Source organism: Metabacillus malikii (assembly GCF_030813355.1).
In the GTDB taxonomy this organism is placed as follows: Bacteria; Bacillota; Bacilli; order Bacillales; family Bacillaceae; genus Metabacillus; species Metabacillus malikii.
Map to the genome: position 1 here is coordinate 230,686 of NZ_JAUSUD010000004.1, position 46,268 is coordinate 276,953.

Annotated in this window: 59 protein-coding genes and 1 pseudogene; 7 read left to right on the top strand and 53 right to left on the bottom strand. The window is 35.1% G+C overall.

The features are described from left to right. Nucleotides 1-279 precede the first annotated feature (279 nt). The 21 genes from J2S19_RS06520 to J2S19_RS06625 form a co-directional block, all read right to left on the bottom strand. Nucleotides 280-582, bottom strand: a complete 303-nt coding sequence (locus J2S19_RS06520; RefSeq protein WP_307338986.1) for a hypothetical protein — start codon at nucleotides 580-582, stop codon at nucleotides 280-282. An 819-nt stretch (nucleotides 583-1,401) separates the two neighbouring features. Then, nucleotides 1,402-2,433, bottom strand: a complete 1,032-nt coding sequence (locus tag J2S19_RS06525; RefSeq protein ID WP_307338989.1) for an SMI1/KNR4 family protein — start codon at nucleotides 2,431-2,433, stop codon at nucleotides 1,402-1,404. A gap of 34 nt (nucleotides 2,434-2,467) precedes the next feature. Next, nucleotides 2,468-2,857: a hypothetical protein gene (locus J2S19_RS06530; RefSeq protein ID WP_307338991.1), complete on the bottom strand. Its 390-nt coding sequence runs from the start codon at nucleotides 2,855-2,857 to the stop codon at nucleotides 2,468-2,470. A gap of 1,246 nt (nucleotides 2,858-4,103) precedes the next feature. Continuing rightward, a complete protein-coding gene (locus J2S19_RS06540) occupies nucleotides 4,104-4,811 on the bottom strand; it encodes a DNA alkylation repair protein (protein ID WP_307338993.1) in 708 nt (235 codons plus the stop codon). 208 nt (nucleotides 4,812-5,019) lie between these two features. Then, complete coding sequence (locus tag J2S19_RS06545; RefSeq protein WP_307338996.1) at nucleotides 5,020-5,223, bottom strand: hypothetical protein; 204 nt, start codon at nucleotides 5,221-5,223, stop codon at nucleotides 5,020-5,022. Nucleotides 5,224-5,733: 510 nt separating this feature from the next. Then, nucleotides 5,734-6,147 (bottom strand): serine hydrolase domain-containing protein, encoded by a 414-nt coding sequence (locus J2S19_RS06550; RefSeq protein ID WP_307338999.1) that lies wholly within the window; start codon nucleotides 6,145-6,147, stop codon nucleotides 5,734-5,736. Nucleotides 6,148-6,239: 92 nt separating this feature from the next. Beyond that, a complete protein-coding gene (locus J2S19_RS06555) occupies nucleotides 6,240-6,773 on the bottom strand; it encodes a serine hydrolase (RefSeq protein WP_307339002.1) in 534 nt (177 codons plus the stop codon). An 8-nt stretch (nucleotides 6,774-6,781) separates the two neighbouring features. Beyond that, entirely contained in the window at nucleotides 6,782-7,273 is a 492-nt protein-coding gene (locus J2S19_RS06560) for a serine hydrolase (RefSeq protein ID WP_307339005.1), read from the bottom strand. 503 nt (nucleotides 7,274-7,776) lie between these two features. Next, nucleotides 7,777-8,277 (bottom strand): DinB family protein, encoded by a 501-nt coding sequence (locus J2S19_RS06565; protein WP_307339008.1) that lies wholly within the window; start codon nucleotides 8,275-8,277, stop codon nucleotides 7,777-7,779. A 701-nt stretch (nucleotides 8,278-8,978) separates the two neighbouring features. After that, entirely contained in the window at nucleotides 8,979-10,274 is a 1,296-nt protein-coding gene (locus J2S19_RS06570; RefSeq protein ID WP_370875078.1) for an MFS transporter, read from the bottom strand. 107 nt (nucleotides 10,275-10,381) lie between these two features. Continuing rightward, nucleotides 10,382-11,770, bottom strand: a complete 1,389-nt coding sequence (locus tag J2S19_RS06575) for an aminotransferase-like domain-containing protein (protein WP_307339013.1) — start codon at nucleotides 11,768-11,770, stop codon at nucleotides 10,382-10,384. A gap of 249 nt (nucleotides 11,771-12,019) precedes the next feature. Then, nucleotides 12,020-12,478 (bottom strand): DMP19 family protein, encoded by a 459-nt coding sequence (locus J2S19_RS06580; RefSeq protein ID WP_307339016.1) that lies wholly within the window; start codon nucleotides 12,476-12,478, stop codon nucleotides 12,020-12,022. Between the two features lie 37 nt (nucleotides 12,479-12,515). Beyond that, on the bottom strand, nucleotides 12,516-13,106 hold the full coding sequence (locus tag J2S19_RS06585; protein WP_307339019.1) for a hypothetical protein: 591 nt from the start codon (nucleotides 13,104-13,106) through the stop codon (nucleotides 12,516-12,518). A gap of 330 nt (nucleotides 13,107-13,436) precedes the next feature. Continuing rightward, nucleotides 13,437-14,015, bottom strand: coding sequence for a GNAT family N-acetyltransferase (locus tag J2S19_RS06590; RefSeq protein WP_307339022.1), 579 nt, complete (start codon nucleotides 14,013-14,015; stop codon nucleotides 13,437-13,439). After that, nucleotides 14,008-14,568 carry a histidine phosphatase family protein gene (locus tag J2S19_RS06595; protein ID WP_307339024.1) on the bottom strand — a complete coding sequence of 187 codons (561 nt, stop codon included), beginning with the start codon at nucleotides 14,566-14,568 and terminating at the stop codon, nucleotides 14,008-14,010. Before J2S19_RS06595 ends, J2S19_RS06590 begins: the two co-directional genes overlap by 8 nt. Before the next feature lie 27 nt (nucleotides 14,569-14,595). Then, nucleotides 14,596-15,510: an aminoglycoside phosphotransferase family protein gene (locus J2S19_RS06600; protein ID WP_370875084.1), complete on the bottom strand. Its 915-nt coding sequence runs from the start codon at nucleotides 15,508-15,510 to the stop codon at nucleotides 14,596-14,598. Nucleotides 15,511-15,701: 191 nt separating this feature from the next. After that, nucleotides 15,702-16,319: a GNAT family N-acetyltransferase gene (locus J2S19_RS06605; RefSeq protein ID WP_307339030.1), complete on the bottom strand. Its 618-nt coding sequence runs from the start codon at nucleotides 16,317-16,319 to the stop codon at nucleotides 15,702-15,704. Nucleotides 16,320-16,545: 226 nt separating this feature from the next. Continuing rightward, entirely contained in the window at nucleotides 16,546-16,863 is a 318-nt protein-coding gene (locus J2S19_RS06610; RefSeq protein ID WP_307339033.1) for a hypothetical protein, read from the bottom strand. A 328-nt stretch (nucleotides 16,864-17,191) separates the two neighbouring features. After that, entirely contained in the window at nucleotides 17,192-17,506 is a 315-nt protein-coding gene (locus tag J2S19_RS06615) for a DMT family transporter (protein ID WP_307339036.1), read from the bottom strand. Next, a complete protein-coding gene (locus J2S19_RS06620) occupies nucleotides 17,506-17,847 on the bottom strand; it encodes a DMT family transporter (protein WP_307339039.1) in 342 nt (113 codons plus the stop codon). The genes J2S19_RS06615 and J2S19_RS06620 overlap by 1 nt, the downstream gene beginning before the upstream one ends. After that, nucleotides 17,844-18,434: a TetR/AcrR family transcriptional regulator gene (locus tag J2S19_RS06625; protein WP_307339042.1), complete on the bottom strand. Its 591-nt coding sequence runs from the start codon at nucleotides 18,432-18,434 to the stop codon at nucleotides 17,844-17,846. Before J2S19_RS06625 ends, J2S19_RS06620 begins: the two co-directional genes overlap by 4 nt. Before the next feature lie 204 nt (nucleotides 18,435-18,638). Between J2S19_RS06625 and J2S19_RS23690 the strand changes: the two genes are divergently transcribed. Next, nucleotides 18,639-18,758, top strand: a complete 120-nt coding sequence (locus J2S19_RS23690; protein WP_370875079.1) for an SDR family oxidoreductase — start codon at nucleotides 18,639-18,641, stop codon at nucleotides 18,756-18,758. Between the two features lie 78 nt (nucleotides 18,759-18,836). Here the strand turns inward: J2S19_RS23690 and J2S19_RS06635 are convergent, their stop codons facing one another. Then, nucleotides 18,837-20,036: a DUF2812 domain-containing protein gene (locus J2S19_RS06635; protein ID WP_307339045.1), complete on the bottom strand. Its 1,200-nt coding sequence runs from the start codon at nucleotides 20,034-20,036 to the stop codon at nucleotides 18,837-18,839. Next, nucleotides 20,029-20,349, bottom strand: coding sequence for a PadR family transcriptional regulator (locus J2S19_RS06640; RefSeq protein ID WP_307339048.1), 321 nt, complete (start codon nucleotides 20,347-20,349; stop codon nucleotides 20,029-20,031). Before J2S19_RS06640 ends, J2S19_RS06635 begins: the two co-directional genes overlap by 8 nt. A gap of 229 nt (nucleotides 20,350-20,578) precedes the next feature. On the opposite strand from J2S19_RS06640, the gene J2S19_RS06645 reads away from it, so the two are divergent. Next, a complete protein-coding gene (locus tag J2S19_RS06645) occupies nucleotides 20,579-21,049 on the top strand; it encodes a DUF4188 domain-containing protein (RefSeq protein ID WP_307339051.1) in 471 nt (156 codons plus the stop codon). A gap of 66 nt (nucleotides 21,050-21,115) precedes the next feature. On the opposite strand, the gene J2S19_RS06650 is transcribed toward J2S19_RS06645, so the two are convergent. The 13 genes and pseudogenes from J2S19_RS06650 to J2S19_RS06710 all read right to left on the bottom strand — a co-directional run bounded on the left by J2S19_RS06650 (nucleotide 21,116) and on the right by J2S19_RS06710 (nucleotide 30,135). After that, nucleotides 21,116-21,289 (bottom strand): hypothetical protein, encoded by a 174-nt coding sequence (locus J2S19_RS06650; protein ID WP_307339054.1) that lies wholly within the window; start codon nucleotides 21,287-21,289, stop codon nucleotides 21,116-21,118. A 216-nt stretch (nucleotides 21,290-21,505) separates the two neighbouring features. Continuing rightward, entirely contained in the window at nucleotides 21,506-21,862 is a 357-nt protein-coding gene (locus tag J2S19_RS06655; RefSeq protein WP_307339057.1) for a VOC family protein, read from the bottom strand. A 173-nt stretch (nucleotides 21,863-22,035) separates the two neighbouring features. Next, nucleotides 22,036-22,644, bottom strand: a complete 609-nt coding sequence (locus J2S19_RS06660; RefSeq protein ID WP_307339060.1) for an NDxxF motif lipoprotein — start codon at nucleotides 22,642-22,644, stop codon at nucleotides 22,036-22,038. A gap of 15 nt (nucleotides 22,645-22,659) precedes the next feature. Further along, nucleotides 22,660-23,406 carry an SDR family oxidoreductase gene (locus J2S19_RS06665; RefSeq protein ID WP_307339063.1) on the bottom strand — a complete coding sequence of 249 codons (747 nt, stop codon included), beginning with the start codon at nucleotides 23,404-23,406 and terminating at the stop codon, nucleotides 22,660-22,662. A gap of 1,170 nt (nucleotides 23,407-24,576) precedes the next feature. Beyond that, nucleotides 24,577-24,798 carry a helix-turn-helix domain-containing protein gene (locus J2S19_RS06670; protein WP_307339066.1) on the bottom strand — a complete coding sequence of 74 codons (222 nt, stop codon included), beginning with the start codon at nucleotides 24,796-24,798 and terminating at the stop codon, nucleotides 24,577-24,579. Between the two features lie 10 nt (nucleotides 24,799-24,808). Next, the gene (locus J2S19_RS06675) at nucleotides 24,809-25,285 is read right to left on the bottom strand and encodes a DUF2975 domain-containing protein (RefSeq protein ID WP_307339069.1); all 477 of its coding nucleotides are present in this window, start codon (nucleotides 25,283-25,285) and stop codon (nucleotides 24,809-24,811) included. A gap of 232 nt (nucleotides 25,286-25,517) precedes the next feature. Beyond that, on the bottom strand, nucleotides 25,518-26,285 hold the full coding sequence (locus tag J2S19_RS06680; RefSeq protein WP_307339072.1) for a phosphotransferase: 768 nt from the start codon (nucleotides 26,283-26,285) through the stop codon (nucleotides 25,518-25,520). A 25-nt stretch (nucleotides 26,286-26,310) separates the two neighbouring features. Then, nucleotides 26,311-26,907, bottom strand: a complete 597-nt coding sequence (locus J2S19_RS06685; protein WP_307339075.1) for a class I SAM-dependent methyltransferase — start codon at nucleotides 26,905-26,907, stop codon at nucleotides 26,311-26,313. A gap of 25 nt (nucleotides 26,908-26,932) precedes the next feature. Continuing rightward, a complete protein-coding gene (locus J2S19_RS06690) occupies nucleotides 26,933-27,412 on the bottom strand; it encodes a hypothetical protein (RefSeq protein ID WP_307339078.1) in 480 nt (159 codons plus the stop codon). 111 nt (nucleotides 27,413-27,523) lie between these two features. Further along, nucleotides 27,524-27,874, bottom strand: a pseudogene (locus J2S19_RS06695) (GNAT family N-acetyltransferase); the annotation flags it as partial. Nucleotides 27,875-28,450: 576 nt separating this feature from the next. Next, the gene (locus J2S19_RS06700) at nucleotides 28,451-28,732 is read right to left on the bottom strand and encodes a DnaA N-terminal domain-containing protein (RefSeq protein ID WP_307339081.1); all 282 of its coding nucleotides are present in this window, start codon (nucleotides 28,730-28,732) and stop codon (nucleotides 28,451-28,453) included. 116 nt (nucleotides 28,733-28,848) lie between these two features. Continuing rightward, on the bottom strand, nucleotides 28,849-29,448 hold the full coding sequence (locus J2S19_RS06705) for a YdcF family protein (RefSeq protein WP_307339084.1): 600 nt from the start codon (nucleotides 29,446-29,448) through the stop codon (nucleotides 28,849-28,851). Nucleotides 29,449-29,613: 165 nt separating this feature from the next. Beyond that, a complete protein-coding gene (locus J2S19_RS06710; RefSeq protein WP_307339087.1) occupies nucleotides 29,614-30,135 on the bottom strand; it encodes a hypothetical protein in 522 nt (173 codons plus the stop codon). A 662-nt stretch (nucleotides 30,136-30,797) separates the two neighbouring features. Between J2S19_RS06710 and J2S19_RS06715 the strand changes: the two genes are divergently transcribed. Together J2S19_RS06715 and J2S19_RS06720 are read left to right on the top strand one after the other, a co-directional pair. Further along, nucleotides 30,798-31,421 (top strand): LysE family translocator, encoded by a 624-nt coding sequence (locus J2S19_RS06715; protein ID WP_307339090.1) that lies wholly within the window; start codon nucleotides 30,798-30,800, stop codon nucleotides 31,419-31,421. Nucleotides 31,422-31,487: 66 nt separating this feature from the next. Continuing rightward, the gene (locus J2S19_RS06720) at nucleotides 31,488-31,811 is read left to right on the top strand and encodes a hypothetical protein (protein ID WP_307339093.1); all 324 of its coding nucleotides are present in this window, start codon (nucleotides 31,488-31,490) and stop codon (nucleotides 31,809-31,811) included. 27 nt (nucleotides 31,812-31,838) lie between these two features. On the opposite strand, the gene J2S19_RS06725 is transcribed toward J2S19_RS06720, so the two are convergent. From J2S19_RS06725 to J2S19_RS06735, 3 genes are all read right to left on the bottom strand, one after another. Next, nucleotides 31,839-32,141 (bottom strand): hypothetical protein, encoded by a 303-nt coding sequence (locus J2S19_RS06725; protein ID WP_307339095.1) that lies wholly within the window; start codon nucleotides 32,139-32,141, stop codon nucleotides 31,839-31,841. Nucleotides 32,142-32,242: 101 nt separating this feature from the next. Then, nucleotides 32,243-33,235 carry a hypothetical protein gene (locus tag J2S19_RS06730; RefSeq protein WP_307339099.1) on the bottom strand — a complete coding sequence of 331 codons (993 nt, stop codon included), beginning with the start codon at nucleotides 33,233-33,235 and terminating at the stop codon, nucleotides 32,243-32,245. A 212-nt stretch (nucleotides 33,236-33,447) separates the two neighbouring features. Next, nucleotides 33,448-34,329, bottom strand: a complete 882-nt coding sequence (locus J2S19_RS06735; protein ID WP_307339101.1) for an AraC family transcriptional regulator — start codon at nucleotides 34,327-34,329, stop codon at nucleotides 33,448-33,450. 268 nt (nucleotides 34,330-34,597) lie between these two features. Here J2S19_RS06735 and J2S19_RS06740 point away from each other — a divergent pair, with 268 nt between their 5' ends. Together J2S19_RS06740 and J2S19_RS06745 are read left to right on the top strand one after the other, a co-directional pair. After that, nucleotides 34,598-34,873, top strand: coding sequence for an Atu4866 domain-containing protein (locus J2S19_RS06740; protein WP_307339160.1), 276 nt, complete (start codon nucleotides 34,598-34,600; stop codon nucleotides 34,871-34,873). After that, complete coding sequence (locus J2S19_RS06745) at nucleotides 34,873-35,604, top strand: SDR family oxidoreductase (RefSeq protein ID WP_307339104.1); 732 nt, start codon at nucleotides 34,873-34,875, stop codon at nucleotides 35,602-35,604. The genes J2S19_RS06740 and J2S19_RS06745 overlap by 1 nt, the downstream gene beginning before the upstream one ends. A gap of 744 nt (nucleotides 35,605-36,348) precedes the next feature. Here J2S19_RS06745 and J2S19_RS06750 read toward each other — a convergent pair. From J2S19_RS06750 to J2S19_RS06795, 10 genes are all read right to left on the bottom strand, one after another. After that, complete coding sequence (locus J2S19_RS06750; RefSeq protein ID WP_307339107.1) at nucleotides 36,349-36,948, bottom strand: TetR/AcrR family transcriptional regulator; 600 nt, start codon at nucleotides 36,946-36,948, stop codon at nucleotides 36,349-36,351. 13 nt (nucleotides 36,949-36,961) lie between these two features. Further along, nucleotides 36,962-38,221, bottom strand: a complete 1,260-nt coding sequence (locus J2S19_RS06755) for a glycosyltransferase (RefSeq protein WP_307339110.1) — start codon at nucleotides 38,219-38,221, stop codon at nucleotides 36,962-36,964. Between the two features lie 331 nt (nucleotides 38,222-38,552). After that, the gene (locus J2S19_RS06760; protein WP_307339113.1) at nucleotides 38,553-38,768 is read right to left on the bottom strand and encodes a hypothetical protein; all 216 of its coding nucleotides are present in this window, start codon (nucleotides 38,766-38,768) and stop codon (nucleotides 38,553-38,555) included. A 600-nt stretch (nucleotides 38,769-39,368) separates the two neighbouring features. Beyond that, on the bottom strand, nucleotides 39,369-39,662 hold the full coding sequence (locus tag J2S19_RS06765) for a TIGR04104 family putative zinc finger protein (protein ID WP_307339115.1): 294 nt from the start codon (nucleotides 39,660-39,662) through the stop codon (nucleotides 39,369-39,371). A 31-nt stretch (nucleotides 39,663-39,693) separates the two neighbouring features. After that, nucleotides 39,694-39,876 carry a hypothetical protein gene (locus J2S19_RS06770; RefSeq protein ID WP_307339117.1) on the bottom strand — a complete coding sequence of 61 codons (183 nt, stop codon included), beginning with the start codon at nucleotides 39,874-39,876 and terminating at the stop codon, nucleotides 39,694-39,696. Nucleotides 39,877-39,928: 52 nt separating this feature from the next. Next, nucleotides 39,929-40,360 (bottom strand): DUF4829 domain-containing protein, encoded by a 432-nt coding sequence (locus J2S19_RS06775; RefSeq protein WP_307339120.1) that lies wholly within the window; start codon nucleotides 40,358-40,360, stop codon nucleotides 39,929-39,931. A gap of 42 nt (nucleotides 40,361-40,402) precedes the next feature. Then, a complete protein-coding gene (locus J2S19_RS06780; protein ID WP_307339121.1) occupies nucleotides 40,403-40,570 on the bottom strand; it encodes a hypothetical protein in 168 nt (55 codons plus the stop codon). Between the two features lie 351 nt (nucleotides 40,571-40,921). Beyond that, nucleotides 40,922-41,284, bottom strand: coding sequence for a nuclear transport factor 2 family protein (locus J2S19_RS06785; protein WP_307339123.1), 363 nt, complete (start codon nucleotides 41,282-41,284; stop codon nucleotides 40,922-40,924). 49 nt (nucleotides 41,285-41,333) lie between these two features. Next, nucleotides 41,334-42,101 (bottom strand): hypothetical protein, encoded by a 768-nt coding sequence (locus J2S19_RS06790; protein WP_307339125.1) that lies wholly within the window; start codon nucleotides 42,099-42,101, stop codon nucleotides 41,334-41,336. Between the two features lie 549 nt (nucleotides 42,102-42,650). Next, the gene (locus J2S19_RS06795; protein ID WP_307339127.1) at nucleotides 42,651-43,079 is read right to left on the bottom strand and encodes a hypothetical protein; all 429 of its coding nucleotides are present in this window, start codon (nucleotides 43,077-43,079) and stop codon (nucleotides 42,651-42,653) included. Nucleotides 43,080-43,371: 292 nt separating this feature from the next. On the opposite strand from J2S19_RS06795, the gene J2S19_RS06800 reads away from it, so the two are divergent. Further along, complete coding sequence (locus tag J2S19_RS06800; protein ID WP_307339129.1) at nucleotides 43,372-43,800, top strand: UPF0715 family protein; 429 nt, start codon at nucleotides 43,372-43,374, stop codon at nucleotides 43,798-43,800. A gap of 312 nt (nucleotides 43,801-44,112) precedes the next feature. On the opposite strand, the gene J2S19_RS06805 is transcribed toward J2S19_RS06800, so the two are convergent. The 4 genes from J2S19_RS06805 to J2S19_RS06820 all read right to left on the bottom strand — a co-directional run. After that, nucleotides 44,113-44,568 (bottom strand): hypothetical protein, encoded by a 456-nt coding sequence (locus tag J2S19_RS06805; protein WP_307339131.1) that lies wholly within the window; start codon nucleotides 44,566-44,568, stop codon nucleotides 44,113-44,115. Between the two features lie 45 nt (nucleotides 44,569-44,613). Then, nucleotides 44,614-45,366 carry a nucleotidyltransferase domain-containing protein gene (locus J2S19_RS06810; RefSeq protein WP_307339133.1) on the bottom strand — a complete coding sequence of 251 codons (753 nt, stop codon included), beginning with the start codon at nucleotides 45,364-45,366 and terminating at the stop codon, nucleotides 44,614-44,616. Between the two features lie 120 nt (nucleotides 45,367-45,486). Continuing rightward, nucleotides 45,487-45,975: a DUF3995 domain-containing protein gene (locus J2S19_RS06815; RefSeq protein WP_307339135.1), complete on the bottom strand. Its 489-nt coding sequence runs from the start codon at nucleotides 45,973-45,975 to the stop codon at nucleotides 45,487-45,489. After that, nucleotides 45,972-46,268 (bottom strand): hypothetical protein (locus J2S19_RS06820; protein ID WP_307339137.1); only part of this gene is annotated, 297 nt, incomplete at its 5' end. The genes J2S19_RS06820 and J2S19_RS06815, both read right to left, overlap by 4 nt.

Genomic DNA, 46,268 nt, shown 5'->3' on the forward strand with positions numbered 1-46,268 from the left:
CTATTGAAGAGTTTATAAAAATCATGGACGCTAAATTAGAAAAAAAACGGAAGTATACAGTGGGATTCTGAGGTTCGTGCAATTATAAAATGAGGTTATACGCATATACATTTTATGCGAGTTAATCGTTCCAGAAGATATTTAGTACTCACTTTTATTAGGAGAGATGCTTAGACCGAGGGTTTCCCATACGCATCTAAAATATCCCCTTACCCCTTAGAAAGAAACGAAGTACGCACTTTGAAAGGGGTAAATCCTAGAGTTATTAAATTATGAGCGTCAGAAAAATATATTTAAACCCATTAATTTCCGATAATCCTCTTCATTTATTTCTTTAATAAATGAATTCATATGTTTCCAATATTTCGCTATTACTTCTAATTCTTCAATTGTTAGTTCATATAAATTTATATCTAGCATTTTTGAAAATTGTTCTAGTATATGAATATAAACGTTATTTTTATCATTTGACTCAATTCCATCTTTTTCAACAAAACTTAAGAGTCGACTGTATACTTTATGTGAAAATTCATTTATTAACTCTATCTTGGTTTTATGTTCGTAGTTTAACGCTTCTTTCATATTTCTGCGCTCCTTAATAATTTGCTTTATCCGTAAAACTAATTAACTTATTGACAATCAGCCTTTGTACCTACATATGTTTTTACTCTAAATACTCTTCGAATTATTAGGTGAACGAATAGTATGTGGAAAACAATTGTATAAAGAAGCTGTACAATACTAGTTAATAACACTTTTGTTTTATACTAATGTAAGAATTTAAGTGATGTTGCACCTTCAGTAAACCGGGCCAAATACTATTAGGCTTAAAATTAGGAAAAAAAGTGCAATTAACGTTCTTTTTAGAAAAGTCACTTTACATCACTGTTACTATATAGATTTTTTAGTAATGTTGAAGCTTGATATTGATTTATAGGTGTTATTTTTGTGAATGGATTTATTTACATAGAAAAATGCCATACATATTAAATCAATTACTGAAATTTCAGAAAAGTCCATGTGCTCATTCCTGCATTTTTAGTTAAGTTCCACTAAAGTCTATTTAGGAATTTCAACTTGAATACAAGGAGAGCCACCATCGCTACTTATTAGCTATTCGATTGTATAAAAATAAATTATCAGGACAGTTAAAAGGGATCTCTCATATATAACCATTGAATTTCTAAATGATAGTGCCAATCCTCATAGCAGTGTTCTTTCATTTCGTAATTCTCTATCTGCGTTAGTCTAATAATTTAGTTCTATTACCTTAATCATTATTATGAATTAGCTTCAATAGTACAATAGGATATTTACCTTATTTTTTGTATTATTTATCCTTAAATACATTTATCATTTGTTTCAGATGCAAATGATAAATTCTTATCATATTCTCTTATTTTATATTAATTTCACGTTACTCCATACCTCCTCAATAGTTCTTCCATCTGGTAAAACATATGCTATTAGCTCCTCACTTGTACTAAACTCTTCTGTAAAGTCTTGTCCTTCTAGTGTTAGTTTAAAATTTCGATATATGTGATATACATTATCATCATGTAAAAAACTGACGATATTATAGCCACCATTTTCAAGACAATGTGAAATATCTGTCTTTAAATCATCAATAGAATAATTTATTTTCTGTTGAATCAATTGAGCATACATTCTTACGTCACTATCCGGGTCGATGCGGAATGTTTCTATTAGGCCGTTTAATGTGTCTTCGTCTAATCTGTATGATAAAAAGTTCCATACACTGTTTGCAATTTGGGATCTAATTCGTTCATTAGAGTGGTTTGTTAATGCTAATAAAGCTTGACCAAACCATGTAATATCAACATCTGTTTGAGAGAGAGATACTATCGCCTCGATTATTTCATCTTCCCTATCATTTTCTAAATGGTATTCAAAGGATTCCCTAGAATATTCAGTCATTTGATTTTCTATATCTTCTATTTCCTCTTTATCCTGGTATTCTATTATTGTTAAATTCTCTAAGAATTCGTTGAAGTCTTTGGCAATTTCGATAATCTCTGCTTTCTCATTCTCATTATTTACATACACGATAGGAGGATTCACGGTTACATTTCGATAGTCAAATGCTAGCCAATAATGTCCATCTCCATTAAAGAGAATAAGTCCTTTTGGCATATCCCATTCGCTTATTAGATAGTCAGTATCAAGAACACCTGGGTTTTTACCAATTCCATAAATGTTTGTTACTTCAATAAACGCCTCGCCTGGTAAGGTATTGTCCAGTACAGGGAAAGCTTGATAATTTATTTCTCCACCGTTTTGAATCTTTAGAATGTTTATGTATGCTCTTGGAAATGTAATTTTATATATATCCTCAGCCTTTTTTATGTCCTCAACAGTTAGAGCATTCAATTTGTAAATGCTATTTCCTTTTTGCCAAAAACCTTCTTTCAACAAATTCACCTCATAAGAATTATTGTTTATTTCGTTACCCTTCTACAATTGCTAGGTATTTTAAAGTTTCTCCTTTTGTTTCAACGAGAAGAATATCTTTTCTTTCTTTTGCTGTAAATATCTTGGAGCCTACTGGAAGGATATTCGCTGTTCCATCTATAAAGTCGGTATTGTCCTCATTTTTTGTTTTTATTTCACTGATTTGATTGTCTTTTGTTAATGGCAATTCGTCAACCCAATCAATATTAGTTTGGTAGATAGTTCCATTGTACTGAAAGATATTAGCATCGGGATTCAATGTTAAAACTTCCTCGGCATTAATATTGTCAATTGTTACTGTTTTAGTTTCCGTTTGATTAGTGCAACCTGTCACCACAAATAAGATAAATGCTGTAGAACAAAGAAAACACTTTATTCCTTTCATACCCTCACCTCTTTTAGATATAGTCTAAAATTATCTAAGAAAAGTTACATCAGTTGTTTTATTTTCAAGGGGTTACCTTTTAACGATAAAAAACAGAGCTACCGAAGTGACTCTGTTTTCATATCTAATTTAAAACGTTAGTATATTCGATTGGCTGGCAGCCTGTGACTGTTATTGAAACGTCTTCATCGATAAATGAATCAATCGGACTAATTTGTAAAACCGGTACCATGTTACCTCCTCCTTTTTCAGTTTATTCTATTAGGGGATTTTATAATATTTTTGTTTAAGGCTAATGGAGCAAATTTGATACTGTTTCAAAAGAGCCATACATTTAACGACTAAGGTGGTGATTATTTTGAATTCAAGTAATCTATAAAAATTCATAAATTAGGCGGTGAATAATGGAGTGTTTTACTGTAAATGGTAGAAGCGAGATTTATTTATATATTATAATTATGTAGAACATTAGAATATATTTAGTTTGGTAAATATTAAGAATGAGATTTTATCAATCTTAGCTAATGAATCTATGGAGTCGTGATCAGAATTTGTAGGTAAACGTCATCTTTATAAGGAGGATGTTATGACTAGAAACTTTAAATTATATTTCCTGGGATATTTTATATATTTTCCTTTTATTTTTATCATCAGTTTTATTATTTGGATGTACCTCATTCGAAATCATGATTTATGGACTGTCTTTTCAGATTGCACTTCAATAATAGGACTGTATTATTTAATGACGAGTGTAGTCTTTACTCTAGTTTTTATAAATAGTGTTAGTAAAGAAAAGGACTAAAATCTAAAATAGTATAAGTCAGTTACATGGTTAGAATCTGTAATCACAATTGAATGCAAATAAACTACAATTTGTAGATTAAAAGACTTTCAGTTAACCATTTAAGTCATTTCTTTTATAGCCGTAATATCCCGTCCCAGGCCTTAAAATATGAGACGATTATAAAATCACTTTCCCTGCTTCTTTTAGGTTATTGACCTCATCTTAGAAAATTGCCGCTATTAATTGATTAAGACCTGAAGTCGATTCATCAAATATATATAAATCATATTCTACGGATAAGGCAGATAAGACCAATCTTTTGCACATTACCTTTTGAATATCCTTTAGCTTTCTTTTTAGGGTCAAGTTCAAAAAGCTTAATCAAATTGTCCCGCTTTGACTTATCACCATTTCCATCAAGACTAAAAAAGGCGTCAATCCTTTTGGATCCACACCCCTTACTTAACATCTAACATATTTGCGTTTGAAGCCGATTCTACCTTTATCAATGTCTTTTTGAATTGTTTCATAAGAATTTAAAAAGCTGCTTTTTTTGTTATCCCGTTTCATTTCAACAATTCCTACTTCTTTGGCGGTTTCGACTGCCTTGTCATGTAACGGTACGTAGGAAATTCCAACTGTGGCTAGAAAATTGTTCATTGCTGACTTTGTCCGATTTGGTGCTTCGTGAATCGATGTTTTCACAGTATCGAGCATCGCGGAGATTTTGTCTTCAGAAAATTCATGGTCTTTGCGGTTTCCTAGTAGCCAGCAATAGCAGCTCCACCCCGCTGACATTCTCAGTTCCTCGCCGCTTGCTATCCATTTATCAGCAACGTCTTGTGCGATGTCTGCCTCTGATAATGTTACAGCTACGACATAATCAGATAGCATATAAAAGTATGCGCCATCCATCCAACGGTCATAGTCTGCTTCTGTCATGCCATTTGGATCTGCAATGATTCCGGCAAAATACATCGCATCATAGTTACCTGTTGCATAAAGCTCTTCTGCTAAAGGCTGATTAATCTTTATTTTCTTTGCGATTGATTTCATTGCACCTGTTGCCACGCCAAAAAGCGGCTCTTTTGCACCGTTAGACATATATATTTTTTTCGTTCGTTCCTTGCCTAATCCTTCAAGCTCCTTCATCACTGTTTCGAAGTCCATTCGTACGTACTTCCTTTCTTTATGAATACTGTTATAGTTTATAAAAAAATTCTTGTTCATTGTGTCTATTTTAATATTACTATACTCTTTCCTTCCTTTCTAATTCTACGATCATGTATGTACTGATGATATGGACAAAACAAAAACAGTTCTGTAAAAACGGAACTGTTTTTGTAGTTATACTTTTTATGATAATTTCATCTTATAACTAATTACTAGCAGTGTCATTCTCAAATTTTTTGAAAGCTTTTGTCGTCATCTTTGAGATGAAGTAAATACAAATGAACGAAACAATAGAGACAAAAAGTAAATTAATTGTAGTGATAGGTTTTGGATTCTCCGCAATAAAAAAGACAAAAACAGTGATTAATATTGAGAATACTAATCCTTTTGTAATGTGTTTATTTGGCATGATATGTAAGCTCCTCTCAGTTATCTTCTGAATACATCTATATTTATTTTAACATAATATTCCTAAAAATTCCTTTATTTTGGATTGATTTATTATGATTTATTTTTTACCCTTAATAGAAGAACCTATTATCCAAAACAACCACATTAATTCTTATTATGACTAATTTATTCAATAAAAATTGTCACAAAGATTGCAATTAGTAATGTAAAGATACTTAGAACATAAAGGAACTTTACGGACATATTTAAATATCTTAAAACACGAATGAATAATACCGAAGTTATTAATGATATTGAATAGAGTGAAGTATTTGTCATAAACCAACATCCTATCCAAGCAACAGATAAGGCTATTATAACTTCTGAAATTATTTTTTTCATTGCAAGTAGGTTTTTTTCGTTTTGTTCTGCTGTATTCATCTTTCGTCGCTACCCTTCATTTAAAAGAATTCATTGTTTCTTTTTAATTCTTTTTTTCCATAACATTAGAAAATGTCGACACATTTAATTAGGATATGAGTGAGGAACAGATTTCACCAATAATTCCTTCTGTTTGATGAACACCTAAATCTGCATTTGTCAAGATTACAGCACCTATTTGAGTATCTGGATATGCGACAATCATTGCTTGAAATCCGACACCCCAACCCATCGAAGTTATTTTTAATTCTCCTTTATTTTCTATGAATACACCTAACCCAGACCAGCTTTTGCCTAATTGTGGAGTTATCATTTCTTTTGCTAATCTTTGTGGAACGCCTATTTTACTTTTTCCTTTGATGACATCCATCAGTTCAACCGTTAATTGTGCTAAATTGAGAGATGATGACCATAAACCGGACGCAGATGGATATGGGTAGATAGGGTATTTACCTTCCACAAGTTCGCCATACTTGTTAATGTTCATTAGTTTTATTTTCATAAATCCTCCATGTCATTTATAATGGTAAAGTATAACACGAACACTCGTTTGATTATTCTGCTTTTTGTAAATTATAGTTATTTTGAGTTTGATTATTTGATAGAGAGTGCAAGGCGCATGACAAGTCTTATTGGCAATGAAGGATTTGCCAACTGATTCATATCTCCGACGAAATAAATATCTTTAATCGGGTAATAAAATGCAAAAGAGCCTGTTGTACCTGAATGTCCAAGAAGGTCTCCGTCGCCCATAAATAATGTTGGAAACCCGTTTAATGGGATTCTCATGTAGCCACCACCATATTGGATTGGGAACATGGTTAGTTGTAACTTGTTGTATTTATTTAGGTGTTGGAAAACAGTTTTATTAAATAATTCCCCTCCAAAGAAGGCTTTCATAAACGTCATCAGTTCACGGGTAGTGCTGATGATACCGCCGCTTGCCCGACAGCCTCTGATGAAATTTGGACGAGATATTGTGATTTCATTCATATACATGTTTGGTATATATTCATCTTCATGACAAGGTAAATAGGTATGTTTAAGCTCTAAGGGGTCGAAAATCAATTGCTTATAAACTGATTGTAAAGGCATTTCAGTAATCGTTTCGACTATTTTTCCGAGCAAGTCAAAGTTTATATCTGCATAGTATGCTTTATTTTTTTGTCAGGTGCAAAATGGGTATTTAATTGTTTGGTGAGGGAGAGCATTTCATTTAGATTGATATCCATATCTTCTTTAATGACACGATTTTTTAAATTTTCCTTCGTTTGTTCAAATGCATCTGGCAGTCCACTTGTTTGAAATAGCAGGTGTGCGATTGTTAGTTTATCAGCATATTCTTCACCGTTATATTGATGGAGGCCACTAAGGGTTTTGTTATCGAAGTAGTTTGTTATATTGTTGTTTAATGATAGCTTACCTTGATCGAGCAAAATCAATATGCATGTCGTCGTGAATAATTTTGTGATGCTAGCGATTATGATAGTCGTGTCTATGTCCTTTTCTCCATATCCATAACGATATGATATGTCTCCGGTTGTATTTTCAATAAATAAAACACACTCGTGAATTTGCTTTGATTTTACCGTTTTGTTAAATAGTTTTTCGATTTTCGAGGCTTTCATTATTTTTTCCCCTTCCTGCCTGCTACAACTTTCCATTATATTTGAATTTCCACTAAAAATTCTTGATTGAGGAAGGGATATGATGATTATTTTAACCAGATTATTGATTATATTTTAAAGGGTTTCCTCTTAAATTTCACCCAATTACTTCATATTGAGTTGTAGTAAGTTTTATTTCGTTTCACAATCATAAAGTAATAGAGGTCCTTCTCAAGTTACTGTTACAATTAATACATTTACAGTTTCATGTGCGCACTTTATCGTTTCTTCTTCTTTGACTGATTACCAAAAAGGCCAATTGCAACGGCTACCCCAATACCTACAGCAAACCAAGATGCGAAACTCATCAACTCCACCACCTTTTTTTTATACTATTAATACGGATATAAGCGCGAATGGTTTCAGCTTTCAGTTAATCAGTTGTAAAAATCTTCTGATTCTTTATAGCTAAAAAAAAAGCGATACCCTTCATAAGTATCGCTCGTATATAATATTCATTTTCATTACATAATAGGAGCTTCCATTCCTATCTCTGCCCATTCCTCTTTTGATGGACCGTAAAGACCGGGAACTGACAAACCAGCTTGTCGCATAAGAATCGTCATTTGTCCGCGGTGATGTGTTTGATGTTGGATTAACAAGAGTAAGACATCTCGCTTCGCCATTGTTCTCCCAAACAGATTTAATTGTTCACTAAGGTTTTCTTCTGATAGTTGCTCTTTTATTGCTTGTACTAATGAATGACTGGCTTGTTGGTATGTATTCGAGATGTGTGCAGCGGATGTCGGAACAGGGTAATCATTAGTAGGGCCGTCAATTGATAAATCGATATGTGATGCAATATTGCCGATTGCTGATACAGTGTGCCATGCAATGCGACCTAGTGTCCAATTTTGAGGAGTAACTTCTTGTTGAAGAGATTCATCTGTAAGACGACTTAATACTTTCTGAGTAGCAGCGGCTTCATATGCCCATAAATGAAAAAAGTCTGATAGTTGAAACATACATTTCCTCCTTTTTTGTATACTCCTCAAATATATTCTGCAACCTCCAAATATTTCCTGCTTGGCGAAAAAAATATTATTCTTGAGCAACACTTGTACAAAAATAATTCATTTGTGGTAAGTCAAGTGTTTTGTTCATTTCTTTCCCAAAATGCAATACCGCTGTCGTCTGCTATGACAAAAAAGCTTCCACCAAAAGAAAATCGATAGCAATATAGAAACCCTCGATAAACACGAACACAGTTGTTATTGGCTCCTTCAACAAAGCAATCTTCAAACGCTGGTTGATAGATAATATCTTTACAGGGATATAAGTGATACTTTTTGTAAGCTATCCCCGAGGTTTGTGCGTGAAGCGCGGGGACGGTTCGAAGCCACTGAAAAAGTATACTGATTTCAGATAAGTATCTACTCTTAAACAATTTATTGTACATTTAATGTGCTTATCCTACGTATAGTTTGGTTGGAGCGGAAGTGCGAGACTCCTGCGGGATGCGTGGGAGAGCTGAGACCCCGCAGGCGTTTGCGCTGAGGAGGCTCAGCACCCACCCCGCGGAAAGTGAGTACTGCAGCGGAAATCAAACTGAACGTCAACTTTGTACGATAAATTCTATTTTTCTTTTAACAAGACTTTTTCAGTGGTCTCGGACGGTTCTTTTGCTTCAGAGGCAATGGAAGCAAAAGAACCGTCCCTCTGCTTCCTATTTCTGTTTCACAGACCAGATAACGACGGGTATTAGCAGTAGTGATAAGATACCGCCAATGAATGATAGAGTTGGGTAGCTTGAGCCTGCTACGATCATTCCTGATAATGCTCCACCTGCAGCTCCTGATAAGGCGATGAATACGTCGACGGTTCCTTGGATTTTTGCCCGTGTCGATGGACTCGTTGCATCTACAATAAGTGCGGTTCCACTTATTAAGCCAAAGTTCCAGCCTAAGCCTAGTAAAATAAGAGCGATAACTAATAGTAAGAGTGAGTCTCCTGGTGCGATTGCGGATACTAAGCCAGCAAGGAGCAGGATAGCTCCAGAAGCCATCGCTATTGCTGTTTGTCCGAATTTATCGACTAACACACCCGTAACAAGCGACGGAAGATACATTGCGGCAATATGAAAGCCGATGACAAGGCCGACCTCCCCTAAACCATGACCGTGATGTCTCATATGAACAGGAGTCATCGTCATAATGGCGACCATGACAATTTGTGTTAAAACCATTATTGTTGCACCAACGATTATACCGCTTTTGTTTTCTAGTTGTTCTTGATTAGGTGAATGTTCCGCTATTAACTTTTGCTGATTGTCGGCTTCAATAGCATTTGCGATTAATAATGGATCTGGTCGCAGCATGAAAAACAGGACAAGCCCAGCTAATATGTAAGCGGCTGCTGATAATATGAATGGACCTGTTAATGCAGGGACACCAATTGACCGGGCAAAGTCTCCCATTACATTCACTAAGTTAGGACCTGCTACAGCACCAAATGTTGTAAATACCATTGTCATACTAACTGCTGTTGCTCGCTGTTTTTTGTTTGCTAAATCTGTACCTGCGTAGCGCGCTTGTAAATTTGTCGCTGTGCCTGCACCATAAATTAGTAAGGAAGCAAATAAAAGAATGATACTGTTTAGTATTGCTGCCAAAATGACTCCTATTGCACCCAGTCCTCCAATAATAAAACCGGATGTTAACCCGATGCGGCGCCCAAAGCGTTGCGATAGTCTTCCAACTAATAATGCAGCTCCGGCTGACCCTAACGTAAATAAAGCTGTTGGCAAACCAGCATAGGCATCTGTACCGAGCAATTGCTGGGCGAGAAGCGCACCAACGGTAACACCTGCTGCAAGACCTGCACCACCAAAAACTTGTGAAAGACTGACGATGAATAGTGTTCGCTTGTATAATGCGTTTCGTTTTGCTGGAGAATTGATGTAGCTTTGTAATAAGTCTGATTCAGACTCTAATTTACTTACATGTTGTATTTCGGCCATCATTTGCCTACCTTTCTAATCTATTAATCTTTGACTATTCTAAATAGATTTGGTTTATCTTACCATGCGTAAAAAAACCATACAATAAAGTAATTGTATGGCAGACAATATTAGGTGTGTTCGGTTAGTAATTTTGTTAATATAGACAATCCTCGTTCAAGCTCTTTTTCCGATTTTGGTGCACAGACTGAGATTCTTACTGCACGTGCTGGACAGTTATTTCCTACGACAAACCGTTCTGCTGCATATACTTGAACCCCATGTTTTGCTGCTAATGTTTCAAATTGTGAACCTGATATGTTCTCTGGTAAGAGTAGCCACCTGAAGATGCCTGTATCATCACCTAGACACGTATAATCCTCTAAATAGCGATTGACCATTTCATTTCTACGTATGGTTTGTACTTGATGACTCTCAATTAGGATTTCAAATTGATTTGAAACAATTGTACGTGCTGCTAATTCTGCAAGTAATGGTGAAACGGTAATATTTAAATTATATAAAGCTTTTGAAATCGGGTCCTTATATTGATTCGGTACGGCCATATACGCTAGTCGTAGTCCAGGTGCTAACGACTTTGATAAACTTGCTATATAGATGACATGTTCTGGTGCAAACGAAGCGATTGCTGGAAGTGGCTCCTTACTAAGAAGATGGTAGGTTGCATCTTCAATTACAAACTGATTATACTTCTGTGCAATTGTAGCAATCATTTTGCGATTTTCAAGTGACATATACGTAGCTGTTGGATTGTGATAATCTGGAATTAAGTAAATGCCTTTAATATTTTCATTTTTACAAGCATACTCAAGTGCATTAGGACACATTACAAAATGTTCATTTTTTATTGGTACTAATTGAACACTTAACATCGCTGCAGCAGTTTTTAAACCAGGATATGTATGTGTATCAACGCCTATTCGATCTCCAGGTTTACAAAGGCTTGCAAGTATTGCACTTATCGCATTTTGTGCCCCATTTGCAAATAATATGCTATCTACTGTCGGTACGAGCCCACCTCTTCGAATGAGCTTAACAGCCGCATCCTTTTGCCACATACTTTCACCTGATCGACCATAACCTAACCAGTTCTCATAATTTGCTTCTTGAAGCATACTTTTTAATTGAGTGAGCAGTGGTTTGAAGGAAGAATAATCAGGCAATGTTGCCCCCATTTCAATCAAGTGCTTTGGTTCTGTATCCTCAAGTAAATACGCATTCGATAATGCATCATACGCAACAAATGTGCCACTCCCAACTGTTGCACTTAGCAATCCCTTTAACTCACAAACTTTAAAAGCTTTGGAAATTGTACTGACATTTAGGTCTAAAAAATCGGCTAGTTCACGCTGTGGTGGGAGTTTTGTACCGGGCAATAAAACACCGTTTATTATATCTTGTTCTAATTGATGTGCAAGTGCTTTGTATATTGGCTTTTTTTGATTATCAATTAATGGTTTCCAACTCATCGGGTAGTTTTCAAAAGAATTTATTGGCATACGATGCACCCTTCTTGAGACTTCTATTTAACTATTAAACGTTACTCGTGTTACACTATTATCTCTTTTTTAGTCATTACATTTATAATAGTCATTTGGTTCGATTTTTAATGCTCTTGTTTAGGAGAACTGTGATGTAGTTAAACTTATTATCTTAATAATCGTGACTTTCATTTTCTAGCTTGACTCTAAGGTTTCGGAATCACAATCACCTAGTAATTTTGAGAAATAGAATTAATAAAGCCTACTCTAGTTTGCTTCTTTTACAATAAATTCTGACTCGTTCTCTTCTAAGTATTTCTCTAAATAGTCATTGATTGTTGGTTCGATATCATAATAAGTGTAATCAAGTTCTGTAAATTTTTCATTAGCTGCTTCGTCAAGATAATCTTCAATCGTTTCAATGTTGGAGATATTTTTTTCTTTCAGAATATTTAATGCGCTAGAAAATAGTTCAGATTGTTCTTTTGCTCCAAGCTTTTTGAGTGCTTGGGCAGTTTCGGTAGCGAATGTTGTCCCTCTATTTATGAAATATTGCATATGTCCACCGTTTTGTAGCTCTGAATCATAGATAAAACAAAGGTGTGCAACCCTTTGAATTTCTGTTAAGTCACAATATTCTTCAATTGCCAATATATCGATAAATTGATTCCATTTTTCATATGGGTTCTCTTTTAGCATTTTGCTCGTAACCTTACGTTTAATCATCGTTTTTCTCCTATCTTTTTTCGCTAGTATATCAATTCTAATCCTCCCAATAAAAAATTGCGTCCAGGACTAAATATTGCCTTGGATCACGATAAATTGTTGGGATTTCTGTTTGGAATGGCAAAGGTTGTTTTATATCTTCTGCTCCTAATAGTTGATAATCAAATTCGTCTAACGTTTGCTTCAATAGGTTAGCAAAACCTTGAAAGTTATTATTTATGATAAGACGATTTGGCCCATCAAGAATTGTACCGAAAGCGCCGCCCAATTCTTCATTCGTTGCTTTGCGGATTTTTTTATATCTTACGTCTTCACCCATTATGGCGACTGGGGTAAGTCGAGATATATCTATAATAATCCCGTTTGTCTCAATCTCTTGAATGCCGTATTTCTCACTAACGATTACAACGTCTTCTTTACGGTAACAAAAAAATTCAATGAACGAAGCATAGCCACTGCCGAAATGATTCCACACCGCTTCACATACGACATTAGGAATTCGGCTTATTCGATAAAAGAGCCGTCTGATATGTGCCTCGATTTCTTGTTCGTTGTTTGAATTATAGGGATAGTTATTTCCGATGATTTGACCTTTAATCATGGCTTTTAATTGGTCATTTGTAAACATGTAGAAACACCTTTCTAAGTTTGTATTTCGATAAGATAAATGGATTGATTTTCATAACATTCAATAGTTTTAATGACTTTAATTATTGATTTATCATCGTTTCCATAGTTTAGTTGTTTCATATAAGTAAGATATCCTAACTACAACAATTAAATATGCTTGTTATAACAATGTGAACGAACCGTTTTGAAGTTAAAATGAAAACCTCCTAATCTAGATCAATATAGATAGTTGTAAACTTGGATGTTTCCTCTGGAGGAATCGTGTGGTTGGTTTTCACTTCTTCTCACTTGATCCCTTAAGGTTTTAACGAAATTCAGATTAAGTCTTTTAGTTATTTGTTAATAGATTAACTAAATTTCTTTCGACTAATGGCCAATCACGTTCAATTACACTATAGAATACAGAATTACGATACGTTCCATCATTACGAATCATATGATTTCTTAATACCCCTTCTTTTACTCCACCGATTTTTTCAATTGCTTTTTGTGACCTTATATTTCTTTCATCAGTTTTCAATTGTACCCGAATGCATTTTAATGTTTCAAAGCAATGTTTTAGTAGTAAGTATTTACATTCTGTATTTATATTTGCACCCCATACAGAAGGTGTGTACCAGGTCCACCCTATTTCCAGACTTTTATTTTTGGTCGATACATCGAGGAATCGTGTAGTGCCTATTATTTTATTGTTCTCACGAAGTATAACAACAAATGGATATTCGGTTTTAGTTTCTTTGTTTGTTAAAGCTTCTTCTACAAATGCCTCCATATCAAGTGATGTATTAATAGCTTTTGGTAAGTGACTCCAAATAGAAGGTTCTTTACTAATTTCATATAGACCTTCGATATGATTTTTTTTCATTGGTACGATGCGAATCTTCTTTCCGACTAATTCATCAAACATTGTATTCCTCTTTCCACATACGCTCGATATGATAGTTTTCATTAGGATAAGTTAATAAATAGACGTCTGGATTGGACATTTTTCGCCATTGGTCAAATCCGAAATGGTTATCGAATTGATTAATCAGGAGAGACAATATATTACCGTGGGTTACAATGATGACCGTATCGGTGTTATCGTTTAGTAGAACATCATCCACAGTTTGCCTAATCCGCGCTGCAGCTTCTCTGCTTGACTCTCCACCGGGTAACTTTAAATCAAAATCATCGTATGTTACTTTTAATTTTTCAAGCCAATCGGGTAAATCTTCAGAGCTTAGTCTTCTTTCCGATAGTCGCTTATCGATTTCAATTTCTAACTCTATTTTCTTGCTTAATCGTTCAATCGTTTGAACGGCTCTAACAAATGGACTAGATATGATTCTCTGAATATTCATTTTAGAAAAGAATTCACAGAGCTTTTCAGACTGACTCTTACCGTTTATGGTTAATGGAGATTGACTTGATTGTCCTTCAGCTTCACAGTGTCTGAGAAGGTAGATTCTTTTTTCCACTGTAATCACGCCCATTTAATTGATTTATCATTTCATTGTGTGTTGATACCACTTAGGTTTTACACTGTTGAAATAATCATGGTCTTCTAAATAGATAGATAGTTTATCTAGCATCTCATCGAGTTTGTCAGGTATCGCTTTTAATGTCCAAACAACAGTTGAAAAAACACACATTGCAAGATACAGAGAATAAAGCGTCCAAAAGTGTTCATCAGGTTCGCTCTCATGAAAGTATCCTTTAATTTGGCCAATCGAAAAAGGTATGCTTACATTTCTGCTAAAGATGCCAATTTTCAAGAACTCATGGATCGGGTCTCCCCAATCATATCGATTAAAGTCGATCACTCCAGCAAACTTTTTGTCTTTCACTATGATGTTACCAGGATGAAAATCATCATGCTGAAATAAATTTGGCCGATGTCTCATCAGTTCGATATTGTCATCAATAAAGTTCATAATTTTATGATCATTCTTAACTTTTATCCCACATGTACGATAAGCATTTAGATAATTTTTATGCTTTTCGACTTTTCTTGTGTACCACGATGAGATGTGAGTAGGCGCAGGAAGTTGGTGCATTTTTCTTAGTTCTTTTCCTGCGTCGATTCCAATATTATATTGTTCTTGAGTAGAGTAAGTTGGGATTTCTTCTTCAGCATCCTGACCCTCTATGTATGAGGTAACGATGTAGCCTCCGCTGTCAATTTCACCAAATGCAAGTGGTTGTGAGCAACGTATGTTATAGTCCTGCATATTTTGTAAAATAGCGTATTCAGTTCTTTTAAATTCTATCTCTTTTAAATGAAAAGTCCGAAGTAGTACTTTGCGACTATCTTGCATATGTAGTAAATATTTTTCGTCATTGGAAAAGCCTTTATTAATTTTGATTACTTCTTGACAGTTACCGCCTATGATAGGAATCTCATTTAGGTGATTGAAAATCAAAGAGCACCTCCTAAGTAATGTGTTTTAGTTGTTCAATTATTTAAATTCTTTAAGTTTTTGAATACTATATATCTCATATATTCACAACTGAATTTCTATCAATCTATAGTAGCATAGAATCCATTTTTTGTTATTCATATTTTTAAATCAAAAATCGAGTAACGTTATGCGCTACTCGATGATTTGTTTTAGTTTTTAATTGTTATTTGCTTATCTGGGACGTTCAATTCCATGTAAATTCTATATTTAAAACCTTTCATTCTTGAAAAGCTTTCTTTTGTGCGCTTGAACTCTGTAAAGCCTAATTTTTTATATAGTCGAAGTGCGACAGCATTTGTATCGACTACCTCTAAATAATATCGCTGGAAAGCTTCATTTTCTAAGACGTAACGCATTAGTTCTATTGATACACCCTTGCCTCTTGATTTTATTGCGGTAGCGACACATTCAATATAACAAGTGTCATCTCCACAATCCAACTTTTTATTAAATTCATCTTCCATAAAATGATATGCGAAACTCCCCTTTATGTATCCAAATGAGTTTCTAAGTATCGTTTTATCGATTGTAATCGCTCGTTTTTTATTAGTGGAACATGCTAAAATGCCAACAATTTCATCTTCTATTGTTGCAACAAAAAAAACGTCTCGACATATTTGTTTCCTAAATGCATCGATTAATTTTTCTCGGTCGTTTGAGAGAAAGGCTAAGTCTTTCTCATACCCCTCAACAAAAACAGCCGCCACCTCACGGGATATATCTTTGTCAAAACGGTTCATTGGCTTAATACTGATTTTATTTCGCATTCAACTCCACCTCTTTGTAGTTACTAATCTATTATAGGCTTCGTTTTTTCTTATTGTTCTCCTCGAAAATACTATCTAATATCCAATACGGGAATGCAAATATACCCCCAAAAACAACAGGAAAGCAAAATCATCTAGGTCTATATTGTCGTTAGAACTTGAGACACTTAGTTTGAGACCAAGTGTCTTTATGTTCTAAGCAACATTCAAAATTTTTTATACTCATTTATCGTACAGATCTTTCGCGGAAAGAAATTATTGTAAGTGCATTTAACATAATCGTAACGATAAGTAGGACTGATGATGCTAAAGCTACAGCACCAATTGTATCCATAAGTGCACTCCAATCCTCAATCATGACAAGATGATAATTGTAAAAGATTTGAAAGCATATTGAGGTAGCACAAGCAATCATGCTTACGAAGGACAGAAGCATCCATTTTTTCTGTGATTGTTTTTTATTTCTCATCATATTCACTACAGGTAATAGCCAAGCAATTAATCCGAGCAAAAGACTACCAAGATTAAGCCATCCATAATCCATAATAAATCCCCCTGTTTGACCCGATGTAGAGTAGGAAACATATCGTCAAATCTCTATTTTCAAAAAATTCAATATATATTTATATCTCTACTATAATAACATTAATTGGATTGAAATGGAAAAACATTTATCAATAGTTTAAAATTGATTAGACTAACATCAAATACTGGATATGTGTTCTCACCAGTACGTTACGAAAGGTGATTCTCATAAGGGTCTATTCCCCCCATCGTTAATGATATAAATGATATTTCCGATCATTAGAAAGTTGGCCATTAAAAAACAGCGTTAATCCTTAGTGGACTAACGCTAGGCTTTCATTCATATATTAAGAAATTAGTTTTAATCCAATTGCTGCACTTAATACCATTGCCATAAACACAATGCGCAACCAATGTTTTGATTCCCCGTAAAACAGAATACCTACTAACCCAGAACCAACTGTACCAATTCCTGTCCAAATGGCATAGGCAGTTCCCATCGGTAATGTTTGCATCGCTAAGCTTAAAAATCCGAAACTACTGCTAAGTCCGAGGATAAGCACAAGAATGGTGAAGAGATTTCGTTTGCGAAGGATTAAATTCATCCCTGTAACGCCAATGACTTCACATATACCTGCTATAACTAAATAAATCCAACCCATTATGATGCCCCTCCTTCTTCCTTAGGGCTTCCTGTTACTAATTTTAAACCGACAACCCCTGTAATCAGGATAAGAATTAACACGATTTTTATCGGTTTAAAAGGCTCTCCAAAAACGAGCATTTCTAATATAACGGTTCCTGTCGTACCAAGGCCAGTAAATACTGCATATGCCGTACCTACTGGTAAAGTAGATGTGGCTTTAATTAAAAGAACAAAAGAAATAATTATTGCAATAATGGTTCCTGTCCACGTTAAAACATCATCGGAATGTTTAAGTCCCGTTACCCATAACACTTCAAAAATAGCTCCAATTATGACTGCACTCCATGCACGATTCATCGTAATTCTCCTTTATTCATGCTGATACCTTGCCAATACACATTCCAAGATTCAGTTTTTCTTTTCGTTAATCGCTCTGGAATACCGTAGAGAAGCTCTACGAATAATCCATCCAACATTGTTAAATATGCCAATGATGCTGTTTCAGGGCTGATATCTGAATTTAAGACAGTCGAATGATATTGAAAGAGAGAAAGAATAATCAATTCCAATTCATTCACAAATTTTTCACTTCCAAGCTTCACATTCTTTTCTAGACGAAACGGTGGAAAAAACGATGTTTTAAGAAAGAATCTTGTATTAGCGTTTTTTTCATAGCGATTAAGGTATTCATTTAAAAACATATTTAAAATGTCATGTAAAGATAAAGACTTATTTCTTTCTAGATAACTTTTAACGAAACTAAGTTCGTGTTCAACAGATTCAGTGAAAATTTGTAGAAATAGTTCTTCCTTGCTTTTAAAGTGTGTGTAAATTGATTGTTTCTTTATTCCTACTTCGTTCGCAATTAACGCTAAAGATGCTGCATCATATCCATGTGAAGTGAAAAGTGTTTGCGCTTTTTGCTTTATTTTATCTGATGTCATAATCATGATCCTCCCGAACGGTCGTAAGGTAATCTTAACAGAAGGATTTCATGTAATCAATCATTAATTTGATGTGGAATGGGTTTGTCTGATTATGAGTATCCGCTGAAACAGGATGACCCCTGAGTTAAACGAACATCGGTACCTCTATGACAAATGTTTCTGAATTTGGCTTTTCGGCGCCAACAGACAGGTCAAGGTACGATGCCACGTGTTGATAAACCGGATGAAGTAGCTCAGCTTGCTGTTTTCTTAGGGTCTGATGAATCTTGTTTTATTAATGGACAAGTTACTGCAGCTGATGCTGGCTGGACTGCATATTAAATACGGATTTTAACCCAACCATGAAATTAATATCAGGGTTGGGTCTGGTTTATGAAAATCACTTATTTAATTAGGCTATCAATCTTCTATTTTCACTGATATTTTCTCAACTACGTTATCAACGATAGCGTCAATTTCAGCATAGCCATAGTATTGAACGTACATGACTCTATTCCCTTTTGAAGCAAAAATTTGCTTCATATCAACTTCTTCTTGAACTATCAATTGGTCTAAGTCTGGATGAGTTTTTTCGATTAATGGTTCGTGATTGAAATGATGATATTTCTTTGTTAAATCTTCTATAAGTTTATCTGATAAACTTGGAATGCTGAGCTGATACACTTGTGTTTGAATCGATGGTGTATAGTCACCGCTTTTGTCATGCCACTGTTTATCAGAAATGAGTCCTTGTTCATATGTATCATATTGAATAGGTGCTAATGGACTCCAATAATAGGAATAGCTGTTTTCCCAATCGATGTTGTCATGACTATATGATGACTTATCTTGAATCAGATTTGAATCGTCTTCTATATCGGCTAATCTAACAATTGGTAACGCATTGTTTGTTTCTGGTAGATTGTTCGTTTCCATTTTATAAAGTTGTGCGAACGGAATGGCTGCACTCAATCCTACTAGCGCAATGAATCCAAATGCTATTAGATTACGAATTTTGTAGTATTTTTTCCATGGTGCACGATGATTTATCGGTTTTCCTTCAAGTAGATTTTGTCGCAAAACACGTATAGAACTTGATGCTTGAATTGAGTTATAAGCTAAATATACGCAAAAAATGGCTAAAATTGTTTGTTGGACGATGTCCCATTTTACTAGAAGTAATATAGGTGTTTTAAAAAGAAACCAAGTTGAAAGTAACAAACCGACTAAAATGATTGTTGACACAGCCACGGTTACAGCGTTTTTCACTAGTTTCCTGTCAAAATCTTGTAATGTATAAGATTGCTCAGCTGGGTCAGTGTGAAGCTCTGGTGCATCAAGTTCTTCGGGTGATGAAAAAACATGAAAATTATTAAAGCTAGTGACATAATGCCAACCATTTTCGGCGTAAAGTTGAATTTGGTCTTGGCTCATTTTTTTATTAATCGAGACGTCTATTCTATATCTCATTTTTTTAGGTTCTGCTTTTGCAAACTTCGCAAAATGAATCCCCATCTTTTTTAAATGTAACCCATTTGCAGCCATGTCTGAAAACCAGCTTTCATGCTCACCTATGCGCCAATAATCCCTTGGGCGGAGTTTTAAGACCGTCCTAGTCAAGCTTCTCACCCTCCTTTAATATGCTACTATCTGCGATAACCGTTTTTAATCGCGTATACTCTTTTTGCAAAGCTTCCTCACCCTTTGTCGTTATGCGATATGTCTTCCTTCTGCCGTCGTCTTCTGCTAATGAAATGAGTCCGTCCTTCTGCATCCGTGACAGGACACCGTACAATGTTCCTGGACCCATTTTCACCCTGCCGTTTGATACTTCTGTAATTGCTTGCATTAACTGGTATCCATGATTAGGGCGCATTAACGCGAGTAGCACATAGTACATTGCTTCAGTCATCGGTCCACCGTTGTATGCCATTTGCTCTTCTCCTCATTAATTATTAAAACTCTCACTATTATGTTATGCGATATATCATATAGCATAATAATACATTATATTATGTTCATTTGTAAATATATAGTAAAAAATCGGTTGTAAAAGAAAATGTTTTACCTTTTTATGGTATCATTAAATCTGGATTTCTTCATAACTTTTGAAGTGCGTATATCATTATTCAATATCCCACTTTAGAAAGGAAGTTGATGAAATGAGCAGGAAAATTTATAAGGGAAGGTATGTCGTCAAATCTGATGAGAGTTTTGTCATATTTATCATCGGGATGAGGATAAACAAATTTTTTTCTTTTACAAAATGGATACCTGTTTTTCGGGCAATGGGGCCGATGTTAAGGGAATTATATCAACATCCTGAATTAGGTTTCTACCACACTGAATATTTAATAAATTGGCGAGGCGTAACGCTTATCCAATATTGGAGAAGCTTTGAAGAGTTGGAAGCATATGCTCGTGGAAAAACTCATGCTACTGCTTGGAGAAATTTCAATCGTACAATCAAAGATGACGGTAGTGTAGGAATCTTTCACGAGACATATAAAGTGCAAAAGAATGCTACAGAAGCTATTTACAATAATATGCCTAAGTTTGGCCTTGCTAATGTTTTTACGCATACGGGAGTGTCACCAACCACAGATACAGCAAGAGACAGGATAGAGAAATGAAAGATACCCTATTAGAAGTTTAGTATGTAAGAATAGCTGTAATACTATTTAGTTAATTATATTTATTTAAATTTGGATATTTTGAAAAAATGAAATGGTTATTATTAAAGTTGATATGGAACCCGCACACATTAAAGTGAATAATTTCCGTCTATTCAACTCTTTTGATGATTTTACAAGTCCTTTAGATACTGCAATCCAAATGACAATAGAAACAATAGCAATAACACCCGTTGACATGTTTGACATCCCCTAAATTATTTTTACATGTGAATTTATATGACTTAATAGCAGTTATGTATCTTATAAGCATATATACGTTTAGAAAAAAGAAAGGTTTCACTATTATATTTTAAAATGAATAAGATAGTTATAATTATATTTCAATCAGATGTAATACAACATTATTTCATAGAAAATGCCACCTAATTAGTGGCATACTGGATGATATTTATTTCATCTATTTTTTTGTTGTACTAATCCGAAGCTAACTCCTACAGGGTCTACCAAATATGCGAGATAAAAGTCATTAAATTCCATTTTTTCACGGACAATCATTGCACCATTGGCTTTTGCTTTTAAGATTGCTTCATCAATCGAATCAACTTCAATTTGAATACGAGTTCCGTGTGGGAAATCGTGGGGACCTTTACTAATGCCACCATCGATACCAGGATCTGTTTGTTCTCCCGTTGTGACAGCCCAATAATCCCATTTCGGTTCTGCGATTTTCCAATTAAAGACGTTTTCATAAAAGGCTGCTGCTTTTTCTGGTTCTTGGCTGCTAAATTCAAAACCGATAACCCTTGCCATTATCATTCCTTCTTTCGATAATGATTTTTTAATTAGTAAAAGCATAGTTACATAGAAAAGTTGATACCCACTTTTGCAATGAGCATATCTAGTACAGGTAATACGTGGTGAACAAATTTTATACAATTGGACTGTACTAAGATTTGAAAATGTTTTCCGTACAGTCCAGGAGGTTATTGGTCCCGTCCAAATGCTTTCGTATCTATTTTTTTCTTATCAAGGAAATCCTCTATTTTCTTTTGTTCTCTTCCGTTCACGCCAACACTTTTTTTATAAAGTGAACCTAAGTCTATTTCCGGTAAATCTCCGTTATTTGCATCATCTGTCATTTTGTTAAGTAGTTCATCTATTTCATAGAGGAACTCGTTTACGCCTGTAATGTAGTGGCTTATTCTTTCTGTCTCTTCTTGATAGCCTTCAGGTAATGTATTATTCAGGATATAGGCTGAGAAGTTTTCGTCATTCTCTTTTGTTAGCTTGTTAATTTTGTTTAATTTCTCTACTTCCTCTTTCGATAGTTCCTTTTCTTCATCAATAAGTTCTTGGAATGGAGAACTAGCAATATATAATTCTTCATAGCTGTCAAGGTATGTTTTAATGCTTGCTTTTATTTCTTCCTCGTTAATGATGCTATTTTGTTTTTCAGAGGTAAAAATCACATCCGGAATCTTTACGTCCTCTGTTGAAAGGATATCATCTGTAGGTTCAATGTCAGTATCTTCGGCTTGAGAACATGCACTAAAGAATAAAAGGATGATTAAGCTAAAAAATATCTTTTTCATATTTCCCCCTTAATTTTATCCACGGATAAATCCGCCTTCAGAATGGAGAATTTGTCCTGTTATCCAATTAGCTTCTTCACTAGCAAGAAACGCTATTAGCCTGGCGACGTCATCTGGAACACCGATTCGGCCCATTGGAAATTTTGGGAGAAGGTGTTTTCTTATGTTGTCGTCCATCCAGGTTGAATCTGTTGGACCTGGGTTTACTGCATTGACGGTAATTCCGAGTGGTGCTAATTCTTGTGATAATGAACGAGTGAATGCTGATATTGCCCCCTTCGTTGCGGCATATGCTAACTCACCAGGCATCGGTCCTACATCCTGTCCCGACGTCATATTAATGATTCGTCCAGAGCATAAATCCGATTTTTCAAAGCGACGCGCGAATTCCACACATAATAAAAAGCATGACCTCATATTCACTGAGTAATGCTCATCTAGCATTTTTGCGTCTAACATGGTATAGCTGTCTAGTTTTGAATGTGCGGCATTATTGATGAGAATGGATGGTATACCTAGACTGCGGTTTACTTCGTCAAGGATGGTTAATGCAGCATCAGCATTTGAAAGATCTATATTTATGTGCTCACAGGCGACTCCCATTTCGAGAATCTCTTGTTGGAATTCCTTTATCCAACTATCGTTAGCCTTCCAGTGTGTAAAAAAGATATTGATACCTTGTGAAGCAAGCTTGCGGCATATGGCTGTGCCGATATCTCGAGGATTACTAGCTCCTGTTACGACTGCTATTTTATTGTTCATAATTAATGTTCCCCCTACTAAGCGTACTACGTGATGGAAGCTTTAGAGATGGATTTATTTATCTACGAAATGATAATACAGACCCTAAATTGTGTCAGCATCGTTATCTAGAATTTTAAGATTCCATACCATGTATCCCTTTAATAGCAGCAATTAGATATTAATAGATATGTACCTTCGCAATACCTTATCTTTTTATTATGTAATCATTATATAGTTTGCTACATAAATTCATAATAACCATTCCGCTTTAGAACAAGTCCTGGCTTCTTAACTTGTATAAAGTTCAAAATCTCTTCTTGGAGAATAATTTCTAACTTATCAAAAATTCTTAACTAATCTTCTAGTTAAATAGATCACTCATTTTTAGATATACTAGATTTCATTTAGGGTTTCCTCTCTTTCATGGAATGTCTACTTTTCCGAGGATACCCTACTTATTTAGTTCCATGGAATAACTCCAAATATTGGAGTTTTATACACATAATATTTTACATCATCCGGAGACTTTCTCATTTTCGTCTTCATACCTTTTATGAAGAACATTTCTGCTCAGGATTTTCCTCGTTTTCGTCTTCATACCTTTTATGAAGAACATTTCTGTTCAGAATCTTTCTCGTTTTCGTCTTCATACCTTTTATGAAGAACATTTCTGCTCAGGATTTTTTTCGTTTTCGTCTTCATACCTTTTATGAAGAACATTTCTGCTCAGAATCTTTCTCGTTTTCGTCTTCATACCTTTTATGAAGAACATTTCTGCTCAGGATTTTCCTCGTTTTCGTCTTCATACCTTTTATGAAGAACATTTCTGCTCAGAATTTTCCTCGTTTTCGTCTTCATACCTTTTATGAAGAACATTTCTGCTCAGAATCTTTCTCGTTTTCGTCTTCATACCTTTTATGAAGAACATTTCTGTTCAGAATTTTCCTCGTTTTCGTCTTCATACCTTTTATGAAGAACATTTCTGTTCAGAATCTTTCTCGTTTTCGTCTTCATACCTTTTATGAAGAACATTTCTGCTCAGAATTTTTTTCGTTTTCGTCTTCATACCTTTTGTGAAGAAGTCCATTTCGGTTCGGGGATTTTCCCTTTTTAGTCTTTATACCTTTTATGGAGGTTAAATATAAGTATTTATAAAGAAAGATTTCTTTTGTTTAGCTCTTTAATATATCAAGCTTCGATATCTTCATCATTTCGATATTCTAGTATATCTCCAGGCTGACAATCCAAAGCCTTACAAATTGCCTCTAATGTTGAGAACCGTATCGCCTTTGCTTTACCATTTTTTAAGATTGAAAGGTTCGCCATTGTTATTCCAACTCGTTCAGAAAGTTCAGTTACACTCATTTTCCTTTTTGCTAGCATGACATCGATGTTTATGATAATCGCCATTGTTTTCACCTCAGACCGTTAAATCATTTTCTGATTTTATATTAATTGCTTCTTGTAAAAGTTTTTGGAGAACAGCTGCAAAGACTGCAATGACAATGGAAGCAAATATGGGAACCAATCCAATGATAATGAGACCCGGTGCATCATCTAGCTCTGCTACAAGAAAGATAAATGGCAGAACAACGACATACAAGAAACTTATAATCATCGCACAAAATTTGATATTCTTTAGTGCTTTCACTGAGTGTTCAGAGAATGCCATGCTTTTGTCAATATAATTTAAAAGCTTAAATGCCTGATATAATGCAGCGAAAAACGGAACTACAGATGCGAAAATACCAATTACAATTGGATAAAGTATATGGGCATAATCTGGATTTGCTGGATTGTTTGCTAACCAATAGATACCAAAAACAGTAATCGCAAGAACTGGACTACCGATAAGTATAACAGCAATCTTTAAAAAGAGCGTTGATCCTAGTTTCATTTCAAAACACCTCATTTATTTATTGTCATTAAGAAATTTACCATAGGATTTATCGTTTTGCAATAAATATTTATTATTAACATTATTTCATTTATCGAAAAACAGGTTTATTCCCTTTTCTAGTTGTGCAGAGACAGAATGATCCTTAATATTAGAAAGACGAAAAAATACTGTACCAAAGACAAATTTGTCTTTATTGGTACAGCCTCTCGGAAGTAGCTAAAAATACTGTTTAAAAAAATTCATATAGTCCGTCATTGAAATACTGATATTCTCTTTCTGTAACTTTGTATCTCGTATATCCGTCATAAAATGCCTTAAGGTGTAGAGGATTGTCACTAAAATGTCCAATTGCTAATGATACATCATATCGCGGGTCTCCTACTGCCATTCCTGCTACATCAATGAATCGCTGTACTTTTCCATCTAAGACAAGCACGTTATCGGTTGTACAATCACCATGTATCATTGTTTGCTTTACGGGTAGGGGTTTGTTTGCCATTAATTTGTTTAATAATTCAATAGTGCCGTCGGTCTGACCTTTTTCAACATAGATTTGTGCTTGATTAAGCTGTTCGTCTAACCAATCTTGATACCACTTTAATGATTCAATTGGAGGCGTTTCATGGAATTTGTTTAAAAAAAGTCCAAAGCTCCTAATTAACCTGCTTTTTTCTGTAGTTGATGTTGCCGTTTTTAAGGCCATAGTTAATGTGTTGCCGTTTTCGAAGGACATGAGCAGGTGGTTTCGATGACTTTCCTCGATAAAACCGTTATAACGAGGGACTGGAATTGCTTTGCCGTTTAGCACTTGTAACACTTTCGCTTCTTTCTGCAGCCATTTTCGATATCTATCCATGAAGGCAGTTTTAATCATGTATGTACCTTTTTGTGTCGTGACTCGGCGAACTTCTGATGTACAGCCTTGTTCTTCAATTAGATGAATTGTTTGTATTTCACCAATAAGTGTCTCTATTTCAGTTTTTATTGTGCCAAGCATATGTCTCCCCCTCTTTATCTAGGAATCACTTTATACTTGTTGCGATAAACATTGCTGCATCTTGATTCATAAAAATCTTTTTTCCATGATAAAAGGTCCTTATTTCAATTGAAGTAAATCCTACTTCTGAAAGTGTTTTACTAAGCTCGTGGTGAATAAAACCGTTGTGGACCTTAGGATGATTGATGTTTTCGTTCTTATCAAAGTCGATTATGATTAGTTGGCCACCATCGTTTAGAATGTTGAACAGTTCTTGTAAAATTTTCTTCGTATCTTTGATATGTAACAGAACTAGTGACATGAGCACGATGTCTGCCTTTAGGTCAGGGGTTGCTTCCGTAAAGTCTGAATAAAGTACCGTTGCATTTGTTATGGATTGCTGTTTAATTTTTGCTTCTGCGACCTCAAGCATTTGTTTTGATGAATCAATTAACATTACGGATTCTACTAAATCTGTAACTTGTAGACTAACTAGTCCTGTGCCACTACCGTAGTCGATTAGTGTTTTCGTTTTGCTGTTCTGTAAATGTGGTCGTACTTCCTTTACGATGATATTGGCTATTTCGATTCTGTCCTCTGTGTCATAACGTTTTGCCAGCTGTTCAAATACGTTGTTTTCCATGTTTTCCACTCCATTTTAGGATGTTTTACGTATTGTAGTTTTTAAGTTGTCTTTTGTTTATTTTCTCATATAATAGTTGAAAACCATATAATAATGTAGCTTCGATTAAAAATGTTACTGACATGTTTAATTTTGATAGCTTCACAAGTGACATATAGCCAATTTTTTTAAACCAATCCAATAATAGATACGTAAAGATACTGTCGATTATCGCATTTGTTATAAAATATCGTATAAAATTGCCGTACGTGTATTTCATTATCCAAAGCGATCCGACGAAAAATGGTCCGATTAGAAGTGGGATTGCACCTAATGCATTTGGTTTTATATTGTAATGGAACCGCCACCATTTTTTCCGTTCAGCGAGTAGACTTTCTCCAAAAAGGTAGAAAAACATGCAAATTGATGCAGGGAGGAATCTTTTTATTGTGTTACGCTTTAGAAATGGTAATGTTAACCATGGTAGGACAGTCATGAGGATGATGAGTTTATCTCTTTTAATCATTATGAAACAACCACCTTTTGGTATTGATATAGATATTTTTCCAAAAGGTATAAATCATATACTAAAGCTTTATATGAAAGAGGAATGGAGAGCCAATATTTCTCGCAAATATTACGTAGTTCCACTCTCAAAATCATATAGCAGTTTCATTTTTGTTCCTTTACCGTTCTGAAATCCGTTTGTTTGATAAAATTTCAATGATTTATCAAACTCTGGTAAAGGTGGAGTGGCTACTTCAATACGTTTCCATCCGATTTGCTTTCCATATGTTGTGGCTTCAGCTAATAGCTTTGCACCAATTTTGTTTGAACGATAATCGGGATGAACATATAATTCTTGAATGATGCCAAATTCACCGCCGGCATATAAAGAATAGCTTGTAGTGATTGAGATAAAGCCTACGATTTTATTGTTTTCTACTGCTACAAAGACCTTGTAAATGTTATGTTCTAAATATTGATTGCATCGTTGTAATGATTCTGAATTTGGTGGAAGAGTTGTTTTTTCCTGGCAATGTCACAATTTTTTTTAGTTATTATTCTATTAATTTCTTATTGTAACCAATATTGCTTTTTACATAGTTGTCGTTTTGGGTTGATTTCCGCTGCAGTACTCGCTTTCCGCGGGGTGTGTGCTGAGCCTCCTCGGCTTAAGCCTGCGGGGTCTCACCTCTCCCACGCATCCCGCAGGAGTCTCGCACTTCCGCTCCAATCAACCCTTAATATAAATAGTAGAAGAAAACTATCTACTATAGCAATAATTTTTTGTTATGGACTTTTTACAACATAGAGCAAAAAAGTTATCTAGTAATTATGTACACAGCTCATTACTGTGTCTCCAAATGTCCTTACGTCTTCTAGATAATCATATCCTTCTGGTGAGCCGTAGCTATTGAACGTTGGAATACAGGAGTGAACTCGTATGACTTTTTAGTTTTGAGTTGTAACATGTTGTACCCCCACTAGATTCAATCTTTATATAATAGATTAATAGTTCGTCTAAAAAGGCGATACCTCTGAAATGAAGTATCGCAATTACTTATAGAAATGATGCAAATGAATTAGTTGAGTTCTTATCACTTTTTGAGGTGATGAGTATGTCAACGTCTTCTGCAAATTGTATTTTCACAGTGTTATGAATAATCGCTGAGTAGTTCTTTCTAATCCAATCGGAAGCAAACTCATTTGCAGCATAAATGATGATTTTTCCATTTGAATCACGTTCAAGACTTATTACTTTAAACCATGTGTTATATGCATTCGTGCTAATCTCGTTTTTAACCGTATCTAATACTTTTGTTAATAATTCTTTGTTTTCCATGTTAAAGTCCCCCTATAATTACAAATAATGACATAATCATATCATATCATGATGTTAATAACTTCATCTATATTGAAGAAATATAAAATTCTAGTAGTTGACAATTTGCTAGAAGCCTATTTAAACGGGAAGCTGAATTTGTAACCGACATAGTAAACTAATTCACGCAGGAAAAATGGGATTTGGCTTTTAACAGTTTTGTAAGCAGATGTTTGTGTTGGTGATGAGTAGATTTCTTCGATTCCGATTGTTTTGGCCATGAGCATTGCTCGTTTCATATGTAATGGGTCACTTACAATTGTAAATGTATTGAGGTCTTTTTCGCTTGCGATTTCATGTGCATATATTAAGTTTTCTTCAGTGATTTTCGACTTTGTTTCGATTAGAATATCATCCGGGTGAACATCGTGTTTGATAGCATATGCTTTTGCTACTTCGGCCTCTGAAACATGACTACCCTTGCCCTTTCCACCTGTGAAGATAATCTTTTCTACATAATCGTTTTCATATAGTGTAATCGCATGAGTGATTCTTTCGCGAAAAACAGGTGAAGGTTCGTCGTGCCAGACAGCTGCTCCAAGGACGATTGCAGCATCGGTTTGAACGAATTGGTTTTGTTTACTGAAGGACCAAATGCTTATAGCTGAATGAATGATGAAAATGAAAAAACTAATCAACAGGATGATGACTAGTCTTAATAAGGACTTTCGGGTCACTATCTATCAATCCTTTGCTTTAATAAACTGTTAACTATCTTAGATTAAAAGAGTTGGTACTATTTTATCTAAACTCTTGCGAACTTACAGCCTAATATGTACTTATACTTCTGTGGATAATCAAGCTAGGTTTGATGAATTAATAAATAGCCCCGCTAGCACGTCTTATTCTGATTTTGTTGAATATGTTTGATCAAGCTGTTCATTGAGGAACTTTGCTTGAGCCATAAATGAATTGAAATCAGCGTTTATAGTCATTCTAAAACCTAAACCAGCTTCTCGAAGTGTTTGTCGCAAGTCTACTAATGCTTTTTTATCTTGTTCTGTTACCGAAGCTAAAGTGTATTGCTCATCATTCGGGTATTGACTTAAGTTATATGATAATCGTTCTAGAATTCTTTTGTCTTCGTTTGAAAGTTTCCCTAATTGTGTACCAGTAGTCGTTCCTAGTGTTATTCCGTTTAGCACTTCTCCGAGCTCTGCTGTGACAATGTTCGGTTCTGACCAATGGTTGTCAATTTGGTGCGCAATGACCCCTTCTAGTTCAACTAAATTTTGTTGGATTTCCGTCAAAACTACTTGCTCTTTGACGAAATTCATTTTGATGATTCCCCATGCAACAAAACCAATAAGCAGAACATTTACAGTGATTGATAATGTCATGATTAGTTTGATTTTTTGACTCATGTTATCGTCCTTTACCTTCTATGTAATGTTGGAAAACTATTGGACTATTTTTTCAACTTATTATCTTCGATTTTGAACGTTAAGGTAAATCTACAGTTTTATGAAACGATATACCTAGATATTTGTAATTTATATGAAGCTTATTAACTTCTTCATTGTGAAAAACGGTAACTGCTTTTATTTCATCTTCTTTTGTGGCAGTCCCATTATCATATTTTTCATATAGAGCAGACGGTGATGTTCCTGTTTTTATCGTTGTTTTATCTATATCTATTAATTGATATGCTTTCGCGCCTTCATCGGATTCATCGCTTGCTAAAATATAACCTTTTAAAGCGTTACTGACTTGTAATTTTGCACTTCTAGGTGTTCCCCCGTTATTTACAGAAATATTAGTGATTGTAATATTTGCAAAGCCTTGATTACCGATACTTGCAAGACCTGTTGTTTTGTTTATACTTGATTCAACTGAACCTATTTCTTTAAAGATACAAGGTACTGAATGTTATAGATAGTAATAATAGAGGAAGCCAATGTTTCATTTTCAATAAATTATCCCCTCTAGATTATTTCTTAGTTTACAATATTTTATTGAATTTTCACACTTTTTATATGAAAATATTTTTATATAGGTAAGATTGTTAGATTGCGAGGTGATGAATATGGAGCTTGTAACAATTCTATCTTTTTTAGGGGCTGCAATTGCGCTTACCCTTATGCCAGGGCCGGATAACCTCTTTACTTTAGCGCAGAGTATTGCAAAAGGAAAATATGCGGGGATTTATACGACACTCGGGTTATGTACTGGGTTGGTCGGTCATATTACGGCTGCTGCGATCGGTATTTCAGCAGTAATTTACCAATCAGCGTTTGCATTTACAGTAGTGAAATATGCAGGTGCTGCTTACTTGTTATTTTTAGCCTATAAGTCGTTTAGAGACAAAGGATCAAGTTTTGAATTGCGTAACGAGGACGATTTAGATTATAAATCTTTATACAAAAAAGGTGTGATTATGAATCTCTTAAATCCTAAGGTTTCGTTATTTTTTCTCGCTTTCTTTCCACAGTTTATTTCTTTTGAGAATGGGAATGTATCGCTCCAAATGCTCGTGTTAGGTAGCCTTTTTCTAGTCCAGACTTTTGTGATTTTTTCATTGTTAAGCGTCTTTGCTGGAAAAGTTGGTGAATTTCTACGGCATCATCCGACATTGTCTAAAAAGATTAACGTGATTCAAGGGGCGCTGTTTACTTTTATAGGATTCAAGATTGTGTCCAGTCAGAAATAAAAATATGTGAGTAGTGTCATGCTACTCCTTTAAACATTTTGTTAGACGTGGATGGAGGGTTTTCTTATGGGTGTATTGATTTCCGTGATTATCATAAGTTTAGTTGTATCTACAACGACTTGTTTATGGTGCCTTCAGAGGAGGAAGTATATGTGGTTGGGAATGGTCGCCGGCTTTATTATTAATTCTATGATTCTATCAGTTTCGGCTTATTTCCTTTATCAAACAGATGTTCAAGTGTTTCACAAGCAGACTGAAGGTTTATTTGACAGTTTAGGGATTTTCGTGCTCGTCTATTTTATTCCTATTAACACTTTCATCAACTTTGTGATTTTAAAAGTTGTGAAGATAGATTCCCCCTTTTTATTTAGGGGAAATCGAGATAAATAAATAACGCTTCCACTTTCCTTTCCTAAGCTATATCTGCTTCATCCATAAATATTTATTACGCCCAAAAGTGATGTACCATAAATTAATGAAGGCTTGGTACCCGTTTAGGCCACCACATTGAAAGTTTAGTGTCTCATCTTCCTTGATTTCAAACTCGAACTTTTCACTTCTGCACCAATCAATTTTAAGGTATAGCGTATGTATACCGGGTTTTAACGGGTACTGAAAAGTTTCTTTTTGTCTAATCGTGCCAACCTCTTCCTCATTCACAATTACTTTGTATGATCTGAATTTATCCGACCAGCTTGCTTCTCGTTGAATATTTATCATGTTTGTTCCCCTTTTCTCTATGAATGTATTTTACTAGGTAGTCCTTACATGTATATACGCAGTTAGTGGCAGAAAGTTTCTGACCTTATTACCTGTTGAAATTATTCAAAGATTATATCCTTTCGATGCAAAATACGCTCTCGTTTTTTCTTAACTCGGGACACTTTATCAATCTCGTAATAATTGTCTATTACTAGTTCAATTTCATTCACATTTGTGTTGAGTATTTTGGGACTATATTTTTCAACATATGGATCGTTGCCTATTGCAGCACATTTATCCATCGTATCTAAAGCTACTAGACTAAGTGGCCGTCCTATCTCTAGCCAGTTTCTCATTCTCTCCCATGTCGGAAAGCATAAAGCTGCTAATCTTCCCCAATTATCATGAAACGCGTTACAGTTGGCTTCAATCCAATCAAGCACTTCAGTTGAGCGGAATCTATGTAAACAAGAGAATACGGACATTTGTCGTTCTTTTTCGTTAAATGATTGTAATTGTTCGAAAACATATTTCAAGCCTTCTTTAGTTGGTATGCAGCTTGCTGTTGCCCAAGACAATTGGACCAAGAGATTTTTATTATAATCTTGCCAGAGTACTTTCACCCATTCAGATGCGATGTCATCAAGAACCTCTGCGACAATTTCTAGCATCCTTGCTTTTACCTCAACATTAGTAGTCTGATAGAAGCGTGTTTTGACACTATTTAATAGAGACACATTATCATGTTTGCTCAAAGCTTGGCGTAATTCATCTTCTATGTACCATCTTGTTATCGTGAAATTCACTAGCTGTTCCAAATCGTGTTGTACATCCTCCAGTAATGGTGCCATATCATCAACAGATACGTCTACTTCTTCTTCTGGTTGTGTAGCTTCACCATTTTCTTCGTAAAAATCATCGTGTAGTAGGAATTTATTAGGCGAGTGGATTACGGCTAAGTTATACCATTCAATTGGTTTGAGTGAATATTTTATTAAACGTTCATGACAACTATGACAGAGCCTGTATGGTTGGTTTTCATCATCGGAGTGATCTTTAATGCTTGTAGGATTGGTTTTACAGGCTTGGCATAGTTCTGTTAGTTGATTCAAAGTTATCTTTCCTTTGCTTATAGTAGTATATTGCCGGATAAACGTTCTATCAATATTGGGCCTAGTAGTTGGCTATTTATAACACTTTATTAACTACTAAGCTATTTTTTAAGTTCTATCCATATTTGAACTATGCGAAGATATAAGACCTATCAATTTTTTTCGACCTCACCTTTCCTCTTTAAGAAGCATAGGAACCGTCCCTATGCTTCCTACAACGTTTGTCGCAGTTTCTGGATGTCTCGTATTGGCGATTGACCGAACTTGCGGCTGTATTCTCTACTGAAATGGGATGGGCTTTCATATCCTACTTGAAATGCTGCTTCGGCTGCTTCTAGGTTTTCTGTTAATAATAGCCGACGTGCTTCTTGGAGTCTGAGTTGTTTTTGGTATTGGATCGGGCTCATCCCTGTCACTTTCTTAAAATAGCTGTAAAACGATGATGGACTCATATTGGCTTCCTTTGCTAATTCTTCCACTTTCAAAGCTTTTGTAAAGTCATTGTTCAGCTGTTCGATTACCTTTGCAATTCTCTGTGATTGGCTGCCTACAAGAGCAACACGTCTCAATGTATAATTGTGGTCATTTTGGAATAACCGGTAAATGATTTCGCGTTGGACACTAGCAGCAAGGACAGGTATGTCTTCTGGAGTGTCCAGCAACTTTATAAGGCGTAAGATTGCTTCAAGTAGCGAATCACTTATCGGCGTTATCTCAAGTCCGCGTCCTGATGTGTGTGTTGATTTAGTTTGCTTAGCCGATTGAAGGACTTCAAACATCTGTCTCATATCAAGCGGTATATGTACACTAAGATACGGTTCTTCTTGTGAAGCTTTTATGACCTGACCTGTGATTGGCAAATGAACAGAAGCAGTTAAGTAACTCGCTGAATCATATTGATAACTTTCTTCTCCAAGCATCACTACTTTTGACCCTTGTGCTATGACACATAGCGAAGGTTCATACACAGTATGAATAGGCTCGGACGTTTGTGAAGTTTTTATAAAGCGCAAACCTGGTATTTCCGTTTCATGTGTACCATCCGTTTTCGCAAGCCTCTCGATTAACTCGACTAATTCGTTGGATTGGTTCATGGAATATCCCCCCACTTTTTCCTATAAATGCTTTGTGAACTTTTTTCATTTTATATCGCTTTGGAGGATTAGGCAATCATTGTGTATCATCCGGCTACCGTCTGCTATTTATATCAGTTCATAATAAAGCTGTGTTCAACAATATCGATTGGAGGTTAAGGAGTTGATTAAGTTTTTGTTATTGGCTCTTTTGTTTGGAATTGTGAATTCACAATCAGGCCAAGAACCAACTACAGGCTTCCACTTACACACGAAGGGAGAAAGTGATATGAAAAAAGAACATGAAGCTTCACATCCGTATGTTGGTATGTGGGTGACTGAGGATGGATATATTCGGCATGAGCTGCTCACAAACGGTAGGTATGATGAGGCACGTGGGGAACGTAATAGTGCTTATCAAGGTAGTTATACAGTCACAGGAAATCATATAGAGTATGTCGATGATACAGGGTTTTCAGCTGACGGTGATTTTGTAAACGGAGTCCTCTACCATGCAGGAATGGTGCTATATCGAGAAGAACAGTATGAAGGGAGTAAGGAATGATGTCAGGTATTAATGGTAAGGTAGTTGTTATTACAGGTGCAAGTAGTGGAATCGGGGAAGCAACGGCACGACTGCTTGCAAGTCAAGGTGCTAATGTTGTTATAGGTGCACGGCGATTAGAAAAATTAGAGAAATTAGCAGCAGAGATTCGTGCTGAAGGTGGTACTATAGCCACCCAACAACTCGATGTGACAAAACTAGAGCAGATGGAGCAAATCATTAAATTAGCTGAGGAACAATTTGGACGAGTAGATGCCATTATCAATAATGCTGGGTTAATGCCACTTTCTCCATTGGAGGCTCTAAAAATTGAAGAATGGAATCGCATGATTGACGTCAATATTCGCGGCGTACTACACGGGATTGCCTCAGGAATTCCGGTTATGAAACAACAGGGCTTTGGTCATTTTATTAACATCGCCTCGATCGGCGCTTACGAGGTAAGCCCGACAGCTGCTGTATATTGTGCAACGAAATATGCCGTGCGAGCAATTACTGAAGGTTTGCGAATAGAGCTAGCAGGGCAAGGGATTCGTGTCACGCTTGTATCACCAGGTGTAACTGAATCAGAGCTTGCTGAGACCATTTCAGATCATGAAGCGAGGGAATTTATGAAGGAGTATCGTCGCATTGCACTACCGGCCACAGCGATTGCCCGCTCTATCCTATATGCGCTTGAGCAGCCGAGTGATGTTGATGTGAATGAAATGGTTGTGAGACCGGTTGTGTAGGAGGAAGCGAGGGGACGGTTCTTCTGCTTCCTAACGAAATTATAAATCAAATATATGACTACACTGATTCCATCTGAAAGTAAAACAAATTTAACAGTTAACTCTAAAGATTTCTTACAAGCAATTGATCGCGCAAAAGCCTAAAAGAGCCAACGCCTGGATTTATCTAGGATTGGCTCTTTTTCATATTTCATTACATAATTTTGACTAGGTTTGTAAACAGTGTTCATTCAAATAAATATACTTATATAATAATTATATCCTACACTGCGCTATTTTATATTTAACAACATAGTGGATTATTGATATTATTTGCTAGATAAATAAGCATTTTGATTAAGGAGTACTTATTCTAGAGAAATAATAACTATAAGTGTGATAACAATAGAATGGATAAATTTCAAAAATAAATGTAATTATTACTTTTTGTTGGAAGCAAAAGAACCGTCCGAGACCACTGAAAAAGTATACTATGTTAAGATAAGTACCATGCCTCATGAACTTTTTGTACAGATATAGAAGCTCATACCATGTATAGTTTGATTGGAGCGGAAGTGCGAGACTCCTGCGGGATGCGTGGGAGAGGTGAGACCCCACAGGCGTTAGCGCCGAGGAGGCTCACCACCCACCCCGCGGAAAGCGAGTACTGTAGCGGAAATCAAACTGAACGTCAACCTTGTATGATAAATACTATTTATCTATAAACAAGACTTTTTCAGTGGCTTCGAACCGTCCCCCTGCTTCCTAATTCGCAATTCCGTTTTTTATGAATGAAAGTAATTTATCTACTTTTTGGTGAATGGTTCCCTTGCTATCTTTTGTAAAGTCATCGACGAATAGATTTGCTGTTAGATGATAGATACATTGAGCGATAAGAGATGGATCAAGGTTTTGTTTGAGTTCGCCTGATTCGATTCCAGTTTTGATAAGTTCCTTGTAAATTGCTAATATATCTTGTTTGGTTTCTCCTAGTAATTCCTTCATTAGCTTTTTGTTCTCATACAATTTATTCGCAAATTTTTCATATTCTGGGTGTTCGGCCGCAAACGATGCTCCTGCAATGAGTAGAGTTCTAATTTTATCAAAGAATGAGCTTGATTGTTTCTCGACATAGAAAGACATGTATGTTTGTTTCGTTTCTTTAACGATTTCGAGAAGATGGAGAAATAAATCCTCTTTATCATCAAAATAGTCATAGAAACTACTACGTGGGATGTTTGCTTGTTTTATAATGTTCGATATTTTGACTTCATCAAAAGAGGCATTCGAAAATTCCTTAATTGCAGCATCAATGAGCTTTTTCTGTTTTTCCTCTGTAAGCTTAAAAAATGTTTGTTTAGGCATTATCTCACCTCTTTCATGATTGTTTTATTAAGCCTTCTATAAACTGAATTGCATGTTGTACACCATTTTCTGCTAGTATAATATTTTTTATTTTTTCAGCATTATCAATTGTTCTCTTACTTTCTATCTCGTTTAATGAGTGAATGAGGTCCGACACTTTAAGATTTTTTTCTCGTAAAGGTTTTAATGAATATCCTTGTTTAAATAACCGATGTGCCCAAAATGGCTGGTCGACTGTAAATGGGATAATCAGTTGCGGTACTCCGCTAAGAAGCGCTTCTGACATAGTACCGACACCGCCATGATGGATAACCCCTTTTGCACGTGGAAAAAGGAGACGATGTGGCGCTTTTTCAATTGCTAGTATATGTTCCTCTTGAGTGAAATTCATTCCGCTAGTTCCCGTTAAGACAATTGCTCGATTTTCGGTTTCTATTAACGCAGAAATAAGCTTTTGCTTAAAAACTTCTGGTGCTTTTAAAGGCATCGAGCTAAAGGATACGACAATTGGCTTTTTACCCTTTTGCAAAAATTGTTCGACCTCATCTGAAAGAGTCTCTTCTTCTATATCTAGGAAGAAAAAGCCTGACAAGAATACTCTGTCGTTCCAGCTGGTTACTTCTTGAAAAAGATATGGACTAATAGGATAGAGAATTGGTATCGGCGCATGATTTGCTTCAAATGTGTAGATGCCTGCTTTTCTTTTAGGGAGTTTAAGTGTCTTCTCTCTAAAATCGTTAATTTGTTTAATAAATGGTGATTCACTTAACTTGACAACCTTGTATGATAATCGATTGATGATAGGTCCAAAGCTTTTATTTGGCGAAATCGTAAAATTCGGGAATTCTGTGATTGGGTACATGATTGGAACAGGAGGTAAGCAGATGCAAGGAATACTTGAATGGATCGCAATATCAACTGCACCGAGAGCTTTAGGATGATAAATAATTAAATCAGCTCCAATGGATGCTTCATAAAAATCATCCATACTTTTTCGATAAGCTGGTGTTACCACTGTTCTTGTAAATTTGATGATCCTTCCAATACGCAAGTTTCCCCCATTAAAAACTGCCCTCCCCTCCTCACTTTCCATGATTGCCATTAAATCAGCATTTGCCTCGTGAAAAGATATCCCATGTTCCTCAATAAACTGTTTAAACGTAAGACCTGTGCAAATAAGGACGTCATGACCGTGTTTTAGTAATTCTTTAGCTAAAGCGACATATGGCTGCACGTCTCCTCTACTGCCTAACGTTAAGATTGTCACCTTCATTTTCTCCACCACCAAAGATATAAATAAAAAACGTCGACACTGTCGTCGGAATTATCTTTATTATTGATTGAGAGGTGTTATCTGTCAAGTGAGTGTGACAATGTGGACGTGTTAAAAAAATATATTTTGTAAAGTGAAAGTCCCCTTGCTTCCAAAAAAAAAGCAATAACTCCATTTAAGAAGTATCGCTCTTTTCTTATTGACTATTTCTATTTAGAAATTGACTTCATCTACTTTTGTATACTCAGTTAACCGTGAAAAAAGATTGGAAAATTCAAAGTAAACTACCTTGTAGTTGGATTTGGAAGCAAAAGAACCGTCCCCCTGCTTCCTATTTTCGCTGTTTACTTTCGCGTATACAATTAATTGTTATTTTAGTTGTCCCGTAATCATAGGTGAATTCTTTTCTGCTTATGACATATGCCCAATTGTTGAGTAGGAGTGTATCCCCTTCATTTGGAATAAATTGAAATCCTTCAGATGTAATTGGTTCTTCGAATATGTATTTCTTTTCTGTAATGTCGTAATACGTTAGTTCGATTTTCATATTAGCCCTCCCTTTATATTAAATGTACGATTTTGGGTTTGTAAAGGTTTCGATGCTAGTAAAACTTTGCTTTTTTAAGTGCTTTTTATTGTGAAATTGCTGATATTAATTACTGTTAATCCCTTAGAAGTACAATGTTATTCTACACCTTTTAGACATTATCTCCACGATATCATTTTATATTTTGGCCATAGCATTTCTTTATTAAAACATTTTTTTGTGTAGAAAGGTTTTTATAATAAAAGTCTTTCCCCATTTCGAATAATATTAATTGGCTTTTATCAATTACTTTATATAATGAACAAGTAAATAATAGCCGCAGTAGACCTACATGGTGAAATATGTCACTTAATTTGTTAATTTTGGTGATGAGATGAGTCATTATCGTTTTATTTGAAAAGGTAGGAGACATTTGACTATGAAATTAGCAGTTTTGAAGGTTTTTGTGTATTTCTTATTGAAGGTAAATCGTGCAATGATACAAAATATTTTTAAACAAGAAGCCCTTTTGAGAAAAAAGAGTGATTTACTAGCTAATTTTTTGTTTAAGTACGCAACAAAAAACGATGCTCCTTGAATGGAAGTATCGCTTTCTGTTTTTTATTCTTCACTTGCCCCTTTATATTGGATAACATATGGTGCGAGTAAACCTCCGATAAACGCTATAAGTATTCCGAATGCGAGTGTTACTAAAGTGTTTTCAAATGGCGAAAGAAAAAAGATAAATAGCCACAACGGTAATATGACAATTGCTGTAACGGTAAGTCTACCAGTCATTGTTACTTTATGTTTAGCATGACAGTTTTCACATTCTATTGGCTTATACATCCATAAAGATGATTTTAATAGCATACTCCAGTTAAACGCTGCACGGCATGAATCACATTTCTGCATGATTATTCCTCCTCCATTTTTGCAAAGTATATTAGGTCTGTTTCATTTGCTTGTTCATCGCAAATACTGTTGCTATAACCAGAAATAAAAACCCTAGCAGAGAGCCTATGATTGCAAATCCCTGCCAAAGTGAATAAAGAATACTTCCCATCATAAAGCAACTTATCGAGATGATTAACTGAACAATGATGAAGAACTTTTCATTTTTTAGCATAGTTTGCACCTCACGTTCTATTATACTTTCTGCAGATAGGTTTATATGTAATTTAATAACCCCAATCTTCTACACGCCATTTATCTGTTGCGCTATCTCTGATTAAAATCCATTGCCATTTAGTTTGAGTTGAGTTTGGCTCGAAACTTCCATCTCCGCCTGACGAATTGACATCAAAATTTGATAATAAAACAATGATATTATCTTCCTTTATCTCATTTGGAGTTTCGGTACCGTAGTTCAGATAATCTATTACTCTTTCGTTTGATTCTTCTTCGGAATACCATAGCTCAGTCAACGTACATCCTTGAAAAGCATGAAATTTCTTTTTAACAGCAACAACTGCCTCATTTATTTCTTCATCAGTAAATTTATTTGATTCTCCGATTGTTACTTGTACCTGATTCACTTTACCCGTGTAAATATGATAGACAATTGATATCAATGAGACAAGAGCCACTACTGTTAGTACTTTTACTTTCATTGAAGCCCTCCTTATTTATCTCTAGCAATTTGTGATAGAGTATTATTTTTTGAATTTATATTCGATGAATAAAACTGGAATAACGATTAATACAAACAGAATGTTAAAGACTATGTTGTATACTTGTTTAATCGGATAGAATGTTTTAACGAACATTAACAAAATCGCTAAAAGATAGATGAGTCTTGCGTATTTGGCAATGGTATTCATAAATACCCTCCTATTTACAATATGCTCCACAATATACTAGATTGGGCAGTAAGAAAGTAGAGAATAATACCTATAAAAAGGACCTTCATTATTTGTCTAGGAGACTGGCATAAAACAAATGTTGTTGCAAGCAAGAGTAGAAACTCCAATGGATATGCTATCTCAAAATACCAAAATTCAAATACAAATGCCTGTCTTGCCACGTCTAGCATCTTTGAAATAATACCTACTATTATACCCGCTATACAAATTAGTGTTGAATTTGTAATCTATTTTGATAGAGATATGCGACTTGGTTTGCGAATGTTGTTTAAAACGTTATCCGTTTGTTATCCTCATATATGTTCATTTTTAATATGTAGCTGTTGTAGGAGTACCTTGATGAAAAAACATTTGCCATTTACCGTTGTTTTTCTTCCAGATGGAGCTTCGCAACGCATGAATGTTTTCTGTATGTTTACAAGTTTGGTATGTTGCCAATACTACGTCTGGTGCCAGTAATTTAACGGAGAAGTTTGTTATTGTGAACGGTATTGAATTGCTCGATTGATGCCCCGATAGTGCATCAAGCTGTGCTTTTTTATTATATGTACTACCTGAGCTTCCGAACTCTAGGAAATCATCGGCAAGGAGCTCAGTTAGTGGTTTTTCATCGTGAGTCATTAACTGCTTTTCTAGTTGAAGAATTTCTTCTGTGAGTAATGAATAATCCATATTTGGTCACTCCCCTGTTTGTTTGCAATCTTAACTTAGTCGTCAATACTTACATATCATGATGCGTATCCGCTAGTATGAATTCACGTGTTAATTGAAGCATTTCGTTATGAAACTCGGGATTTGCTTTTTCATCATTAATTGAATAGCCGATATGATAAATGGCTCCGTTGTAGTACGTATAGAGTTCATTTGCTGAAGTTCCAACTGTAACAACTTTTTTATTGTCGATATCGTAATCATAATATTTATATAGAAGAGCACTGTTTGTTGTAATGATTTGTTGGTAAATAGGTAATGTGTTAGTCAGGTTGTACGTTTTGAGTTCATTTCCAATTGAGTCTCGCTTTTCAAGGATTTGATGTCCTTTTAGTGGGTTTTCATCTACCTCGGTGATTGATACGATGTAAAAATTCCCTATGTCATCGTACTCTGTTTTGCTAAGATAGCTCAATTGGAGCTGATGTTTTATTGAGCCGTTTTCATCTTTAGAGGTTATTAAATAAGCCTGTTCTTCATCAACCTCGAAAGGTAATTTTGCAGTGTCTAATAGGTTGATAGATTTTGTAAGCGGCTCTAGTAAATTTGCGACTATTGTATCAATCGAGAATGGCTTATAGAATCTTAGGTTTTTTCTCATATCCAATTTATCATAAGTTTTGAAGTATTCACTGTAAGTGATGTCGACACCTTCAACTTCTATTAGGTGATTTTTGTTGTTTGCACAGGAGGTTAATGTGATTGTAATTATAGTGAATAGTGTAATCTTTAGTAGTGATCGTTTTAAGATGTATGTCCTCCAGGTAGTAATGTTCATTTCAGTGTCCTTCCAGGGATTGTTATTTTTTCTTTAGAATGTCTAAAATTCTAATCAATAATGTAATGATGACTGACAGCATTAAGCTGAGAACTATGCCTATTGACATTGCACCGGTATCATCTCCATTGAAAAAACTTAGAAATAAGAAAAATATCAATATGCTACTGAAGAAGATTAATAGTGTAGATGAGACAAATTTCATGTAAATTCTCCCTTTTATATATTTTGTGTTTGGAAGCATGGGGACGGTTCGAGACCACTGAAAAAGTCTTGTTTATAGAAAAATAGAATATATCTTACAGAGTTGACGTTCAGTTTGGTTGCAGCACGAGTACTCGCTTTCCGCGGGGTGGGTGCTAAGCCTCCTCAGCGTAAACGCCTGCGGGGTCTCAGCTCTCCCACGCATCCCGCAGGAGTCTCGCACTTCCACTCCAACCAAACTTTACGTAGGATAAGCACATTAAATGTACAATAAATTGCCTAAAACTAGATACTTATCTTAAATCAGTATACTTTTTCAGTGGCTTCGGACGGTTCTTCTGCTTCCTAGTTAAGTTTAAAGGTTTCACCTGTGTTAGGGCTAACGAGAATAGCGATCGTTTCACCTTTTGTATTTATCCCTCTGTAGTAGTACGCTCTGTCAGCTAAAAAAGGATTCCAGGTATCGCTTTTTACTGGCACTGTTTCATCCAATGTGATGTCTATTTGGTATGTATCTATCACAATGTTTTTAGCTTGATGAGCTGTTAATTTTGGTAATGAAAACCATGTGCAAAGTAGGAAGATAAGGATAAAAATAATATAGGGTTTGAAGCTTCTGATTGATTTACAATATTTCACAATAATGATATGGAAAATTAAAAGAGTGATTAGTACATTTAGAGACATGACATTGTTAAATACCCTTTCATTGAAAAGTAATAGTATGATTAGGTAGATTGTTGAAATGATTGTACCTAGTATATATTTTTTCATATTTGTGAACTCCTAGTTGTATTGTTATATTTCCCAATACATTTTGTTTGTTATATTTGGATCATCGACTTTGATATTGGAGCTATTCCTAGAATGAATATACGTTTAACGGTGATTTGTTAAATCTTTATTTTTATCCCCTTTATAGAATAGACGAAATATTATAGGAATAGTTTCAAATTTTGGAAGCAAAGGAACCGTCCCCCTGCTTCCTTGTAGTATAATGGAAATGGTAATTAAAGGATTTTTAATAATTGAGGAATTAAATAGTAAATGAAATGGAGTTAGAAAATTGGATATTAAAATAAATAATGAAAAGTCATTCAAAGTAGTAGATACGTTCCCTTATTGTTTTATCACTTTATTCGTTTCTTCATTCTTTTTTTATCTTTATTTAAGTATTCCGGATGGGGATTACCTTTTATATCTTTTTTTATTTTTTATGAATGAAATCCCTATATATTCTGTTATTGTATTTTCAATGTTTGTCATACCTCTACAAATCTTTCTGAATAGAAACCCTATGAAGTTTAATCCGTTTTATTTAATGTCTTATATTGTTTGTTCATTTTCAGCTGTATTTATAATTTTTACTGTCTTAATGAATGGATTAACCAAAGAGTTACTAGAAATGGAAGGGTATTATAAGCTTTGTCTATCTTCGGCAATTATTTATTGGTTTTGGGACTCTATCTTTTTGCAAAAAAAAGATAGAGTGTAATTATAATCATATCCATTGAGGGTGCTTGCAAAATTATGGAATGTACCGTTTTATTCACTAAGTGTCCATTAGAATCAAACCAGCTACTATTTAGCGACTGCGGATAGTAGCTGGTTTTTATATATATAAAACTGTTGAATTTATAGTTTTTCTCTGAACATTATTATGAAACTAGTTCGTTTGCGGTCGTATTACTAGCGAAAAGTTATTATTATAAGTTAGTTAGTTCTTCGTCTTACCTAAATTATTGTTTGTTTTATCTATCCTTTCGGAAGCAAAGGAACCGTCCCTCTGCTTCCTTTCGCCATAACCTTACTTGGTATTTTCAAGTACGCCATATCGTTTTTGTTTCCCCATCCATGTGCTGGCATCACGCCATTTTAGTCGTTTAGCAGCTGTCCAGCTAGTTGCACCGAATGTATCGTTTTGCGGTTCCCACTCATTTGTATCGGCCCAATAGAATAAACCGTTATAGTGAGTTAATTTCGCATCATAGATGATTGAATCGTAACCGATTGGACTTGGTATGATGTGGAATTGGTTAACTCCTTCAAATAATAATTCAATTGCTGATGGATTGTGAAACTGTCTTTGGAAAAGGATTTGTACGTTCGTTTCAAGTTCTGAAGACATCCCCATCGATAAATTTTCATCAACATAAGATTCAGTAGACATGAATAATTCCTTTAAACAGCTATCATGAAACCAACCAAATTTGTCCATTAGGTTTTTTATATCTTCTTGTGTCTTAACTTCTATCCAATCCATCGTATCCCCCACTTCATAGTAGTGTATCTCTACAATTCATAGATTTTATTGTATACTTTTGGAAGCAAAAGAACCGTCCCCTTGCTTCCCTATAGTAAAACCTGCAAACAGTTTTCCTCCATGGGGCTGTAATATTGTTTCTGTCAATTTGACAATTTGGTCTTTGTTGCTTGTCCTATAAAAGGTATCAAAAGCCTCAACGAACTGATTTGCGAAGTCCTCGTCATAAGTTCTTAGTGACCGAATGACCCATTTTGATGCACCAATCCATTGCCTGTTTGTTCTCAGTACGAATTCACTTAATAATTGTGTGAGTGTGTTCGCGATAAATATGTCCTCTTCTCTATTTGTACAACCTATAAAATCATCGAGTGCATCTGTAATAAAATATCGCTTTATGTTTATTGTTTCTTTTGACCATTCTTCCGGGCCTTTTTTTAATAGTTCAGTAGCCTCTTTTTTAATCGAAGAAATAATGTCTTCATCTTTAAGGATTACTCCTTCTGAGACCATTCTTGGCATTGAAGGTCTTGCACGTTTGTAATCACTTTCGAATATTTGCTTATACGAGGTTACATTATGTACAAAAACTTCGATTGCCCAGCCAAAGTCAACTAACGATTCCCTGTAAGATGAATGAATGTCTTTATCAAACACAATAATATCAAGGTCAGATGTTTCTGTTGCTTCTCCTCGAATCACACTACCTGCAAGTAAAGCTGCTTGACAGTTTGGATGATGCTTATTTATAAAGTGTTCTGCTGCTTCAATTGGTGTTAACTTCTGTATTTTCGACATTGATATCACCTCAATCCTTTATATTTATACGTTCTCATAGGGACACTTTAATAACTATCTTAAAAAGCGACCCAACTAATTGAAGAATCGCACATAAGCTAACGAGTATCTTTATCATTTCTAGCCAAGTTTCCGCTGAAAATTCAATACTGCAAACAGGAGGGAGAGTCCCCATATCAAAAACAGAGAATACCATACATAGCCCCAAAATACGGAATGTGCCGTTGTGTCATAATAGATAAATGACTCTGTTGGTGTCACTCTGTTTATTCCGAGAAAAAACCTTAAATAGTAATATCCTAAGCCCCAACATGTTAACCCGATTGCTGTAATCCATCCAGGTATCACTAAGAGGAGACGAGGAATTTTATTACCCCAAGGTCTTACAAATGCTAGGCAGAATATGGCTGCTAAAATAGCAACCAAGCCCATACCCCAAAACCCAATTGCAATAGACCAAAAATCATTAGTGGAAGCTATATATTTACCTGGAAATGCAAAATCAATCCCTAATCCCCACCATAAATGGGGTGCAGCATAAAGTAATGCGCACAAACTTGCTATATAGCCCCAATAAGATTTTTTGTTCTCGTCAGTATATTTTTTCATTTAATTCCTCCAGACCAAAATGTATTTTCTTTTGGAATATACAAATGTTGATGCCATTTTATTCGTAAGAGTGTATCATGAGCCGAGGCATTCCATGCAAAGTCCATACAGCTTTTTGTTGACTTATCACAACTAAAAATCATATAAGTGTTAAAAAAATCTTCAAATATGTTTAACTTAGGAAGCAAAAGAACCGTCCGAGACCACTGAAAAAGTCGGCTTTTTTTTCTCGGATTTTCTGAAACTTTGATTGTTCTATCAATTATTTGAATAAATTGGGAATGTTTTGAGAT

Excerpts from the sequence above, each read along its gene's own strand:
- J2S19_RS06520 (WP_307338986.1), bottom strand. The coding sequence starts at position 582 with ATGAAAGAAGCGTTAAACTACGAACATAAAACCAAGATAGAGTTAATA.
- J2S19_RS06530 (WP_307338991.1), bottom strand. The coding sequence starts at position 2,857 with ATGAAAGGAATAAAGTGTTTTCTTTGTTCTACAGCATTTATCTTATTT.
- J2S19_RS06540 (WP_307338993.1), bottom strand. The coding sequence starts at position 4,811 with ATGGACTTCGAAACAGTGATGAAGGAGCTTGAAGGATTAGGCAAGGAA.
- J2S19_RS06545 (WP_307338996.1), bottom strand. The coding sequence starts at position 5,223 with ATGCCAAATAAACACATTACAAAAGGATTAGTATTCTCAATATTAATC.
- J2S19_RS06550 (WP_307338999.1), bottom strand. The coding sequence starts at position 6,147 with ATGAAAATAAAACTAATGAACATTAACAAGTATGGCGAACTTGTGGAA.
- J2S19_RS06560 (WP_307339005.1), bottom strand. The coding sequence starts at position 7,273 with ATGAAAGCCTCGAAAATCGAAAAACTATTTAACAAAACGGTAAAATCA.
- J2S19_RS06565 (WP_307339008.1), bottom strand. The coding sequence starts at position 8,277 with ATGTTTCAACTATCAGACTTTTTTCATTTATGGGCATATGAAGCCGCT.
- J2S19_RS06570 (WP_370875078.1), bottom strand. The coding sequence starts at position 10,274 with ATGATGGCCGAAATACAACATGTAAGTAAATTAGAGTCTGAATCAGAC.
- J2S19_RS06575 (WP_307339013.1), bottom strand. The coding sequence starts at position 11,770 with ATGCCAATAAATTCTTTTGAAAACTACCCGATGAGTTGGAAACCATTA.
- J2S19_RS06580 (WP_307339016.1), bottom strand. The coding sequence starts at position 12,478 with ATGATTAAACGTAAGGTTACGAGCAAAATGCTAAAAGAGAACCCATAT.
- J2S19_RS06585 (WP_307339019.1), bottom strand. The coding sequence starts at position 13,106 with ATGTTTACAAATGACCAATTAAAAGCCATGATTAAAGGTCAAATCATC.
- J2S19_RS06590 (WP_307339022.1), bottom strand. The coding sequence starts at position 14,015 with ATGTTTGATGAATTAGTCGGAAAGAAGATTCGCATCGTACCAATGAAA.
- J2S19_RS06605 (WP_307339030.1), bottom strand. The coding sequence starts at position 16,319 with ATGCGAAATAAAATCAGTATTAAGCCAATGAACCGTTTTGACAAAGAT.
- J2S19_RS06610 (WP_307339033.1), bottom strand. The coding sequence starts at position 16,863 with ATGGATTATGGATGGCTTAATCTTGGTAGTCTTTTGCTCGGATTAATT.
- J2S19_RS06615 (WP_307339036.1), bottom strand. The coding sequence starts at position 17,506 with ATGGGTTGGATTTATTTAGTTATAGCAGGTATATGTGAAGTCATTGGC.
- J2S19_RS06620 (WP_307339039.1), bottom strand. The coding sequence starts at position 17,847 with ATGAATCGTGCATGGAGTGCAGTCATAATTGGAGCTATTTTTGAAGTG.
- J2S19_RS06625 (WP_307339042.1), bottom strand. The coding sequence starts at position 18,434 with ATGACATCAGATAAAATAAAGCAAAAAGCGCAAACACTTTTCACTTCA.
- J2S19_RS23690 (WP_370875079.1), top strand. The coding sequence starts at position 18,639 with ATGCCACGTGTTGATAAACCGGATGAAGTAGCTCAGCTTGCTGTTTTC.
- J2S19_RS06640 (WP_307339048.1), bottom strand. The coding sequence starts at position 20,349 with ATGGCATACAACGGTGGACCGATGACTGAAGCAATGTACTATGTGCTA.
- J2S19_RS06645 (WP_307339051.1), top strand. The coding sequence starts at position 20,579 with ATGAGCAGGAAAATTTATAAGGGAAGGTATGTCGTCAAATCTGATGAG.
- J2S19_RS06650 (WP_307339054.1), bottom strand. The coding sequence starts at position 21,289 with ATGTCAACGGGTGTTATTGCTATTGTTTCTATTGTCATTTGGATTGCA.
- J2S19_RS06655 (WP_307339057.1), bottom strand. The coding sequence starts at position 21,862 with ATGGCAAGGGTTATCGGTTTTGAATTTAGCAGCCAAGAACCAGAAAAA.
- J2S19_RS06660 (WP_307339060.1), bottom strand. The coding sequence starts at position 22,644 with ATGAAAAAGATATTTTTTAGCTTAATCATCCTTTTATTCTTTAGTGCA.
- J2S19_RS06665 (WP_307339063.1), bottom strand. The coding sequence starts at position 23,406 with ATGAACAATAAAATAGCAGTCGTAACAGGAGCTAGTAATCCTCGAGAT.
- J2S19_RS06670 (WP_307339066.1), bottom strand. The coding sequence starts at position 24,798 with ATGGCGATTATCATAAACATCGATGTCATGCTAGCAAAAAGGAAAATG.
- J2S19_RS06675 (WP_307339069.1), bottom strand. The coding sequence starts at position 25,285 with ATGAAACTAGGATCAACGCTCTTTTTAAAGATTGCTGTTATACTTATC.
- J2S19_RS06680 (WP_307339072.1), bottom strand. The coding sequence starts at position 26,285 with ATGCTTGGCACAATAAAAACTGAAATAGAGACACTTATTGGTGAAATA.
- J2S19_RS06685 (WP_307339075.1), bottom strand. The coding sequence starts at position 26,907 with ATGGAAAACAACGTATTTGAACAGCTGGCAAAACGTTATGACACAGAG.
- J2S19_RS06690 (WP_307339078.1), bottom strand. The coding sequence starts at position 27,412 with ATGATTAAAAGAGATAAACTCATCATCCTCATGACTGTCCTACCATGG.
- J2S19_RS06700 (WP_307339081.1), bottom strand. The coding sequence starts at position 28,732 with ATGGAAAACAAAGAATTATTAACAAAAGTATTAGATACGGTTAAAAAC.
- J2S19_RS06710 (WP_307339087.1), bottom strand. The coding sequence starts at position 30,135 with ATGAGTCAAAAAATCAAACTAATCATGACATTATCAATCACTGTAAAT.
- J2S19_RS06715 (WP_307339090.1), top strand. The coding sequence starts at position 30,798 with ATGGAGCTTGTAACAATTCTATCTTTTTTAGGGGCTGCAATTGCGCTT.
- J2S19_RS06720 (WP_307339093.1), top strand. The coding sequence starts at position 31,488 with ATGGGTGTATTGATTTCCGTGATTATCATAAGTTTAGTTGTATCTACA.
- J2S19_RS06725 (WP_307339095.1), bottom strand. The coding sequence starts at position 32,141 with ATGATAAATATTCAACGAGAAGCAAGCTGGTCGGATAAATTCAGATCA.
- J2S19_RS06735 (WP_307339101.1), bottom strand. The coding sequence starts at position 34,329 with ATGAACCAATCCAACGAATTAGTCGAGTTAATCGAGAGGCTTGCGAAA.
- J2S19_RS06740 (WP_307339160.1), top strand. The coding sequence starts at position 34,598 with ATGAAAAAAGAACATGAAGCTTCACATCCGTATGTTGGTATGTGGGTG.
- J2S19_RS06745 (WP_307339104.1), top strand. The coding sequence starts at position 34,873 with ATGTCAGGTATTAATGGTAAGGTAGTTGTTATTACAGGTGCAAGTAGT.
- J2S19_RS06750 (WP_307339107.1), bottom strand. The coding sequence starts at position 36,948 with ATGCCTAAACAAACATTTTTTAAGCTTACAGAGGAAAAACAGAAAAAG.
- J2S19_RS06755 (WP_307339110.1), bottom strand. The coding sequence starts at position 38,221 with ATGAAGGTGACAATCTTAACGTTAGGCAGTAGAGGAGACGTGCAGCCA.
- J2S19_RS06760 (WP_307339113.1), bottom strand. The coding sequence starts at position 38,768 with ATGAAAATCGAACTAACGTATTACGACATTACAGAAAAGAAATACATA.
- J2S19_RS06765 (WP_307339115.1), bottom strand. The coding sequence starts at position 39,662 with ATGCAGAAATGTGATTCATGCCGTGCAGCGTTTAACTGGAGTATGCTA.
- J2S19_RS06770 (WP_307339117.1), bottom strand. The coding sequence starts at position 39,876 with ATGCTAAAAAATGAAAAGTTCTTCATCATTGTTCAGTTAATCATCTCG.
- J2S19_RS06775 (WP_307339120.1), bottom strand. The coding sequence starts at position 40,360 with ATGAAAGTAAAAGTACTAACAGTAGTGGCTCTTGTCTCATTGATATCA.
- J2S19_RS06780 (WP_307339121.1), bottom strand. The coding sequence starts at position 40,570 with ATGAATACCATTGCCAAATACGCAAGACTCATCTATCTTTTAGCGATT.
- J2S19_RS06785 (WP_307339123.1), bottom strand. The coding sequence starts at position 41,284 with ATGGATTATTCATTACTCACAGAAGAAATTCTTCAACTAGAAAAGCAG.
- J2S19_RS06790 (WP_307339125.1), bottom strand. The coding sequence starts at position 42,101 with ATGAACATTACTACCTGGAGGACATACATCTTAAAACGATCACTACTA.
- J2S19_RS06795 (WP_307339127.1), bottom strand. The coding sequence starts at position 43,079 with ATGAAAAAATATATACTAGGTACAATCATTTCAACAATCTACCTAATC.
- J2S19_RS06805 (WP_307339131.1), bottom strand. The coding sequence starts at position 44,568 with ATGGATTGGATAGAAGTTAAGACACAAGAAGATATAAAAAACCTAATG.
- J2S19_RS06810 (WP_307339133.1), bottom strand. The coding sequence starts at position 45,366 with ATGTCGAAAATACAGAAGTTAACACCAATTGAAGCAGCAGAACACTTT.
- J2S19_RS06815 (WP_307339135.1), bottom strand. The coding sequence starts at position 45,975 with ATGAAAAAATATACTGACGAGAACAAAAAATCTTATTGGGGCTATATA.